This is a genomic window from Aeribacillus sp. FSL k6-2211 (assembly GCF_037966125.1).
Lineage (GTDB): Bacteria > Bacillota > Bacilli > Bacillales > Aeribacillaceae > Aeribacillus > Aeribacillus composti.
Window position 1 is genome coordinate 2,406,508 of record NZ_CP150190.1, and the last position, 57,671, is coordinate 2,464,178.

A 57,671-nucleotide genomic window follows, 5' to 3' on the forward strand; every position below is an offset into this window, starting at 1 on the left:
CGTTCAAAACCGTGTAGGCAACTGGCCAAGGATTTAACCCGCGAATGTGGTTGTACACCTCTTCACCGCTTTTCGTCCAATCGATTTTTTCCTGTTCCCTTTGAATATTCCAGGCAAATGTGGCTTTCGTTTCATCTTGCGGAATTGGAGTTATACTGTTTTCTAAAATTTTCGGTATCGTTTGTGATAAAAGATTGGCGCCTGCTTCGCTCAATTTGTCGTGCAATGTAGCAACCGTATCCCTTTCATCAATTGGAACTTCGACTTGTGTTAAAATATCTCCGGCATCCAGTTTTTCCACCATATACATGATCGTAACTCCCGTCTTCTTTTTGCCTTGCATGATGGCATAATGAATGGGTGCTCCGCCTCGCAGCTCAGGCAAAAGAGAAGCATGTACATTTATACAGCCATATTTCGGTGCGTCCAAAATCTCTTTTGGCAAAATTTGACCAAAAGCAGCCGTTACAATTAAGTCGGGTTTTAACGCCAAAATTTTTTCTATTTCTTCTTTGTGACGGATTTTTTCAGGTTGAAGCACTGGAATGTTATGTTGTTCTGCAGCCACTTTTACAGGCGGAGGCGTCAATTGTTTTTTTCTTCCTTTCGGGCGGTCTGGCTGTGTGACAACCGCACAAACGTCATGACCGTCTTTTACGATTCGATTTAGCACTGGTACAGCAAAGTCAGGCGTGCCCATAAATATAATTTTCGCCATACATATCTCCCTTCTATTGTTTCCAACTCATCGACATCTAAAAACTAGATATGATGCTAACAATTTACATAACCAATTTATAGAATGGTATACGGATTTAGATCAATCATCAATTTTAAATCCGTTTGCGACATGTCCTCTTCATAATGCTCGAACAATAATTTCAGTGTTTTATACAAGTTTTTTTCCCGTTTGTATTTTATCATGCATTGAAATCGATATCTATCTTTCATCTTCGGTATTGGCGAACTGACAGGACCGAGGATCTGCGCCTCATTTGATAAATGAAGCTTTAAATATTGTCCAATTTTCTCCGTTACTTCAGCTGCTTTTATCGCATTTGGATGGGAAACGGTAATGAGAATGAGAAAATAATAGGGCGGATAGGCAAAAGATTTTCTCATTTTCATTTCCTGTCGATAAAATGTTTCAAAATCATGCAAGCTTGCCAATTGAATGGAGTAATGCTCAGGCGTATAAGTTTGAATCACCACTTCCCCCGGAAGCTCATGCCGGCCTGCTCTTCCGCTTACTTGCGTTAATAATTGAAACGTTTTTTCTCCAGACCGGAAATCAGGAAGATGGAGCATCGTGTCAGCCGAAAGCACTCCGACCAATGTGACATCAGGGAAGTCCAATCCTTTTGCAATCATTTGTGTTCCAAGCAGGATGTCTGCTTTTTTTTCGCCGAATGCGTTTAAAAGCTTTTCATGCATTCCTTTACGGCTGGTCGTGTCGACATCCATCCGTATGACACGCGCTTCCGGGATAAGCCTGTTGAGCTCTTCCTCGATACGCTGAGTTCCTGTTCCGAAAAAGCGGATATGCTCGCTTCCACATTCTGGGCATCGCGACGGCATGGCTGTTTCGAATTGGCAATAGTGGCATTTTAGCTTTTCCCCATGCCGATGATAAGTAAGGGAAATATCGCAATGAGGACATCCTATGACATGTCCGCAATTTCTGCACATGACGAAGGAAGAATAGCCGCGCTTGTTTAATAAAAGTACAGATTGCTCTCCTTTCTTCAAGCGATCTGTCAGCTTTTCAAACAACGTTCTTGAAAACATCGATCGGTTGCCGTTTCTCAGCTCCTCCCGCATGTCGACAATATGGACTTCCGGCAGAGGACGGCGGTTGACGCGTTCTTTTAAAGTTAACAACGTATAAACGCCTTTTTGTGCTCTCGCAAATGATTCAAGCGTCGGAGTGGCGCTTCCTAAAATGACTGGACATTGATGATATTTCCCTCTGTAAATGGCAACGTCCCTTGCATGATACCGAGGACTTTCCTCCTGTTTATAGCTAGTTTCATGCTCTTCATCAATAATAATGATGCCGATATTTTGAAACGGGGCAAAAATTGCTGATCTCGCCCCGACGACAAGCTTCGCTTCTTTCCGGTAAATTTTCCGCCATTCATCGAACTTTTCCCCGCTGGACAACCCGCTATGAAGAACAGCAACCTGGCTGCCAAATCTGCTTTTAAACCGCTGAACCATTTGAGGAGTCAACGATATTTCAGGTACTAGCACGATCGCTTCTTTTCCTTCATTCAATACCTTCTCGATCGCTTGCAAATAAATTTCCGTTTTGCCGCTTCCCGTGACCCCATACATTAAAAATACTTCGTGCTCGTGTCGATTCAGCTTGTCTAAAATCGGCTCCATTGCACGTTTTTGTTCGTCAGTTAACGGTAAAGGCTTCGTTCTCGGAAACTGTTTATGCTCATAAGGATCTCTGTAAATTTCTACTTGCTCCTCTGTCAAAATACCTTTTTTAATTAACGCTTTGACGGCAATTGAAGCTCCTTGTATGCTGTTCGTCAACTCCGTTAATAAAATCGGATTAGGATGATCAATAAAAAATTGAATAACCTCTTTCTGTTTATGGGCGCGAGCTGGCAAATGCTGAAGCTGTTCTTCAAGCTCACGAACCGGCAAAAGAGGCTTTACATATTTCACAAGCCGTTTTTTTTGCTTTTGTTCGACACGATAATCGATTTGCAAATTCCCATTACGAATTTCCTTTTGAACGACGGCGACAAGTGATGAAGGTAAATCCTCCCATGAAAGCGGCCCTCCTTTTTCGAAAGCAGTCCTGATCTCTTCAGGCAAATCCTCCAATTGAGCGGAGCTCGATGGCTTGATTTCTTTTATGTACCTCGTTTTCATCGCAGCCGGAAGCATTGCCTGAAAAGCGGTGATTTTATAGCAAAGAGTCGTTTCACTAAGCCATGCGCCAAGCTCTAACAGTTCATGATTTAATACCGGTTCCGGATCAAAAAGCGAATGGATCGGTTTCACACTGTCAATATCTGTTTCATTTTTTAACTGAACGACAAATCCAGTAAGCTTGCGGGAGCCGAAAGGAACGATGACCCTCATGCCAGGCTGGATTACGCCAGCGAATTTATTTGGAATTTCGTAGTCAAATAGCTTGTCCGTGCCTTTTGCCGGGACATCCACAACAACGCTTGCATACCGCATTATCTATTCACCTTTCAAAAGCTTTTCAATTTCTCTTAAAATTGCATTTGCCACTTCTTTTTTAGACATAAGCGGATACGCCTTCTTTTCTCCGTTTCTATGAAAAATCGTCACTATATTTGTATCCTTTTGAAATCCTGCTCCTGGTTCATTTACATTGTTGGCGACAATTAAATCCAAGTTCTTTTCATTCAGCTTATGCAGCGCATATTGTTCAACATTTTCCGTTTCCGCCGCAAATCCTACCAGCAATTTTGTTCCTTTCTTCTCGCCGAGTCTTTTTAAAATGTCTTCCGTACGTTCCAATTCAATGACTAATGAGCCGTCCTTTTTTTTCATTTTTTGATCAAATGTTTGTTTCGGCCGATAATCAGAAACTGCGGCAGATTTAATCACAATGTCGGCTTTGTCAAAATGGTTCATCACTTCATGATACATCTCTTCAGCACTTTCAACTGGCACAAATGTCACCCCGGCCGGCGGCGCAAGAGAAGTCGGACCGGAAATTAAAATTACGCTCGCTCCAAGCTCCTTCGCCTGCTCGGCGATCGCATAGCCCATTTTTCCGCTTGAATGGTTGGAGAAAAACCGGACAGGATCTATTTTTTCCCTTGTCGGCCCCGCAGTAATGATAATTGTTTTCTGATTCAAGACGGAAGGTACCTTCGTTTGATCGGAAAAATGGTTTTGAATGAGTTCAACGATTTTGTCCGGCTCTTCCAGGCGGCCTTTGCCAACGTAACCGCATGCAAGATGTCCTTCTTGCGGTTCAATAAACTGATAGCCGTCCCGATAAAGCGTTTCAATGTTGCGTTTTACAGCCGGATGGTCATACATATGTACATTCATTGCAGGAGCAATCCAAACCGGTGCAGTTGTCGCCAGCAGTGTCGTTGTCACCATATCATCGGCAATCCCTGAGGCAAGTTTCCCAATGATATTGGCAGTTGCTGGAGCTACGAGCACTAAATCAGCCCAGTCGGCTAAATCGATATGTGCAATCACTTTCGCATCTTTTTCATCAAAAGTATCTAAAAACACTTCATTTCTCGATAGTACTTGAAACGTCAAAGGGGTGACGAATTTCGTAGCAGATTCTGTCATGATCACTTTCACATCAAAACCCGCCTGTGTCAGCTTGCTCGTCAAAGCTGCAGCCTTGAAAACCGCTATTCCTCCCGTTACACACAATAAAATACGTCTCGGACGTGCCACTTTGTTCTCCTCCTATTTCTCAGCTTTTTAAAAAAATAACAACCTATCAAGTAGGTTGTTATGACAGCAGCTATTATTTCTCAATCTTTTCATAATTAAGCAGCCCTGCATCAATTTCTTCCAGCGCTTTTCCGACATATTTTACAGATACCGTGTTTTCCAATTGCTGGTCATTGTTTTGCTGCATTTGCCGCGCTCTTTTTGCTGCTACAGTTACTAGTGTATATTTTGAATTGATACGGTTTAATAGGGAATCAATTGATGGATAAAGCATCAAGACTCAACCTCCAAAAATTTTTTGTACATTTGTGCAACTCTTTCCCTTCTGCAATGTTCAGCAGTCACAATCGCTTTAATTTTTTCACAGGCAAGATTCACTTCATCATTAACAACAACATAGTCATAATAATCCATCATGTCAATTTCTTCTTTTGCTTTTTTCATCCGATTATTGATCAAGTCAGCTGACTCTGTTCCTCTCGTGACAATTCGATTTTTCAGTTCTTCCAGGCTAGGCGGGAGTAAAAATATAAACAACCCGTCAGGAAATGCCTTTTTAACTTGAAGAGCCCCTTGAACTTCAATTTCTAGAAAAACATCTTTTCCTTCTGCAAGTGTTTTCTCTACATATTCAACGGGTGTACCGTAATAATTCCCAACATATTCTGCCCATTCAAGCAGTTTGTTTTCCTTAATCATCTGTTCAAATTGTTCGCGTGTTTTAAAAAAATAATCTACACCGTCCTTCTCACCCTCCCGTGGGGTTCTCGTCGTCACTGAGATCGAATATTGAAAATTGACGTCTTTTTGTGCAAACAACGCTTTGCGAACAGTGCCTTTTCCCACTCCGGACGGTCCAGACAAAACAATTAACAAACCTTTTTTCTTTAATTGCATTTCAAATTTACCCTACCCTTCATCAGACAGCTCATCTTTATTGGAAAGCCTTTGAGCAACTGTTTCCGGTTGGACGGCAGACAATATAATATGGTCAGAATCCATTATAACAACTGCTCTCGTCCTTCTTCCATATGTCGCATCAATAAGCATTCCTCGTTCTCTTGCATCTTGAATCATCCGCTTTATCGGAGCCGATTCGGGGCTTACAATGGAAATGATGCGGCTTGCTGAAACGATGTTGCCAAAGCCAATATTAATTAATTTAATTCCCATGATTTTTCCCCCTAAAAAGCCTTTATTCAATATTTTGAACTTGCTCTTTTAATTTTTCAATAACAGTTTTCAATTCCACAACGAAAGCAGAAATGGCCGAATCATTCCCTTTAGCTCCGATCGTATTGGCTTCCCGGCTCATCTCTTGTACGATAAAATCAAGCTTCCGCCCTATCGGTTCATCTTTTTCGATCGTTTTTCGAAACTGGCTCAAATGGCTTTCTAATCTTGTCAATTCTTCCGTAATATCCGATTTGTCAGCGAAAATTGCCACTTCCAACAATATTCTATTCTCATCAATATTCCCTGTTATAAACTCGGATAAACGCTTTTGCAATTTATCTCTGTAGTTGCTTGCGACAATACTGGCTCTTGATTGAATATGCTCTATGATTTGCTCTAACGCTTCCAAATGCTCAAGCAAGTCTTCTTTTAGCTTGCTTCCTTCTGCAGCCCGCATTTCCAGAAGTTGATTGGCCGCTTCATGAACAGCTTCTAACATCATACATTCAAGCTCTTCATTTTCATTCGCAACCTCTTGAATTTCAAAAATATGTTCATCATGCAAAAGGTGCATGAAACGAATGGAATCATCTATATGAAAACGGCGTTTCATTTCGTTCAAAGCGTCTATGTATTGAGCGGCAAGGGACCAGTCAACGTTTAGGGTTCTGGAAAAAAGACCCTCTCCGCTGACCGTGATGTACAATTCCACACGTCCTCGATTTATATAAGATTGTACGGCTTTCTTTATTTTTTCTTCAAGCGAAAAAAAATTTTTAGGCATCCGCACGCTGATTTCACAAAACCGGTGATTGACCGATCTCATCTCAACTGTTATTTGCATCTGCTGCACCGTTTTTACCGAGCGGCCAAATCCCGTCATGCTTAATACCATTGTACCACATCCGTTCTTTCGTCGCCTTCAAAACAAAAGAAAAAAAGAAAGGTCATAGAATAGCATCTATCACCTGAAAAAATTATAACATAACTCAGCTTTCGCAGTCCAAAATCTTGTTTAAATGCTTGATGTAAATGGTTTTGGGAAGTACAAAATTATCATTTGACATTTTTTAAAACATAAAGAAAGACACCTATTCTTTTGGTAAAATATTGGTGACGAAACCAAATCCAAAAGAAAGGTGTCACCACTATGATAACGAATAAAGACTACTTTGCGCAATTACCAAAAGAAATTAAACAAGGATTTTCCGAATTAAATATTGGATATCATTTAAGAAAAGCGAATATTACGAAACTTTCCGGGTATTCTTGTCTTACTGTTTTCAAACTGATTTTTCTTTTAGTCTTCCAATATAAGAACTGGTTTCGTGCTTTTATGAGTAAACGATCTCAGGATCTGCCCGGAAAGGATACAGTCTATCGCTTTTTAAATACACCAACCTATCATTGGAGAAAGTTTCTGCTTTCATTAAGCAGTGAAATGATCCGTCTGCTTCAACCATTAACTTCAAAAGATCGTGTCACAGCTTTTGTGATTGATGATTCTGTCTTTTCAAGAAACCGTAGTAAGTCGGTTGAACTGTTGGCTAAGGTTTTTGATCACTCTACCCATCAGTACTTGAAAGGGTTTCAAATGCTTACCCTTGGCTGGACCGATAGTTTTACTTTTATTCCCGTTGATTTTGCTCTTCTAAGTTCACCGAAAAAGGAAAATCGCCTGCAAGAAATCAATACCAATATTGATAAACGAACATCTGGCTATAAGCGTCGCCAGGAAGCTCTGAAATCAAAACCGGACGTGGCTTCAGCTTTACTTGATCATGCGCTTGAAAAAGGGATTATAGCTGACTATGTTCTCATGGATTCCTGGTTTACACAAGCGCCTTTAATTGAGAAGATTACGAACAAAGGGTTATTTGTCATTGGCTTGGTGAAGCAATTAAAGCAGCGATACGTTTACAATGGTGAACGTTTCACACTGAATCAACTTTACAAATTGGCAAAACCTCACATGGGTAAAAAAGACATTCGCGGATCCGTTTATGCTACTTTAGACAATGGAATTCCAGTAAAAATTCTATTTGTACGAAACCGTAATAAACGGAGCGAATGGCTTGCCATTCTCAGCACAGATACAACATTAGAAAATGAAGAGATCATTCGTATTTACGGCATGCGTTGGGACATTGAAGTCTTCTTCAAATGCAATAAATCCCTTTTAAATTTAGAGAAAGAATTCCAGGGACGTTCCTACGACATGTTAATTAGCCATACAACCATTGTTTTTACACGATATATTCTCATTGCTTGGCAAATGCGAAAAGAGGAGGATCCTAAGACGATTGGCAACCTTTTTTACATCCTTTGCGAAGATGTAAAAGACATAGATTTTATTACTGCCCTTCAATCACTTATTGACCTTTTCCAAACTTTGGCGGAAGCCGAGGTTTCTTTGAACATGGACATCTTTAAAAATCAAATGAATAAATGGTTGGCCACTATACCTAATTATATCAAGCAATGCTTAAATATTTCTGTGTGCGAAAGTTGAGTAACATAACTTATCGTTTTTTTCTTGTTAAAATTGATCCTGCCAGCAAAAATGTCGGCAGAGCGGACATGACGAAAATAAACAGCCAATCTCGAGCCATGATAGGCGTTGTATGGAAAATCGGTTGAAGCGGCTCATAATAAATGACAACAAGCATTAAGATTATGGATGAAAAGACTGCCAGCAGCAAATAAATGTTGCTAAAAGGATTCCGGTCAAAAATCGTTTTTTCCGTTCTTGAATCAAACACTAAAATCAATTGGGACAAAACAAGTGTTGCAAAAGCAGCTGTTTGCGCGTAGGCAAGCTGTTCTGTATTCCGTTCATAAATGAAGTAAAAGACAAGTAGTGTGGACAGCCCGATTAAAAACCCGCGAGATAAAATTTTCCAGCCAAGCCCTCTCGAAAAAATCCCTTCTTTCGGATCGCGAGGCTTTCTTTTTAACACATCTTCTTCTGCAGGATCAAGGCCAAGCGCCATAGCCGGCAGGCCATCTGTTACAAGATTCACCCACAAAATTTGAATCGGAACAAGCGGCAGTGGCAATGCTAAAATCATGGCAAATAACATAACTAGTATCTCTCCTACATTTGATGCTAATAAATAGCGAATAAATTTCCTGATATTGTCATAAATATTGCGCCCTTCTTGAATCGCTGCTTTAATGGTGGCAAAGTTATCATCAACGAGAATAAGAGAGGAAGCTTCTTTTGCCACATCGGTGCCGCTCATTCCCATCGAAATGCCTATGTCTGCCGCTTTGATTGCCGGGGCATCATTTACGCCGTCTCCAGTCATTGCAACGATATGTCCTTTGTTTTGCAATGCTTTCACAATTTTCAATTTATGCTCCGGAGAAACTCTGGCAAATACGTAAATATCATCAACTACTTCTTCCAATTCTTCAATCGTGAGCTTGGACAAAGATGATCCGTCCATTACTTTACCGTTAGGCGGCAATATTTCTAGTTCTTTTGCGATAGCTTGTGCGGTAATAACATGATCGCCTGTTATCATGACAGTTTTAATGCCTGCTTCACCGCATTCCTTCACCGCTTGTTTCACTTCTGGTCTTGGCGGGTCAATCATTCCTTGTATGCCAATGAAAATAAGAGAAGATTCCGCTTCAGCTTGGGGTAGAGATCCTGTATGAAGCGGTTTGTATGCAACTGCTATCGTTCTTAATGCTTCGTTTGCCTGATGAAAAATCGCCTTTTGAATGTCATTTTTTCGCTGTTCCGTTAAACGTTCTTTTCTATCGTGCCAAAGAACATGTGTCGAACGTTCTAATATAACATCTGGAGCTCCTTTTGCAACTGCAAAGCATTTTCCGTCTTTATCTTGAACAATGACGGACATCATTTTTCGGTCGGAGTCAAAAGGAAATTCTCGCATAATATGAAATTGCTTCAATAATTTTGATTTTGCCAGCCCCGCTTTCATGCCAGCCACGATCAACGCACCTTCCGTCGGGTCGCCATCAAGGGAATATTCTCCATTTGTTTCAATAATATCAGATGTTGAAGCAAGCATTCCAAACATTAACATTTGCTTCAACGGTTTATGAGCAGCCGGATCAATTTTTTTTCCGTTTTCAAAAAACTCCCCAGCAGGCTGATAGCCCGCACCTGTTACCTTCCATGATTTATTGCTTATCCAAATGTCTGTCACAGTCATTTGGTTTTGAGTCATTGTTCCTGTTTTATCTGAACAAATGACGGTTGCACATCCGAGCGTTTCAACAGCTGGAAGCTTTCGGACAATTGAATTTTTCTTGATCATCCGCTGGACGCCCAATGCCAATGCAACCGTAACAATCGCCGGCAAGCCTTCAGGAATCGCCGCCACTGCCAGCGAGACCCCCGCCAAAAACATTTCATAAACAGCATGTCCTTGCATGACTCCGATTCCTGCTACTAATACCGTCAAGAGAAGAGCTACAACAATTAAAACTTTGCCCAGCTCTTCTAATTTTCTCTGCATCGGTGTCAATTGCTGCTCCTGGGTTTGCAGCAAATCTGCAATTTGCCCCATTGCCGTTTTCATGCCTGTAGCCACGACAACGCCGACTCCGCTTCCTCTTGTTACAAGCGTGCCCATAAAGGCCATATTTTGCATATCGCCAACGGATCCTTGATTCCCTTTTAATGGGCGTGTATGTTTTCCAACAGGGACGGATTCGCCAGTTAGTGCCGACTCCTCGACTTCAAGGCTTGATACCTGAATGAGACGCACATCAGCTCCGATTCGATCGCCGCTTTTAAATTTAATGCAGTCCCCTACGACAATTTCTCTCGAAGGGATCTTCACCCACTTCCCGCTGCGCAATACAGTAGTCTGCGGGCTTGACAGTTCTTTTAATGCAGCAAGAGACTTCTCTGCCTTTTTCTCTTGAATAAATCCAAGAACTCCGTTCAAAATCACAATCGCAATAATGGCAACTGCATCAATATACTCTCCTAAAAGGCCGGAAATGACGGTTGCCGCAATTAAAACAAGAACCATGAAATCTTTAAACTGGCCGAAAAATAACAAAAGATTTGATTGCCGTTTTCCTTCTGCAAGCTCATTGTATCCTAATTTTTTTCTGCGGTTTTCTGCTTCTTTTTCTGATAATCCTTTTTTTATATCGACATTCAATGATTGAATTACTTCTTGTTCTGTCAATTCATGCCATTTCATGAATTTCTGTTTCACCCCTTTTCACCTTTTGATACACGCTCTAAGAACAACATATTCAGCCTTGTCCTAAAACATGTTATAATTTAGTAAGTTTTTTCTTGGACTTCATGGAAAAAGGGTGAGCAAATATGTCTTTTGACGGCATTTTTACATATTGTGTTCAAAGAGAATTGAAACAAGAGCTTGAAGGCGGAAAAATCACAAAAATTCATCAGCCTTCTAAGCACGATCTTATCTTGCAAATTCGTCAGAAAGGTAAAAATTATCGTCTGCTTATATCCAATCATCCCAATTTTGCGCGCATTCATCTTACAGCCTCCAACTATGATAATCCGCAAGAACCGCCGATGTTCTGTATGGTTTTAAGAAAGCATTTGGAAGGAAGCATCATTGAGGAAATCAGCCAGGTCGGACTTGATCGAATCGTCATGCTGCAAATGAGATCCCGCAATGAATTAGGGGATATCACCAGGAAACAATTATTTGTCGAGATCATGGGAAAACATAGCAACATCATCTTAGTCGATCAAGAAAAGAAGATGATCATTGACAGCATCAAACATGTATCAGCTGCAGTCAATCGCCATCGCTCTGTTTTGCCCGGACACGCATATGTTTTTCCTCCAGACCAAGGCAAATTGAATCCTTTTCATGCTTCAGAAGAAACGGTTTTGAAAAAAATTGATCTGTTTTCAGGAAAATTTGAAAAACAAATTGTCGACCAATTTGCTGGCATCTCGCCTCTGTTGGCAAAAGAAATCGTCTACCGCTCTGGAATCGCCAATAAGGAATCGGTTGCCAGAACGCTTACGTCCGTTTTAAATCAAATAAAAAGCGGAAGCATTGTTCCGCAAATGACAAAAACTTTAAATAAAGAATATTTTTATATTTTGCCTTTAGAGCACGTAAAAGGAGAAAGGAAAACATTTTCTACCATAAGCGAATTGCTAGACCGATATTTTTACTCGAAAGCGGAACGCGATCGAGTGAAGCAGCAAGGGCAGGATTTAGAACGCTTCATCATCAACGAGCGAAAAAAGAATGAAACGAAAATCCAAAAGTTAAAACACACGCTCAAAGAGGCTGAAAAAGCAAATACGCTGCAGCTTTACGGCGAACTATTGACAGCGAACATGCATGCTGTGAAAAAAGGGGATAAAGAAGTCGAAGTGATCAACTATTATGACGAGGATGGACAAAAGATCAAAATTCCGCTTGATCCTTTGAAAACTCCTTCCGAAAATGCGCAAAGTTATTTCCAAAAATATCAAAAAGCCAAAAATTCCGTTTTAGTTGTCAAATCACAAATCGAAAAAGCAGAACAAGAAATCGAATATTTTGACCGGCTTCTCCAACAGCTTGAAACGGCTTCCCCTAAAGACTTAGAGGAAATTCGAGAAGAATTGATCGAAGGGGGATATTTGAAAAAAAGAGCGAACCACCCGAAGAAGAAAAACGTAAAACCAGTATTGGAAACTTATCTGTCCAGCGACGGAGTTGAAATATTAGTCGGCAAAAACAACAAGCAAAACGAATACTTGACAAACCGGGTTGCTGCTAGAGACGATATTTGGCTTCATACAAAGGACATACCCGGCTCCCATGTTGTGATCCGAAAAAAGGATCCATCTGAACAGACCATTTTAGAAGCAGCGAATCTTGCAGCTTATTTCAGCAAGGCGCGTCAGTCAAGCTCCGTACCTGTCGATTATACAAAAGTGCGCTATGTAAAAAAACCGAATGGCGCCAAGCCTGGGTTTGTCATATATGAAAATCAGCAAACGGTCTATGTGACGCCTGATGAAGAGCTCGTGCTGAAGTTGAAAAAACAATAGACGTTTTTTCTGCTTCTCCTTCTGCTTTTATAAGCTTCTTTTATGAAACTCTTACTCCATTAACAACGTTGATCATCGGGAATGTCGCCTTCACTAGCTCTAATCTTGAAAAATTATGTACGCCTCATTTCAGTACAGAGAAAAAGGAAACCATTCATAACACGGTTTCCTTTTTCAAATATTTATTCTCTTCTCTTGTTGCAAACGCTTCTTCAACTCTGAAGCGAAGCAGTTCTTTTACAGCCGAATGGTTTCCGATATGATCAGTTAACATAATATTTTTATTCGTTACCTTTTTCAATTGCTCGATTTCCTTTTGAACTCCTTTTAACAATAGACCTGTAAACAATAAATAAGGCACAAAAATTATTTCTTCTTCCGTCATTTTTGGAACGGATTGAACAACATCTTGAAAAAGAGGAGAAGCTGCGGTTAAAAAGCAGCACGTCACCGGTACTTCCAATCGCTCTTCAAGCATGCGGCCAATCCTTAAAAAATCTTGCTGCATTTCCACATCGCGGCTTCCTCGACCGATCAAAATCATTCTAGACTTTTTCGGTCTATTCAAAACGCGTTTAATTCGGTCTTCCACCGCCTGTAGCATCAATTCATCAACGCCAAAAGGCATGCCATAGGAGATCATTGCTTCCGGATACTTTGTCTGCAATGTCGAAAGAATAGCTGGTATATCTTGTTTGGCATGGCCGGCAGCTAATAACAGCACTGGGATTACCGCAATATGAGCAGCTCCTTTTGCGAAACAGGATGCAAATCCTTCCTCAATGGTAGGCTTTGCAAGCTCAAGGAAAGAGATTTCTTGAATCTCGTATGGCAGGCTCGCCTTCACGTCATTGAAAAAATGAATCGCCTCTTCTCTAGAATCTCGCAACCGACTGCCGTGAAAGATATACAGAACCCCTTTTTTCATAACGAAACACCTGTTGTAAAATCGATGTTGCTCATCTGCTTCTCAAACCAGTTCAACTGGTCATGAAAACGAACGACTTCGCCGATAATGATCATGCATGGATTAGAAATACAATTTTCTTTTGCCGATTTCGCCATTTCCTTCACGTTTGTCGTTACTGTGCGCTGTTCTTCCGTAGTTGCCCATTCAATAAAGGCAACAGGTGTATTGGGATCCTTCCCGCTTCGGACCATCATGTCTTGGATTTCCGGAATATTTTTCACACCCATATAGACGGCAACGGTGTCCGCCGCCTTCATCAAATGAATCGTTTCCTCTTTTGTTTTCCGGTCCCCTGCTCTATGCCCGGTAATAAATGCACACGAAGCGCTGATGTTGCGATGCGTTAGCGGGATGCCAGCATAGGCGGAAGCGGCGGAAGCAGCCGTAACCCCGGGGATTACTTCAAAAGGAATTCGTTTTTGCACCAATACTTCCGCTTCCTCCCCCCCTCTGCCAAACAGATAGGGATCGCCTCCTTTTAACCGCGTTACGATTTTGCCTGCCTGGGCATGCTTCACTAAAAACTTATTGATCGTCTCTTGGCGCATCGTATGGTAATTTGGCAATTTGCCGCAATAAATGAGATCCGCTTCTTTTTTTGCATAAGCAAGGAGCTCTTTGTTGACAAGCCTGTCATATAAAATCACATCCGCCTTCTGAATCGCCTTCATCGCTTTTATTGTGATTAATTCTGGATCTCCTGGGCCTGCTCCGACAATATACACTTTTCCCACGCTGATCTCCCCCACTACGTACAGAGCGTCACGTCGCTTTCATCTATCACAAACCCTGCACTTTTTCGTATTTTTTTCTTTTCGTACAACGTAACATCTTCAATGTCAAGAACCTTTAAATAAAATTTTTCAAGCTCAACATCTACTTGCTCGAATGCTTTCAAATCATTTTCGGCCGCGATGATTACTGGAATTTCCTTCTCCTTCGTTTTTACAAGAAAGCGATACAAATACATGCTGACACCCCATTTAAGCTCCGAGAGGTTCCAAAATCTCATCGAGCTTCGCCTGCAAAGGTTCAATGCCGACGCGATCATAATATTCTAAAAAGGTTTCGCCGGCCAGCTTCGTTTCTTTGAAATATTGCAGAAAATCTTTCAACACTAAATGAAGCTTCTCTGCCTCAATTTTTCCTTTCAATTTTTCATTAAATCGGCCGCCGTCAAGAAGCGTTCCGCCAACATGAATTTCGTAGGCATCGACCATTTTTTTATCTTTTGTTCTCATCAAAACGCCTTGCAGACCGATGTCCGCGATTTGCCGCTGACCGCATGAATTCGGGCAGCCTGTGATGTGCATTCGAACAGGTACATCCAATTCTAATTCTTGATCCAAATATTCGACAATTGTTTTCATCCGCTGTTTCGTTTCAACAAGCGCAAGGTTGCAAAATTCCGTTCCAGTGCAGGAAACGGCATAACCAATGAATGATTTCGGCTTGATGGTAATTCTGCCCTTTTGAAAAATTTCTTCTGCCAGCAAAGCTTCAACTTGATCATCCGGAACGTTCGGAATCACAATATTTTGTGTATTGCAAGTTCGGATTTGTCCATTACCGTATTTTTTGGAAATTCTGGCGATCTCCAGCACTTCCTCGGAATAAAGTCTTCCGAGCGGAACATTAAAGCCGATGTAATTCAAGCCTTTTTGCTTTTGCGGATGAACGCCGTAAAAATATCCTGCATTCCAGCCTTTTGTTTCATCGTTTCCTCTCTCCGGAAGCGGACCTGTCAGTTCAAGCAGTTTTTCTTGGAATTTTTCTACACCCCAATCGGCAACTAAAAATTTTAGACGGGCGCGGTGTCTTTTCTCACGATAGCCGTAATCACGGAAGATGGTTGTGACCGCAATGGCAACATCCTTCACTTTATCCGGGGTTACGAAAATGTTCAATGGTTGGGCCAAATGCGGTTTTGATGATAGTCCGCCACCGACCTTTACATGAAAGCCTTTCACAAGCTTTCCGTCAATCTCTTTTGTAGCTGGTATGAAAGCTAAATCATTGATTTCGGCATGTCCGGAATTGTAGTAGCTTGCACTAATCGAAATTTTATATTTTCTTGGCAAATTGGAAAAATCTCTATTTTTATGGAAAAATTGATGAATTTCTCGCACAATCGGCTCTGTGTCCAAAAGCTCCTCCGGGTCAATGCCCGCAAGAGGATTTCCAATCACGTTGCGGGCGATGTCGCCACAGGCGCCTACCGTTGTTAGACCGACTTCATCCAAGCGTCTAAATATTTCCGGAATGTTCTCGATTTCCAGCCAATGGAATTGGATGGCTTGACGAGTTGTAATATCAAATAGATCCCGGCCAAAATCTCTGCAGATCCCTGCGAGTGCAACGACTTGTTCATAGTTTAATATTCCCGTCGGTACTTTGATCCGCATCATAAAATAACCGTCTTTTTTAGGCCGTTGAAGATACAGCCCCGCCCATTTGAGCAAATCCCAATCTTCTTCCGGAATGGAAGCAAAGCCGTTTTTCGCAAAGGTGTCGATTTCTTCCAAAATATCCAATCCGTCTTTTTCAAGCTTTTTTAATTCAAACTTATTTAAATTTTCATTGTTTGCCCATACTTTTTCATGTGCCATTGCAACTCCCCCAATGTTTAAAATTATAGGAACTTTCGATTTTTTAAATATTGAAAAATATGTTCAACACTTTCTTCTACTGACCATTCCTCAGAATGAACAATGATTTCAGGATTTTCAGGCTCTTCATATGGATCGTCGATACCTGTAAAATGTTTTATTTCACCGTTTCTCGCTTTTTTGTACAGCCCTTTCGGATCTCGTTTTTCACATTCTGATAATGAGCATTTAACATATATTTCAATGAACTCATCATGCTCGAGCAAATTTCTTACTAACTCCCGATCTTCTTTATATGGAGAAATAAAGGCTGTCAAAACAACTTGACCGCTGTCTACAAATAATTTTGCAACTTCTCCAATGCGCCGAATGTTTTCTTTTCGGTCCAATTCCGAAAATCCTAAATCTTTGTTCAACCCATGGCGAACGTTGTCTCCATCTAGTACGTAAGACGAAATATTTTCATTGAACAGTTTTTGGTTTAATGCATTGGCTAACGTTGATTTGCCGGAACCAGACAATCCGGTAAACCATAGAACAAAGCTGTGATGCCCCAACTTTTTCCTCCGCTCTTCTTTTGTGACGGAATGGTGATGCCAAACAATATTTTTACTTGTCACGTTTATTCCACCTCATTTTTGCAATTCTTCTTGGCGCAGTCCTTTTACGAGCACTTCAACAACTTCCGGACGGCTGAAAGTGTTTGGCAGCGGCTCGCCGTTTCGCAGTTTTTCCCTTACTTTTGTGCCTGATAAAATGACACGGTCGTCATCGGAATGCGGACATGTTTTATGGGAGGCCATGCCGTCGCATTTTTTGCAATAAAAGCTGTGTTCAAAAAACAGCGGCGTAATGTCTAATTCCTCTTTTGTAAAGTTGAAAAAGATTTTCTGCGCATCATATGTTCCATAATAATTTCCAACCCCTGCATGGTCTCTTCCAACGATGAAATGCGTACACCCATAATTTTTTCGAACGATAGCATGGAATATCGCTTCCCTTGGTCCGGCATAGCGCATGGCGGCTGGAAAAATTCCTAACAGAACACGATCTTTCGGATAGTAATTTTCCAACAGAACTCGATAGCTTTCCATGCGAATATCCGCAGGAATATCATCCTTTTTTGTTTCGCCGACAAGCGGCTGCAGAAATAATCCGTCTACGGTTTCAAGAGCTGTTTTTTGAATGTATTCATGCGCCCGGTGAACAGGATTTCTCGTTTGAAACCCTACGACTGTATTCCAGCCGAAACGTTCAAAAGCGGCTCGAGATTCCGCTGGTTCAAATGTTTCGTTTGGAAACGGCTTTTCCGTTTTCTTTACTAACACGACATCCCCGCCAAGATAGACAGGTGGACGCTCATACAATTTAGCAACTCCTGGGTGCTCTTCATCTTTTGTCCGATAAACATATTCCGCTTCTTTTTGTTTATCCGGCTTATATTTATCTTCCACTTTGATCACACCGTATACTTCTCCGTTAAATGTCAGCTTAACTTCATCTCCAATGTCGATGCGATCAGCTTGTTCTTCTTCAACAGGAAGTGTAATTGGAATGCTCCAAACTATACCATTGGCAAGACGCATGTTTTCGACAACACTATCATAATCTTTTTTAGTTAAAAAACCCGTTAATGGACTAAATGCTCCAATACCGATTAACTCTAAGTCAGAGAGCCCGATATTATCCAATTCAATTGCTTCTTGAATATGAGAATAATTGTATTCTGGATTATAGCGATTGATTAATGTTCCTCCGTGCGGTGCAATCCCCATTTGATCTCCTCCTTGCTACGCCATATATTCCTATATTCATATTTATTTACTAGGCTTTTGTTGAAAAAATTTTTAGCCTTAGCCGCTAAATAAATCTAAATCGTTGCGATACGCCATCATCAAAAACGAGTAAAAAGAATCATTTCATGAAACGAGTCTTCAAAACTTTATTTTTTATGACGAGTTTTTATAAAGCATTATATGCGGAAAAAGGCCTGCTGTAGATCAAACTATCACTTCACTTGTAAATGATATTCATATTTTGATTGAACAAACACCAAAGATAAAATGATTGAATCAACTATCGATGAAGCCGAAGCAGACGGTTTAGGCACCTTCACCTCCACCGACCATTGAACAGAGAACATTTCCAGCAGTCCGAATGGAGGAAAAAGCGATATGTTTTTACCGCTCCTGTACGACAGGCAGCACCCGCTGCCGCCGCACCGCTTCCTCTAATGGTTATAGGCTTCCATTATTTTGTCACACTCTCATGTAATCCGCATTCAAGCTTTTGATGGCCGACCCATCTTCCAGAACGCAGATCATCCATGTTAATGGCTGGCTGAGTGCAAGGCTGGCAGCCAATGGAAGGATAACCTTGATCATGTAAGACGATATAAGGCAAATCATGTTTATAAACATATCGCCAAACTTCCTTCCATGTCCAGTGGATGAGAGGGCAAATTTTTACCTTTTGGAATTTCTCATCTTTATTAATATAGTTTATATGTTTTCTTGTCGGCGATTGTTCTCTTCTCAATCCTGAAATCCATGCTTTTACAGGTTCAAGTGTCTCCCTTAAAGGAATCACTTTCCGGATGTGGCAGCAAAGATTCGGATCTCTCTCCCAAAGCTTATCCCCATATTGCTCTTTTTGCTCTTCTAATGTGATCTCTGGTTTTTTCAATTCTATATTTAAATCTGGGTATCGATTTTTTACTTTTTCTATGCAATCATAGGTTTCTTTAAAATGCAGCCCTGTATCCAAAAAGACAATCCGTGCGGTCGGATTGACCTTCGATATTAAATCAATGAGTACAATCCCTTCAATCCCAAAGCTGCACGAATACACAATATCATCTTTATATGTTGAATATGCCCATTCCAACACCTCTAGGGCACCTTTTGTGTCCGATGTCTCATCAAACACGAGATCAGGTTCCGCCCAGGTTTCGTACGTAAGCATTCGCCTTTCCCCCTTATTAGAAAAGGAATAGAGCTCGTTCAATAAAAGGATTGAAAACCGCCTCTAGTCGTCTAGTCAGCGGTTTATTTAGACAGCTTTTTATTTCTTTCATTTGTACAAATGATATTTTGTACTTAAAAACTAGGTTAGCAGATTCACAGTGTTCCTTTCAAGAACGTGCTATATGCTTTCAAATTTTATCATAATTTTCCTAAAAGTCAACCCGAGTTTTTTGATTGGAATTAAATATTTTATGAAAGGGAGGTTAAACTTTTTCGAGCCAACTGTCGTTTTCAGGATTTTTTCGCCATAATGACAAGCGGTCGAGATCTTCTTTCGAAATCATTTGTTCTTCCAAAGCCACTTGGATTAAAGTGTCATAATCGCTTAATGCGATCGCCGGAATGCCAGCATTGGCAAAATTTTGCTTTCCTTGAGGAAGACCGTAGGTGAAAATGGCGGCGACACCTAGTACTTGACAGCCAGCATTTCTTAGTGCTTCAACAGCTTTTAAGGAGCTTGCCCCTGTTGAAATCAAGTCTTCGATTACAACCGCTTTTTGTCCTTCCCTCACTTTTCCTTCTATTTGGTTTCCCTTCCCATGCTTTTTCGGTGTGCTGCGCACATAACACATCGGCAATCCCAACTCTTCAGCAACTAATGCCGCATGGGGAATACCGGCTGTCGCAGTTCCAGCAATTAATTCAGCATCGGAAAAATGCTCACTGATTAGTTGAACTAGTCCTTTGTAAATGATTTTGCGGAGCTTCGGATACGATAGAGTCAAACGATTGTCGCAATAAATGGGCGATTTTATTCCGCTTGCCCACGTAAACGGTTCATTTGGTCTGAGAGTAACTGCTTCAATTTCTAGCAAATGTTTGGCGATTTCCTTTTTCATTCCACCTTACCCTCCCATTCTTTTTTTACTTCATTGTAGGCTGCAACAGGATCCTCTGCCTTTGTAATTGTCCTGCCGACAACAATGGCTGATGCGCCTTGTTCCTTTGCAAATTTTGGCGTCGCAATGCGGACTTGATCCTGTGCTCTATCTTTTGCTAAACGAATTCCAGGCGTAACAGTCAGAAAAGATGGACCGCACGTTTTTCTTATTTCGCTTACTTCATGGACAGAACAAACAACACCGCTCATCCCGCTTTTTTTTGCATTTTCCGCATAATGTAAAACCGTCTCAAGCAACGGCTTTTCAATGAGAAGTTCATGTTTTAGCATCTCGCTGGAAGTGCTTGTCAGCTGGGTGACAGCGACAACATCTGGACGCTTATTTCCGCTCTGAGCTCCCGCCTCCAGCCCTTCTATCGCTGCTTCCATCATGTCTCTACCTCCCGCAGCGTGAATAGTGATCAAATCGACTCCGAGCTTGGCAAGTCCTTTCATCGTTTGTTTCACGGTATTTGGTATATCATGCAGCTTCAAATCAAGAAATATTTGATGACCGCTTCGCTGTAATTCTTCGATGATAGAAGGGCCTTCTTGATAAAAAAGTTCCATCCCCACTTTAACAAATAAAGGCTGCTCAAATATTTGCACAAACTGCAATGCTTTTTCTCTCGTATCAAAATCAAGGGCAAGAATTAGAGGACGATTTTTCATCTTTCCAGCTCCTTCCGACACATTCATTCACATGATCAAAGCCTAATTCTTTCAGCCGATTCGGCAACGCATCAATAAGTTCAACACAGACGTAAGGATTGACAAAATTCGCTGTACCAATTGCGACTGCCTTTGCACCTGCCTGCAAAAATTCTATGCAATCATCGACATTCATAATTCCTCCCATGCCGATGACCGGGATTTCTACACTTTGGGAAACCTGATAGATCATACGAACGGCAATCGGCTTGACAGCAGGTCCAGAAAGCCCGCCTGTTCCATTAGCAATAATCGACCGGCCTGTTTTCACATCGATCCGCATGCCGAGGAGCGTGTTGATCATCGTAATTCCGTCTGCTCCCGCTTTTTCCACCGCTTTTGCCATGGCGACAATGTCAGTTACATTTGGAGAAAGCTTGACATAAACCGGTACTGAAGAAACGTTTTTCACAGCTTCTGTTAAATGTCCGGCTACTTCAGGAACTGTTCCGAACATGATCCCCCCTTGTTTAACATTCGGACAAGAAATGTTCAGTTCAAGTGCTTTTACGTTAGGCGCTTTACTGATTTCTTTTGCCACTTCCACATATTCTTCAACAGTCGAGCCGGCAATGTTCGCAATGATCGGAACATCAAATTGAGAAAGCCAAGGAAGCTCTTCCTCCATCACTTTTTTTAATCCGGGATTTTGCAACCCGATGGCATTGAGCATTCCCGACGGCGTTTCCGCCACCCTTGGTGTTGGATTTCCGAATCTAGGCTCAAGCGTTGTTGCTTTGATCATGATCGCTCCAAGCTTGGATAAATCGTACAGCTTGGCAAATTCGCGGCCAAAGCCGAAGCATCCTGATGCGGGCATGATCGGATTTTTTAACTCAAGACCAGGAAGCTTAACAGTTAACATTCCAACATCACCTCCCCGATTCGAAAAACAGGCCCGTCGGTACAGATTTTCTTATAGCCCGAATCATTTGCATCGGTTTTCGTACGGCGGACACAGGCAAAGCAAGCGCCGATTCCGCAGCCCATTCTTTCTTCCAGGGACAAAAACACTTTTTTATGCGGAAATGCTTCTTCTATCGCTTTTAACATTGGAGTTGGTCCGCATGTATAGAGCGTTTCAAATGTGAAGCGTTGTTCATTGATGATATCCATAACGGTTCCTTTTGCGCCGAATGTGCCGTCAACTGTCGCCACAAACGTTTCGCCCAGCTCTTTAAACTCATGTTCGTAAAACACCGCCGCTTTTGTTGAAAATCCTAATACATGGACAACTTCCACTCCATTTTGAACAAGCTGCTTCGACAATTCATAAAGAGGGGGAACGCCAATGCCGCCACCGACAAGCAATGCTTTTTCCTTCGTTTCTTCAACCGGAAAACCGTTTCCGAGCGGTCCGAAAACATCGACAAGCTCACTTGCTTTTTTTCTGGACAATCTTTTCGTTCCGGCGCCTTCTGCCCGATAAATTAATGTCATCGTGTTTTTTTCGGCATTGTATTCGGCAATGCTGATCGGTCTTCTTAATAACAGATCAAAACTGTCATCCACTTTTATTTGAACAAATTGTCCCGGACGAGTAATGCGTTGAACGAGCTCTCCTTTTAATTCCATTTTATAAATGTTTTTCGCAATTGGCCTGTTGCTGATGATTTCCATCCAAGCTTTGATCATTGGATCACCTTCTTTACCTATTATGTTCGGAGAGATTTTCAACCGTAAAAGCCATCGATTCAAGCACGCGTAAAATTGCCCTTGCAGTGTCTAAAGAAGTGAGGCACGGCACACCGTTTTCAACCGATTCCCTTCTGATTCTGAAGCCGTCGCGCTCAGGCTGCTTTCCTTTCGTCAGCGTGTTGATGACAAATTGCGCTTTTCCATTGCGTATCACATCCAAAATGTTGTCGCCGCGTGATCCGATTTTGCTGACAACCTTTGCTTTTATGCCGTTCTCTTCTAGAAACTTTGCGGTTCCTTCCGTCGCCAGCAGTTGATAGCCGATATTGCGAAATCTGCCCGCAATTTCTAAAGCCTCGTTTTTGTCCTTATCAGCAATCGTAAGCAGCACTGATCCGTGCTCGTAAATATTCGTACCGGCTGCAACAAAGCCTTTATAAAGAGCCTTTTCAAAGGTGGCATCCTTTCCGATTACTTCCCCAGTTGATTTCATTTCTGGTCCAAGCGTAATGTCTACACGGCGCAACTTCGCAAATGAAAATACCGGCACCTTCACAAATACACCTTTCGGCTCTTTTGCAAGCCCTGTTTTCACACCGAGTTCCGGCAAGCTAGCACCGAGTATCACCTTTGTCGCAAGCTTAGCCATCGGAATTCCGGTAATTTTACTTAGAAACGGAACTGTTCTGCTTGATCTTGGGTTCACTTCCAATACGTATACCCGCCCGTCAGCAATTACAAATTGAATGTTTAGCAGTCCGACAATATTCAGCCCTTTTGCCAAACGAATCGTATAATCAACAAGTTCTGTTTTCAACTGATCAGATAACGTTTGCGGCGGGTAAACCGCTATCGAGTCCCCTGAGTGCACGCCTGCCCGCTCAATATGCTCCATAATGCCCGGAATGAGCACATGTTTACCGTCTGAAATCGCATCAACTTCCACTTCTATTCCGGTTAAATATTGATCAATTAAAACGGGATGTTCCGGATTAATTTTTACTGCATGTTCCATATAATGGAGCAATTCTTCTTTATGGTAGACAATTTCCATCGCCCGGCCGCCAAGCACATAGGAAGGACGGACAAGCACCGGATAGCCGATTTCTTCCGCAATTTCCACCGCTTCAGCGACGGATAGAGCCGTTTTCCCTACAGGCTGTGGTATTTCCAAAGCTTCAAGCACTTGTTCGAACTTGTCGCGGTCTTCCGCCCGATCTAAATTTTCCAGGCTTGTTCCTAATATTTTGACACCTCGTTTTGCCAGCTTGCCTGCCAAATTGATTGCCGTTTGCCCGCCGAATTGGACGACAACGCCAATCGGTTTCTCCAAGTCGATAATATGCATGACATCTTCGATCGTCAGCGGTTCAAAATACAGCTTGTCGGAAATGCTGAAATCCGTTGACACCGTTTCTGGATTGTTATTGATAATGATTGCTTCATATCCTGCTTCGCGAATCGCCCAAACAGAGTGAACTGTTGCATAATCGAACTCAATACCCTGCCCGATTCGAATCGGCCCTGAACCTAACACGACAACACTTTTTCGTTCAGTCACAATCGATTCATTTTCTTCTTCATATGTGCCGTAAAAGTAAGGCGTCTCGGATTCAAACTCGCTTGCGCACGTATCAACCATTTTGTAAACTGGAACAATTCCTTGTTTTTTCCGAAACTCATAAACTTCCGATTCATCTGTATTCCATAACGAAGCGATAAAGTGATCAGAAAATCCGAGTTGCTTTGCTTTTCTCAACACATTTACATCAAATGGAGATTTTTTCAGTTCTCGTTCATATTCGATAATGTTGTTTATCTTATTCAAGAAAAAGCGGTCGATTTTGCTCCATTGATGAATTTGCTCAACGGAAAAACCCCTTCTCAGCGCTTCCGCGATGTAAAAGATTCGTTCATCCCCTGCTTTCTTGATTCGCTTTTCAATCATTTCATCTGAGACATCGTTTTCTTTCAATGTTAAATGGTAGACGCTTGCTTCGAGAGAACGAACAGCTTTTAACAACGATTCTTCAAACGTGCGGCCGATCGCCATGACTTCACCGGTTGCTTTCATTTGAGTGCCAAGCACACGGTTGGCTGATTCAAATTTATCAAACGGCCATCGCGGTATTTTCGTGACAACATAATCAAGCGCCGGTTCAAAGCAAGCAAATGTTTTCCCTGTCACTGGATTGATGATTTCATCTAACGTCAAACCGACGGCAATTTTCGCTGCGAGTTTCGCAATCGGATATCCTGTCGCTTTTGATGCAAGGGCGGATGAGCGGCTAACCCGCGGGTTCACTTCGATAACGTAATATTGAAAACTATCCGGATCAAGAGCAAGCTGAACATTGCATCCGCCTTCAATGCCAAGAGCTCCGATAATTTTTAATGACACGTTTCTGAGCAGCTGGTATTCTCTGTCTGAAATCGTTTGGCTGGGCGCCACAACGATCGAATCGCCTGTATGAATGCCGACGGGGTCAATATTTTCCATGTTGCAGACAACGATTTTATTGTCTTTTGAGTCCCGCATCACTTCATATTCGATTTCTTTGTAGCCGGCAATGCTTTTTTCGAGCAGACATTGATGAACAGGGCTGAGCTTTAAACCGTTTGTGACAATTTCAATCAGTTCTTCCTCATCGTGACAAATGCCGCCTCCGGTCCCGCCAAGTGTATATGCAGGCCGGACGATCACCGGATAGCCGACTTGCTCCACAAAATGAAACGCTTCTTCAAGCTCATGAATTATGGCGCTTTCCGGCACCGGTTCATTCAGCTCCTTCATAAGCTCGCGGAACAGTTCACGGTCTTCAGCTTTTTGAATGGCTGAAAGCTTAGTTCCTAAAATTTCAACGCCGCACTCTTCTAAAACACCCATTTTATGAAGCTCGACCGCCAAGTTTAGTCCAGTCTGTCCGCCGAGAGTCGGCAGGATCGCATCCGGCCTTTCCTTGCGGATGATTTTGGCGACAAAGCTCGGAGTGAGCGGCTCCATATACACTTTGTCGGCAATTTCCGTATCCGTCATAATTGTCGCTGGGTTCGAGTTGACAAGAACAACCTCATATCCTTCCTCTTTCAATGCTAAGCACGCCTGTGTTCCCGAATAGTCAAACTCCGCCGCTTGTCCGATAATAATCGGTCCTGATCCGATAACTAAAATTTTCTGAATATCTTTCCGCTTAGGCATTGAGATTCCCCCTTTGAGCAGTCTTTTCCATCAGCTCGATAAATTGATTAAACAATGGATTGGCATCCTCAGGTCCCGGCGATGCTTCCGGATGGTATTGAACAGCGAAAGCAGGATGCACGCGATGTCTCAATCCTTCAACTGTTCCGTCGTTCAGTGCAACATGTGTTACTTCAAGCTCTGTATTCCTAATGGATTCGATGCTTACAGCATAGCCGTGATTTTGGGAAGTCATATACACTTTCCCAGTTTTTAAATCCTTCACTGGATGGTTTGAGCCGCGGTGGCCGAATTTTAATTTTTCTGTTTTCGCACCGCATGCTAAAGCGAGCAGCTGATGCCCTAAACATATTCCAAAGATAGGGGTTTTCCCGATAAGATCGCGCAGCATTTCAATTGCTTCTGGAACGTTTTGCGGATCTCCAGGTCCGTTTGTAAGCAAAACGCCGTCAGGCTTCAATCGCAATATTTCCTCCGCAGATGTATCATATGGAACGACGATCGAGTCGCAATTTCGGCTGTTTAATTCTCTTAAGATTCCATGCTTCATGCCAAAATCTACAACAACCACTCTTTTTCCTCTTCCTGGACTTTGATATGGTCTTTTCGTCGATACAATTTCCACCTGATTGCGCGGCAGCTCCGTTTCTCTTAATTTCTCAGCCACTTGCTTTGGATCCGCCTCAGCTGAACAGATTGCACCTTTTAACGTTCCGTAGTTGCGGATAATTCTAGTCAGCCTTCTTGTATCGATTCCACTGATGCCAGGAATATCGTTTTCTATGAGAAAATCATTGATTGAATATAAACTTCTCCAGTTGGAGGGTGCTTCACAGGCTTCCTTCACAATCATCCCGTTCACGAACGGGCGGATCGTCTCAAAATCGTCGCGGTTGATGCCGTAATTGCCGATCAATGGATAAGTAAACGTTACGATTTGTCCGCAATATGAAGGATCTGAAAGTGTTTCTTGATAGCCTGTCATTCCGGTTGTGAACACAACCTCTCCGATGATGTCACGATCGCTTCCAAAGCCATCGCCGATGAAAACATCGCCGTTTTCAAGCACTAATTGCCGTTTCATATTACTCTCCCCTTTTCCAAACGATTTTGCCGTCCACCATTGTTAAAACAGGCCAGCCTTTTGCAAGCCAGCCGTTAAACGGCGTATTTTTTCCTTTTGATGCAAATGTTGAGGCATCTATTCTTTTTTCTTCCTGTAAATCAATGAGCGTCAAATCTGCAGAAATGCCTTCTTTTAATTCCCCCATATCCAAGTTAAAAGCTCTAGCAGGCTTTACCGTCAGCCAATCAACAAGTTGTTTCAATGTAAAAATGCCCCGTTCGACAAAATATGTGTACAAAAGAGGAAAGGCAGTTTCCAACCCGACGATCCCAAACGGCGCCTTATCGACCTCTAAAGATTTCTCCTCCATCGTATGAGGCGCATGATCCGTAGCAATAAAATCGATTGTTCCATCCAACAGCCCTTCGATTAATGCTTTCTTGTCTTCTCTGCCTCTAAGCGGCGGATTCATTTTAAAGTTCGGATTAAGCTCCGGAATATCTTCATCACATAAAAGAAGATGATGCGGGGTCACTTCGCATGTCACGCGGATGCCTGCTTTTTTGGCGTCTCTGACGGCTCTGACAGATTCTTTTGAACTAATATGGCACACGTGGTAATGGCAGCCGCTAGCTTCTGCCAGCAGAACATCTCTTGCAATTTGAACGGACTCACATACAGATGGAATGCCGGATATACCGTGATTTTTTGCAAAAACTCCATCATGGAAGGATCCGCCGTTGATAAGGGTATTGTCTTCACAATGCGCGACAATTGAATATCCTTTCTCCGCCGCTTTTTTCATTGCCTGAAACATCATGCCGGCCGACTGGACACCTACGCCATCGTCCGTAAAGGCAAAAGCACCTTCCTCTTTTAATGCATCAAAATCCGTTAATTCGCTTCCGCTTTGCCCAAGTGTGATCGCTGCATAAGGAAGAACGCGAACCTTTGCTGTTTCTTTAATTCGCTTTTGTAAATTGATCATTTTTTCTTTCGTATCAATAGGCGGCTTCGTATTAGGCATGGAGGCAACGGTTGTAAAGCCGCCCTTCGCTGCAGCCAGCGTGCCGGTGGCAATCGTCTCTTTCGCTTCTCCACCCGGTTCACGCAGATGAACGTGAAGATCGATGAATCCATGGGAAAGAAGCTTTCCGTTGCAATCGATCACGTCTCCCGCTCCATCAGCTATCTCTTCCGATATTTGTTTGACTATTCCGTTTTCCACAAGAACATCCCGTTTTGTCAATTCGCCTTCCTCTGTTAACAATTGCGCATTTTTAAATAGAATGGACATGTTTCTTCTCTCCCCCTTGTGCTTTACTTTCAATCGCCTGTTTTATAACTGCCATGCGGACAAATACACCGTTTTCCATCTGTTTAAAAATTCGCGATCGGCTGCACTCTACTAAATCTCCGTCGATTTCAACTCCTCTGTTGACCGGTGCAGGGTGCATAATAATCGCATGGTCCTTCATCATTTTTTCCCGTTCCTTTGTCAATCCGTACTGCTCCAAATATTGATCAGCTGTCCATTTTTCGCTGTGGCGTTCATGCTGGATTCTTAAGAGCATCACAACATCTGACATTTCGATTGCTTCATTGATCGATACGTATGTACCGTATGGATTGGTGTCGTCCCGAAATTTTTCAGGTCCAGAGAACAATACGGTTGCCCCGAGCCTTGTCAGCACTTCTGCATCAGATCTTGCTACACGGCTGTGGCGAATGTCACCGATGATGGAAACCGTCAATCCGTTAAAACTCCCAAACTCTTCACGAATTGTCATCAAATCGAGCAAACATTGCGTTGGATGGTGTCCGCACCCATCGCCAGCATTTAATATGGATACTTGGACACGGCCGATCAGCTCGTCAAAATACCGATCCTGCGGATGACGGATCACGACTGCCTCGACACCGATTGATTCTAAAGTTTTTACAGTATCGTACAACGATTCTCCTTTTTGAATGCTTGAAGAAGCTCCATCCACATTTAAAATGTCAAGTCCAAGTTTTTTTTCAGCAGCTTCAAAACTAAACCTCGTCCTCGTACTCGGCTCAAAAAACAAGTTGGCGATAAATGTTTGTTCTCCGACTTTCCATCGTTTTCCCATTTTAAAGTGTTCCGCTTCATCCAAAATGGCAATAATCTCTTCAGTTGACAGCGTGCTCATGGTCACTAAATGTTTCATCGCTTTCTTCCCCTTTCCTTTAAATAAAAGCGATTGACGTTTGAATTTTAAAAAAAATACCCTGCCAAGGCATGACAGGGTGTAAGCAAATGGCGAAGCTTGATTTGTCTCACACACCCTTGAAAGCCTCTCTGGACTTTTTTAAAAGGTGATTGCTACGCTACAGAATCTTCTTCATTTGTGTCAAAAATATGTTCTTCTTTTTTTCCTGGGAGCACAAAGTTTAAAATGACGCCAATGATTGCAGCTAATGCCATTCCGTGTAATTCGAAGCTTTCACCGAACTTAATCATTGCTTCGCCAATTCCTATTACTAAGATGACGGAAGTGATAATTAAGTTTCTTTTTTCGTTCAGATCAACTTTATGCTCAATCATCATTCTTAATCCTGAAGATGCGATGATCCCGAAGAGAAGTATTGAAACGCCTCCCATTACTGGAGTTGGAATCGAACTGATCAAGGCTGATATTTTTCCAATAAAGCCAAACAAGATTGCGAATAGAGCTGCACCGGCAATGACATAAACGCTGTAAATTCTTGTAATCGCCAATACGCCGATATTTTCGCCATATGTCGTGTTCGGCGGTCCACCGATAAGAGATGCAATCATGGTTGCCGCTCCGTCGCCGAGAATGGAACGGGCAAGTCCAGGGTCTTTGATTAAATCTTTTCCGATTACTTGGCTTAGCAGCATTTGGTGACCGATATGCTCGGATAATGTCACCACTGCGACTGGAACCATCAGCAGAATGATTTCAGATGTAATGTGAGGTGTATAATCAACAAATGGAATGATAAAGTTCGGGAGCTGAAACCATTTGGCTTCCGCCACTTTTTGAAAGTCGACAATGCCGATTATAAGCGAGTATACATATCCGCCGAAAATTCCGATTAATACAGGGATTAGGTTAAAAAATCCTTTAAAAAATGCCATTGTTATAATGGTGATCAGAAGCGTAACAAGACCTGCTGAAAAGTGAAGCAAGCTGTAATGTCCTTTAGGATCGTTCATGGCCATACTCACAGCTGTTGATGCAAGGCCAAGTCCGATTACCATAATTACTGGACCGACGACAACAGTTGGAAGTAATTTCATAATCCATTTATATCCTGTCTGTTTGATGATAAGTGCGACAACTCCGTAAACTAAACCTGCCAAAAAGCTGCCGATCATCGCCGCTCCTACACCGCCGGCAGCTTTAGCCGCAATTAACGGTGTGATGAAGGCAAAGGAGGAGCCGACATATGCCGGCACTTTTCCTTTTGTGATCAAAATAAATGCGAGTGTGCCGAGACCGCTGGAAATCAAGGCAACAGAAGGATCAATTTTGACTAAAAACGGTACGAGAATCGTTGCTCCAAACATGGCAAATAAATGTTGGAAGCTTAGGGCGAGCCATGTGATAAAATCAGGTTTATCATGAACATCTAGTATAATATTTTGTTTCATGTTTTTTTCCTCCTTATGGAATTTGCATAAAAAAACCTCTTTGGCCGATGAGGCACAAAGAGGTTTTTGCCAAAGTGCATACAAATAGCGTATACACCTTTCGGACCCCTTTGCAGCCTCACGGGACTGCTATTAAAAGGGACATCTATTCATTTTCATAAATGGATACTTTTTCTTTTTCATCTACTTCCAAAAGCTGTACAACAATTTTTTCTGATTTTGAAGTAGGTATGTTTTTTCCGACATAATCCGCTCGGATCGGTAGTTCGCGATGGCCGCGGTCAACAAGTACAGCGAGCTGGATTTGCGCTGGCCTGCCGTAGTCAACAATGGCATCCATCGCTGCCCGTACTGTTCTTCCCGTGTAAAGGACATCGTCCACTAAAATGACTTTTCGATTGTTAATATCGATCGGGATATCTGAACCTTTAACGAGCGGTTCGCCGCTTTCTGTTTTTTGTGTTAAATCATCCCGGTAAAAGGTAATGTCAAGGTTGCCGACAGGTATCTCTTTTCCTTCAATGTCCTCTATTCTTTTTGCAAGACGTTTGGCAAGATAAATTCCCCTTGTCTTGATTCCGACCAAAACACAATTGTCTATCCCTTTATTGTGTTCGATAATTTCGTGGGCTATTCTAGTTAGCGCCCTTCTGATCGCCTGCTCATCTAACACAACCGCTTTTTCCGGCATGCTCATCACCTCAAATTTCGGTTAAAAAAACCTCTCATCCTGAGGATGAGAGGTTTTGTGCATAGCTCACCTATTGCCATACGATTCCTTCTCAGCCTCACGGGACTGCAGTTAAAGGATGCTGTTTTGTCTAAACGTATTATGACAGAGCAGCTCGTAATTGTCAACGATCATTTCGTAACATTTGCAAAATCTTTTCGAATTCTTCCGGAAGCGGTGCTTCAAACTTCAAAAACTCTTTTGTTCTTGGATGCTCAAAACCGAGTACGCCTGCATGAAGTGCCTGTCCACGAATTGGAAGTGTTTTTTTCGGTCCATATTTTGGATCGCCAGCTAGCGGAAAACCGATATATTTCATATGCACGCGGATTTGATGCGTTCTCCCGGTTTCCAGCCTGCATTCTATATATGTAAAATCCGAAAATCGTTCCAGCACATGAAAATGGGTGACAGCTTCTTTACTGTTTGTTTTTGTCACCGTCATTTTTTGCCGATCCTTTGGATCCCTTCCGATCGGAGCATCAATTGTGGCATGGTCGTGCGGAATTACCCCGTGTACAATCGCCTTATATCTCCTTTCAACTCTCTTTTCCATTAATTGATTTGCTAATGATTCATGAGCGTAGTCATTTTTGGCGACCATTAATAAACCTGAAGTGTCTTTATCAATCCGGTGAACAATTCCCGGGCGAAGGACTCCGTTAATGCCGGACAAATCTTTGCAATGATATAAAAGACCGTTCACAAGCGTTCCTGAAGTGTGTCCCGGCGCTGGATGAACGACCATCCCGCGCGGTTTATTGACAACGATGACATCTTCATCCTCATAGTATATATCAAGCTCCATCGGCTCAGGCTTGACATCCAGCTCTTCCGGTTCTGGAACAGATACAGTGATAACATCACCCGTTTGGCACTTGTAATTGGCCTTCACCGATTTTTCATTTACTGAAACAATCCCGTCCTTGATCCAATTTTGGACCGACGTTCTTGACCAATTCTCATTTTTATTGGACAAAAATTTATCTATTCGTTCATGTTCCTCTTTTTCCGTCACAACAAAAGTAAATTGCTCCATTTTCTACTCCTTTTGCTTCTTTTCTTCAAAAAACAAAAAATATATGAAAAGTAAAATAACACCAATTGTTAAAGACGAATCGGCAATATTAAAAATTGGAAAATTATAGCCGAAAATATATGTATGAATAAAGTCCACCACCTCTTTACGGTAAAGGCGGTCAATAAAATTCCCAATCGCTCCGCCGAGCATTAAGCTGAGAGCAACCCCCAGCATTGCATTTTGTTTCGCATATTTTTGCATATAATAAATAATCGCTACGACAACAATAATGGTAATAATATAAAAGAACACCATCTGGTTCTGTAATATTCCCCAAGCCGCTCCTTTATTGCGGTGAGACGTTATGTATAAAAATCCGTTGATAATTTCAATGCTTTCGCCAATTTCCATATTTTTTACGATCAGCCATTTTGTCCATTGGTCGAGAGCGATGACAAATAATGCAATCAAATATTTAAGCACACTGTGTTCCCCCACTCACTGGCAAGTTTCCATCAAATTTTAGCACATTTTTTGACAAACAGTAAAGAAGGGGAACAAGCAAAAAAGTGAAGCTTGTTCACTTCACTTCTTAATGATATTCTAGTGTTTTTTTTAAATATGATTTCATATTGAGAAAATCATGAATCGTTCTGGCTGTCGGAATTTGTGCCAATTGTTCGAGCGGCAATTTTTGCAATGTTTCTTCACATATGCCATAAAGTCCATATTCCATTTTTTCCAATGCAAGCTCAACATCGTTGAGCTCATTTTTTACATCCCGGATAAAAATCGGGTCATCCAATTGACTTTTGGCGAGCCGCGCATTGAGTTCGTCCTTCATTAACGTTAATTCGTCTTTGATTTGATCGAGCGGATTCATTATTAAAACCCCCTCGTCTGTTTTGTATTTATATTGTAACCGCCGTACTGCCTCCTATCACATTCAAGTTTTTCCACACACGTAAATAGCGGCTTGGAAATGATTCACACTTTAAAAGCTAAAAGCTGAATTCTTCTTTCAATTTTGAGCAAAGTATTCATTTTTGAAAAAGCATCCGAGAAAACTTTTCCAATTGACTATGACGGATTTCAATGAAAGATCGTTCTTTTTATGACACTTCTTTATGAGGAAGCATTGCTAAATGAAAAAAGGGGGTGTCTGATAAGTCGTTTTTACGGCTTATTGACGCCCCCATTAATGTTTTAGAAACGTTGATATATCGGTGTTGTTTTCAATGGCGATTTGACTTTCTGGACAGCCCCCTGATAAAACTATGCTAGATGGCTGTAGTGATCTTTCACAATGCTTGCACATCTTTTGCACAATGTCGGATGGTCTTGATCAGTGCCTATATCTGTTGAAACAACCCAACATCTTTCACAAGTCTCACCATCCGCTTGCTTCACAATTATTTTGATGCTATCAAATGTTTGCGCTTCTTCCGGAGCATCTTTGTAATCACCGGCAATTTCTAACTGGGAAACAATAAACAGCTGTTTTAAGTCCTCTTGTATTGAATTGAACAATTCTTTTATTTCTTCGTTCGGATAAAGGATGAGAGCAGCATTTAACGATTTGCCGATCACTTTTTCATTTCGGGCAATTTCCAGGGCCTTTAATACATCATCGCGAACTGACATAAACTGATCCCATTTCGCTTCAATCTCTTTGCTGCCTTCAATCTCTACAGCTTCCGGCATATCGACAAGCTGTACGCTCTTTTCTTCAACTGATTCAATATGTCCCCATACTTCTTCTGTTGTATGCGGCAAAATCGGTGTCATCAGCTTTACAAGAGCAAGAAGCGCTTCATATAAAACCGTTTGGATAGAACGTCGATTATGGCTGTCAGCAGCCTCAATATACAGAATGTCTTTTGCAAAATCAAGATAAAATGAGCTTAGCTCAATCGTACAGAAATTGTGAACGTCATGATAGATGGATGCAAAATCATATTCTTCATATGCTTTTCGCACTTTGGCAATTAGTTTATTCAGTTTAATGAGAATATAGCGATCCACTTCTCTTAATTTTTCTACAGAAACACGATGCTGATTTGGATCAAAATCAAACAAATTTCCTAACAAGAAACGGTACGTGTTGCGAATTTTCCGATATACTTCAGATACTTGTTTTAAGATTGCATCAGAGACGCGAACGTCCGATTGATAATCAACTGATGCTACCCATAGACGAAGAATATCTGCTCCAAACTGTTCCGTCACTTTGGCAGGAACAACAACATTTCCTAGCGATTTGCTCATTTTCCGTCCTTCGCCGTCCAGCGCAAATCCATGGCTTAAAACGCCTTTATATGGAGCTTTTCCGGTGACAGCAACTGCTGTAGACAGCGATGAATTAAACCAGCCGCGATATTGGTCAGAGCCTTCTAAATAAAGATCAGCAGGACGCTGCAAATCTTCCCGTTCAACTAAAACTGCTTGATGAGAAGAGCCTGAATCGAACCAAACGTCCATAATGTCTGTTTCTTTTGTAAAAATGCCGTTCGGGCTTGAAGGGTGTGTAAATCCTTCTGGAAGCAGGTCTTTTGCTTCGCGTTCAAACCAAACATTCGAGCCGTGCTCGCGGAACAGTTTTGCCACATGTTCAATCGTTTCATCTGTTATGATCGGCTCCCCATTTTCACCATAAAACACTGGAATTGGCACGCCCCATGCCCGCTGACGGGAAATACACCAATCGCTTCGATCGCGGATCATGTTATGAATGCGAATTTCTCCCCAATTAGGGATCCATTTCGTTTCTTTAATTGCTTGCAGCAATTCGTCTCGAAAATCTTTAATGGACGCAAACCATTGCGCTGTTGCTCTGAAAATCGTTGGTTTCTTTGTCCGCCAGTCATGTGGATAGGAGTGTGTAATAAATGAAAGCTTTAGCAATGCCCCTACTTCTTCTAATTTTTCCGTTATTTTTTTATTTGCGTCATCATAAAACAATCCTTCGAACCCTGGAGCTTCTTCTGTCATGTACCCTCTTTCGTCGACAGGACATAATACGCCTAGGTTATATTTTTGTCCGACGACAAAATCGTCTTCCCCATGGCCTGGCGCTGTATGGACGCATCCTGTACCAGCGTCGGTCGTTACATGTTCGCCAAGGATCACTAATGAATCGCGGTCATAGAACGGGTGTTTCGCAACCACATATTCCAGCTCTTTGCCTTTAAACGATTTCACTACTTCATATTCTGTCCAGTCCAGCTCTTTTGCCACTTCTTCGAGCAGGGCAGATGCGATCACAAACTTGTCAGCTCCAACCTTCACTACAGAATATTCCAAATCAGGATGAACAGCAATTCCTAAGTTTGCAGGGATAGTCCACGGAGTAGTCGTCCAAATGACGATTTTTTCTCCATCTGTTAATATATTTTTTCCGTCCTTTATTTCAAATGCAACATAAATAGAAGGCGAGCGTTTGTCATAATATTCAATTTCCGCCTCTGCCAAGGCAGATTCGCTCGATGGAGACCAATAAACCGGCTTCAAGCCTTTATAAATATATCCCTTTTTTGCCATTTCTCCAAAGACGCGAATTTGCTGGGCTTCATATTCTGGTTTCAAGGTGACATATGGATTTTTCCAGTCGCCTCGAATTCCAAGGCGTTTAAATTGCACGCGCTGGCGCTCAATTTGCTCCCATGCATATTGCTCGCAATGTTTTCGAAACTGCGCGACATCCATCTCTTTTCGATTGATTTTTTGTTTCTTCAAAAGTGCTGTTTCAATTGGCAGACCGTGCGTATCCCATCCTGGAACATACGGTGCGCAATATCCGCTCATGGATTTATAACGGACAATAATGTCTTTTAAAATTTTGTTTAAGGCATGCCCCATATGAATATCCCCGTTTGCGAACGGCGGACCATCATGTAATATGAAAAGAGGCCGTCCTTTCGTGCGCTCCTGCACTTTTTCATAAATATCCATCTCTTCCCATTTTTTCTGGATCTCAGGTTCTTTTTTCGGAAGGTTTCCTCTCATTGGAAAGTCTGTTTTCGGCATTCGTAACGTCTCTTTATAATCCATTCCCATTCCTCCACATAATATTTGTTCACTAAAATAAAAAAACTCCTCATCCCTAAGGGACGAGGAGGAATCTCGCGGTACCACCCTTTTAGATGCGCACAAATCATGCACATCCACTCATAAACATAACGGACTTGGCCGCCACAGCCTACTAGCATGTTTCAGCTATGGACTCAAGGGTGATGTTCATCCTTTCGCCTTTACCCGGGCTTCCACCGTCCCCGGTTCGCTGTCATAAAGGGCTTGAAAGGACTACTGTCCCTCTCATTGTTTTGTCATATTCCGTTTTATTTTCGTATTATATGAAATCACGAACAAAAAAGTCAAGTTATACTTTCGGTTCTTCCGCTTCTTCTCCTAAGATTGGCTCGACATTGTATTCCATTAAGTGATCCCAATCATCATTTTTTAGCAGATCAAGCTGTGCTTCGATGAGCATTTGAAAACGGGTGCGGAATACTTTTGACTGCTTTTTCATCTCTTCGATTTCCATTGCAATTTTATGCGATTTAGCAAGTGCTTCATTGATGATTCTGTCAGCATTTTTTTCCGCTTCTTTAATGATCAGCTTCGCTTCCTTTTGAGCGTTTCTTTTCACATCTTCCGCAGCTTCCTGCGCAACTAAAATCGATTTATTTAACGTTTCTTCTATATTTGTAAAGTGATTCAGCTTCTCGGTTAATTCCTTCACCTTTAATTCCAATTCTTTCTTTTCGCGGATGACCATTTCATAATCTTTAATCACTTGATCTAAAAACTCATTTACTTCATCTTCATCATAGCCGCGAAAGCCTTTTGTAAATTCCTTGTTATGAATATCCAGCGGGGTTAAAGGCACAAATTCCACCTCCATATGTATGTTTTTCGCAAAACACTAATCCAATTATAAACGATTTTTCGACAGAATGGGCAAAAATCTTTCCATTTGTAATATTATTTTTGTATTCCGATCTTAATGCGCCACTTATCTTTTCTTGTTTTCCCTTCAATTGCCAAAACTTTGCTTCTTCCGAATCCTCGGACAGATAACACATCATCTTCCGCAATTTCAAAATGAGCATCCTCAACAATTTTCCAATTGACTTTGACGAGACTATTTTCAATAAGCGATTTTATTTTTTGCCGAGATTGGTGATAAACATTTGCTAGAACAGCATCGAGCCGAAGCGAAGAAACGGTGATCAAAGAAATATCCATTTCTTCTTCATGAGAAAACACATCTTCGAATGGGATCTGTTTCAAACGAACGGAAATCTTTCCAATTTTATTCCAGTTCAGCTGCAGGAAATTGGCAATTTCTTGCGCAACCATGACTTGCACCGTTTCATCATGAATGATAATGTCGCCGAACTTGCTCCGTTTTAAGCCGAGCGACATAAGCGATCCAAGCACTTCGCGATGTGATAATGTCACGAATTTTTTCGGGAACATGATTTCAAATGCGAACATTGAAAAATCATCTAATGTCGGTTGAATATAGTCAGGGTAAAAAAAAGCCCGCTTTCTTTCAGCATTTTTATAGCCTCCGAAAAATTGCACGTGAACATCCGGATTTTCACCGATCAATGTCTTAATGATTTTCTGTTCCCGCGGATCTAAAAAATCGGTCAATTTTGGCCGATATTGCTCAGTCACAAATTGTTTCCATCCAAAGACTTTGTCAATGAACTCCCTTTCTTCTTTGCGAAAATGCTGATAAACACTCTCCATAAGAGACAACTCCAATTATGATATGAAAAGAGCCGATTGGCATACAAAACAATTCGAATGTCAATCGGCGAATGAATTTTATGAAATCATACTAAAAAGAGCATACAGCCCATAATCTGCAAAATGCAGGGCAATCAATGCAACAATAGGAGATACATCAATCATCCCTAATGGAGGAATGATTCTTCTAAACGGTTCTAAATAAGGCTCACATATAGCCGCTAAAAATTGTCCAATGGACGTTTCCCTTGCATTCGGAAACCAAGACATTAAAATATAAATGATAATCGCATAGGAATAAATATCGAGCAAAAAACTTAATATGTTATATATTGTCCCCATCAATCATTTCTACCACCTTTTATTTTCATCATCTGCCATGAAATCGGAAATGGAGCCGGCGACATCTACGTTATCTGGGGTACATAAAAATATGTTTGTTCCAACACGCTGGATGTCTCCGCCAATCGCATAAACAGTGCCGCTTAAAAAATCAACAATTCTTTTTGCCTGATCATGCCCGATCCGCTGCAAATTGACAATGCATGAACGGCGGTTTTTCAGATGATCAGCAATTTCTTGCGCCTCTGAATACGTTCTTGGCTCACATAATATTACTTTAGTAGATTTTTGGGCGCTTTGCAAACTTACAACATTTTGTTTTCCGAAAGCGGCATTTTTTTCAACGCTGCTGTTGTGATTGAACATAATCGGTTCATGTTGGTGTTTATCTTCCGGAGCTTCCATATCTTCAATCTCATAATCTTCATCATCGAGAGCAAAAAAGCTTTTAAATTTATTCTTTAAGCTCATCTGATTTACCTCCAGTTTCGTTTTATGTACCTACTAGCGAGGAGCCGATGCGAAGATAAGTAGCCCCTTCTTCAACCGCGATTTTGTAGTCGTTGGACATCCCCATTGATAGCTCTGTACATGGTGCATTCGCTATATTTAGAGCTTTCACTTGTTCCTGCAATTGCTTTAAACTTCGGAAGCATCTTCTGATTTCTTCTTCCTCGTCTGTAAATGGAGCCATTGTCATTAATCCGACAACTTCGATATGGCGATACTCCTTCAACTGTTGAATAAAATCAATGCATTGTTCAGGAGCCACGCCATGCTTTGACTGTTCGCCAGATGTATTTACTTGCACAAAGCATTTGATCGTTCGATCTGCTCTTTTTTCAATTTCGTTTGCTAGCGATATTCTATCCAACGAATGAATATAATCGACCTTGTCTATAATATTTTTCACTTTTCGAGTTTGAAGTGTGCCGATGAAATGCCAGACAGCTTTTGACCCAATGCTGTTATATTTCGATAAAAAACCGTCATCCCTGTTTTCGCCTAAGTGTAAAATGCCTGAATTTATCGCCTCTATAGCCCGTTCTACCGTTACATATTTCGTCACTGCAATAATTTGGATATCATCTATTTTTCGATTTGATTTTTTGCATGCTTGTTCGATTTCCTGTTGGATTCGTGCTAAATTTTCTTTCACTGACAAGGCTTAGTATCCCTCCTTCAAACCGATAAATCCCATCATTCGTCCTGTTTTCCCTTGATCTCTTCGATGGGAAAAAAACAAATCTTGATCGCAGCTTGTACAATATGAGGTCAATAGGATTTGATGTTCCGGCACTCCTTTTTTCATTAACAATCTTTTGTTGATTTCTGCAAGATGAATAGAATAAAGGCCGTTCTCAAGCTGTTTATAAAATGTCGTCTCATTGTCAAAAAGAGGTTTGATCGCATCGATCACATCGTCATTGACGACATAACAGCATTCGCCGATTGAAGGACCTATGGCTGCAAATATATTTTGAGCTTGCACACCTTCGTGCAAAACCCAACTGTCGATCATTTCACCTGCTATATTTTTCGCAGTCCCTCTCCAGCCCGCATGTGCGATGCCAATCAGTGAGTCTTTTGGAGAAAAAAAGAAAATCGGAACACAATCAGCAAAAAAAAGGGAAAGTAATATATTTTTTTCCGATGTGTATAGGCCGTCCGTTTGAGTGATGCATTGACGATATGTAAAAACCCCTGATCCTTTATGTTTATTTACTACCTTGACAATTTGTTTGTCATGGACTTGATCGGCACATACCCAGTTTGGTAGATCAAAACGAATTTTGTCCCCAATGATTTTTCGATTTTTGATCACCGTTTCCTTTTCATCATTCACATGAAGACCTAAATTTAATGAAGCAAAACCATTCTTGGAAAATCCTCCTTTTCTCGTCGTAAAACCTGCTGTAATCTGAGAATGAAGCTTCACCCAAGCAGGTATGGAGAAAAAAGATTCATCTGTTAATTGAAACGGTTCATGTTTCATTGTACCATTCCTCTTCGACAATTCTCTTATTTTTATTTTAACATATCTTTAAGCCAACATTTAACCAAAATTCGTGCGATTCTTATTCTGTTTCAACATTTTTCGAAACTCTTACTAAAATAACATCTTTTCCGATTTTTACGATGTTCCTCCAAGGAATGACAATTTCTTCCCCTTTTCCAAAAAAACCTAAAACCTTCCCTTGACTAGTGATCATGATCGCTTGAATTTTACCAGTTTTTAAGTCGATGTCAACGTCTTCAATGCTTCCTAATTTTTTTCCGTCATGGACATTCACAACATCTTTTATTTGCAAATCGGAAATATGGATCATGCCGGCTTCTCCCCTCAAGTATTTTTACAATCAGTATATGAGTTTTTTTTTGAATGATGATAAAGGGCCACATTCAAAAGAATGTGGCCCAATGATTATTGAATATTTTTGGTCATTTGTTTAATGGCAGCTTTTTCAAGCCGAGAAACTTGAGCTTGGGAAATGCCGATTTCTTCTGCTACCTCCATTTGTGTTTTGCCTTGAAAAAACCTTTTTTTCAATATCAGCTTCTCCCGATCATTCAATCGTCTGATCCCCTCTTTTAGAACAATTTCTTCAATCCACTTGGAATCGCGGTTTCGCTCGTCGCTTAACTGATCCATGACAAAGATCGGATCACCGCCGTCGTTATAAATCGGTTCAAATAATGAAACTGGATCTTGAATGGCGTCTAAAGCAAAAACGATTTCTTCATGCGGCACATTCAGCTCTTTAGCAATTTCTTCTGCCTTCGGCTCACGTGACGTTTCGCTCATGAGTTTTTCACGCACCTGCAAAGCTTTATAGGCAATATCACGCAATGATCTTGAAACACGTATCGGATTGTTGTCTCGCAAATATCGACGAATTTCACCGATGATCATCGGTACAGCATAAGTAGAAAATTTTACGTTTTGGCTCAGATCAAAATTATCTATAGATTTCATCAACCCAATACATCCTACTTGAAAAAGATCATCGACAAACTCGCCTCTGTTATTAAATCTTTGGATAACGCTTAAAACGAGTCGCAAATTTCCGTTGACAAGCTTTTCTCTGGCTGATAAATCACCGCTTTGCATTTGTTTAAATAATTCTCGCATTTCTTCATTTTTTAAAACAGGAAGCTTCGAAGTATCAACACCGCAAATTTCAACTTTATTTCTTGTCATTTCGTTTCCCCCTTACAGGAGTTCTTGCTGTCTTAAGTTAAGTATCTCCTTGAAGGGGAAAAATATGCACAAGCTTTTCAGAGTGAACACGCTGTTGATTTTTCGCTATACATGCGACTAGCAAGCAAAAATTACACCATTTTATTAAATTCTTTTCGAAGACGCTTAATAATTCTTTTTTCCAATCTTGATATGTAAGATTGAGAAATCCCGAGCATGTCAGCCACATCTTTTTGCGTTTTTTCTTCTCCGCCATGCAATCCAAACCTAAGCTCCATTATTTGTTTTTCTCGTTCATTTAATTGCTGCAGCGCCCGCATTAATAGCTTTCGGTCAACATTAGCCTCCAAATCCTTTGTAATAATATCGTCTTCTGTTCCGAGAACATCCGAAAGAAGCAGTTCATTTCCATCCCAATCAATGTTCAACGGTTCATCAAAAGAAACTTCAGATCTTGTTTTATTATTTCTGCGCAAATACATTAATATTTCATTTTCTATACATCTAGATGCATATGTCGCAAGCTTGATCTTTTTTTCGGGATTAAAGGTGTTGACTGCTTTAATTAGCCCGATCGTCCCAATGCTGATCAAATCTTCAATATTGATGCCGGTGTTTTCAAATTTTCGGGCAATATACACGACAAGGCGCAAATTTCGTTCAATCAAAATCGAACGGGCAGCCTTATCGCCGCTCGGAAGTTTTTTTAACAGTATTTCTTCCTCTTCCTTCGAAAGCGGAGGCGGCAGCGCTTCGCTTCCGCCGATATAATAAATTTCATCTGTTTTGATCCCTAATTTTGTTAAAAACTTGTACCATATATACGTGAGATAAAGCTTAATTTTTTTCATGTTGTTCCCCCTTCTAAACAAATTGGTTTATGAGTATGCTATGAATAAAGGCTAAGAAGCATCTTTTTGTTTACCCGTCTGGATCATTTTTGGATGAATAATGCATTGATAATCGTCTTCGCTTGAAAGCCGCGAATGATTTAGTCCAATAAGCGGGCGGGACAGCATTAATGATTCTTCTTTTGTATGAATCACCACTTCGTCTGCTATTACGGCTAATAATAACTGAAGATCCTGGCCAACTGACCGGTACGGAATAATTTTCAGCCTGCCGATCCATTCTTTCTGTTCTATCGCTGTCACAGCCTCCATAGGATTTCGATTTGAAATGACTTGGTGCATACTTTCAGGAAACACGGTCATTAATTTTTCCGCTTCGGCAATCATGACTGGCTTCTTAGTGATGGGATCATACAATTGATTGCCGCTGTCAATCAATCCTTTTACTGTTACTTTTTTCTCCATCATCGTGATCGAAACATCGACAATTTGATCATAGTGGATTTTTTTTGCTTCAACCTGTTCAAGCCGCAAGCGGGAAAAATACCAAATAATCGGAAAGCCGACCACGATAAATAACCAGCTGACAGGATTTCCGAAGCCATTTCCATTTGTTAAAATCATGTTATTTTGAAATGAAAAGCCTACTTGAAAAAAATAATAAGTGCCAAGCATACCTCCCCCAACTGCAAAAGTGACAAAATAGAAAGTCAATAAATTTTCTATAAAGTAGCGAAACTTCTTAAAGCCAAAAGCATAAAGAACCATCACACATGAGAGGATTAGTTTTGATTCCGGACGGCTCGCCAGCTGTGCGAAAGGCGAAAAAAGCAATATCACAATAGCGGAGCCGATGAGCGAAGCAATCATTATTTTTTTCCATACAATGTTTCTCTTTAAGATGATTGCTGTAAGAAAAAGGAGCATGATATCAAAGCAAAAATTCATCAGCCAAATAGCATCCAAATAAATGGTCAACCGCCTCTTCCTCTCCCACCATTCAATTTTCTGGGCTTCTGACTTGCTATTAATAGGTAGTATAAACGCTATTCATTCCAAATTGTGTCAAATAGTGCCGAGTACAGCATACAATTTTTGACGGATTCCTAATATTTTCGTCGAATGGAAAAATGGTTAAAGAAAAAAACTGTACTAGCCTTTTAGAGGAAGAAAGCTAAATTGCTGAAGTTGTAAACACTTTCGTTAAGCGACGATGGGGAAATTACAGGAGATCTTTTCTTAAAAATGTATACTTTGTCAGAACGAGGAAAAAGCCTGGCTAAAAAGCCAGGTCCTTTCGCGTATATATCTGCAATTTATATTCCACAAAAAATATTAGAACTTACCATATACATGGCATTAAATTTTCAGCAAGGATCCGCATTTTTTTCAAATGGCATGTCGTATTTTTTCATAAAGTTTTGATTCATTCGTTTTGCTATTTTCGGGAACGCGTTCAAATCTGTTTATCTATTTTTACATAATTTTTTGATTCTTTCCGCCGTAATGCGATTTTTGAACAAATCATGCCTAAAAGGAATCTCTGAATCCTGCAAATATTTATGTTCCAGTCCAATATTTAAACTGTTTTACGCATGCAAATATTAAAAACCTTCCATTTTGCCCGCTTGATGAGCTTTAAGAAAAAAGCATGGATGACGTCTATTGTCACCCATGCTTTTTTTAGCGGCGCTTTCTGTTTCTTAAAAATGTCGGGATGTCAAGCGTATCTTCTGCCTGCTGCAATGCACGGCTCGTAATGTCGTGAGTCGGCTCTTCCTTTTTCACTTCACGCTTAGTTGCAACATTTGGCTTCTTATTAGGAGCAAATGGTCTCGCTTCTTGCTTGCTAGGATTTATTTCAGTTTCTCTAAATCCAGTTGCAATCACTGTTACAACAATTTCATCCTTCAAATCTTCATTAATAACAGATCCAAAGATCATGTTGACATCTTGGTCCGAGGCTGATGCAACAATATCGGCTGCTTCTTGAACCTCATATAGGCTTAAATTTGTTCCGCCGGTAATGTTCATCAATACTCCTTGCGCCCCATCGATTGAAGTTTCAAGAAGCGGACTTGAGATTGCTTTTTTGGCAGCTTCAGCCGCTCTGTTCTCTCCCGTTGCTACTCCGATTCCCATCAATGCAGAACCTTTGTTCGACATAATCGTTTTCACGTCCGCAAAGTCTAGATTGATGAGTCCCGGCACAGCAATTAAATCAGAAATACCTTGCACTCCTTGACGAAGAACGTTATCCGCTTCACGGAAAGCTTCAAGCATCGGCGTATTTTTATCAACAATTTCAAGAAGTCTGTCATTCGGAATCACAATAAGAGTGTCAACGGCTTCTTTCATGGCTGCAATTCCACCAGCCGCCTGCATAGCGCGTTTTCTTCCTTCAAACGTGAACGGCCTCGTGACAACGCCGACCGTCAGTGCTCCTAAATCTTTGGCAATTTGCGCAATGACAGGTGCTGCACCAGTTCCGGTGCCTCCTCCCATTCCAGCCGTTACAAACACCATGTCTGCACCTTTTACAGCTTCTTCAATTTGTTCCTTGTTTTCTTCAGCAGCTTTTTTTCCGACCTCTGGATTTGCTCCTGCACCAAGGCCCCTTGTCAATTTTGCGCCAATTTGCATTTTTGTTTCTGCTTTTGAAAGGTTTAATGCTTGTGCATCAGTGTTGACAGCAATGAACTCTACACCTTGCACACCATGTTCAATCATCCGGTTGACGGCATTATTTCCGCCGCCTCCTACTCCAATAACTTTAATTGTTGCAAAGCCGTCAATATTCGTATCGAACTCCAACATGCAAAATCCTCCCTAATCCATCAATGCTCTATTGACGAAATTTATTCGAAAAAGTACCCAAAAAATTTCTTCACTCTGCTCATTTTTTCTTCATTTTGACGCTTCGTTTTTTGCTTTAAAGTCACTTCATTCGCTTCACTCGGAACAGTTTGCTTAATCTGTTCCACCTCCACCTTCGATCCAATCCGTCTCCCTTGAATTTTTGCATTTTTGTAGGCAAACTGGATGAGACCGACACCTGTCATGTATTGAGGATTTCTAACACCTATGTAGTCGGGGCTAGCAATCCGAACATTGTGGGCGAGTACAGTTTGAGCAAGTTCAAGCACACCAGGAATGTTTGCACTTCCGCCAGTTAACACGAAACCTCCGGGCAATTCCCTGAAGCCCAGTTTTGCAATTTCTTGAGCTACAAGCAGAAAAATTTCCTCCATTCTAGCCTCAATAATATCAGCTATTTGAAGCTGATTGAATTTTTGCATTTTATCGCTGCCTATAATCGGAACATCAAACACCTCGTCTTCAGATGCATGATCATAAAAGGCATGTCCATGTTTAATTTTAATTTTTTCAGCATTTTCTGTGGAAGTTCTAAGACCAATTGATAAATCGTTGGTAATGTGTTCTCCCCCAACCGGTAGAACGGAAGTTGTTTTTAACTCTCCGTTTTCAAAAACTGCAATGGTAGTGGATCCCCCGCCAATATCGATAAGAGCTACGCCTAAATTTTTTTCGTCTTTGGATAAAGCAACTGAACCACATGCGAGAGGCTGAAGTGCAATATCCGTAATTTCAAGGCCTGCACGTTCAACGCAGCGCAGTAAATTATGTAGAATAGTTTTTGATCCGGTGATGAGCAGTCCTTCCATTTCCAGCCTTACTCCCAACATTCCCCTTGGATCATGTATCCCGTCAAGACCGTCTACAATAAACTGCTTCGGAATGCAATCTATAATTTCCCGATCTGGGGGAATGGATAAAACTTGTGCAGCTTCAATGACACGCCTTACATCTTCATTTTGAATTTCTCGGTTTTCACTTGAAACTGCCACTACTCCTTGACAATCTTGAAGTTTTACATGAGAGCCGCTCACACCGACAACAACTTTATGGAGGGGCATGCCGATCATTCTTTCCGCTTGTTCCACAGCCTTTTTAATAGAATGAACGGTTTCATCTATATCAACAATTGATCCTTTTTTTAAGCCTTTTGATTTCACATTACCAACACCAATAACGTTTAACGATTCATCCATCATTTCGCCAATGATTACTTTTACATTGGATGTACCGATGTCAAGACTGACAAATATTTCATTGCTGTTCAATGCTTTTGGCACCTCCTTATCCAATACTACTATTCTATTACGTCCAATAGAACAATACAATGAAACGAACGTTACATATTTGTTTCAATTTGTATATGTGTAAATTCAACACTTGATCTATTTTCCCTTTTAAAAGTTGGATTTTTTTTTGTTCGTATTTCTGCCGCTGTTCCATTTTGCGATTAAAATTCTGCGAATAACCGCTATATTTTGGAAAAGCCGAACTCCAAAAGCAAACATTGCTACTAAATACAAGTCTACACCAAGATGAACGCCGAGAAAAGCTAAACTTGCAGCTAAAAGTATATTAAAAAAGAATCCGGAAACAAACACAAGCTCATCATAAGAATTTTGCAAGTATGCCCGGAATCCCCCGAACAGAGTATCAAGCGCAGCAAGTATGGCTATTGATAAATAGTTGGAATATTCATCTGGAATTTGAATGTTGCTGTACAGACCTAAGACGATACCTAAAAGAATTCCGATAACCGGGAGCCACATAACTAATTCCCTTCCTTTTCATCTTTAAGAGGTGCCATATTTTGAATGCGGATCGATTTTTCATAAGGCGGTATAATTAGCTGTTTCTGCGGTGCAGATACGGTCAATTTCAAATTATCAATCGCAAAATCGTCTTTCAATGCAGATCCATTTATTTTACTGTAAAGTTTTTCAGCGTCGTTTGATAAAATTTTGATTTCAATCGGGTAAGTGTTCAGACTGTTTCCGTCAATTTTCGTTATTCCGTTAATATCGCGGATAACGGTTGTGTTGACAACTCTGTATCCGTTTATTGAAATTTCTTTTGCTTCATAAGAGTTCACTTCATTGATCAGACGCTTTAAAAGCTCTGGCGAAATCGGCTGAATAGGTTTTCCGAGCAGGTTGCTGTCAAACAAAGGCTCAACTGTGAGAACGACACCCTCACCTTTTACTTCGGTTAAACCCGCTTTCGCCTTCAGCTCTTCTAAAGTATCTTTCAACGCTTTTTCAGGACTTTCGTTTTTTTCCATTTCCCTTTGCATTTGGTCATATTTGCGGATTTCTTCTAACAATTCCACTTGAAGCTTCTGTTCTCTTTTTAAATCTTCACGGAGCTCCCACATATCCCTCGTATCACGCTCGTCCGGTTCTTCTATGGATCGATATTGCACGCCAAGCATAAACCCAAAAATTGTTGTAATGATGGAAAATGTAAAGGCAAATTTCCATTTTGGTTTAATCAATCGTCCATCACCTTTCTTTTTTCTAGAGCTAGGTTAGCTAGGGTTTCCGCTAATCATCCAGTTCATTTGACAAATAGGGCCCCATTTTAATTTCTTTTTTCTTTTCCACCTTTACAACAATATTTTCATAGGCAAGCTGATCCAAAACGCCTCCTGCAATGTTTAGCGCCTGCGTCAATACCTCAGCATCTCCGATGGCAGAAATAACAAATGGAGCGGGAAATTGGTTTCCATCTACCGTTACGACGGGGCCGTTACAGATGATATAAGAATGATGGAATATTCTTTGTCCGTTGATCGCTACAGCGGTCGCACCTGAAATGAGCAATTCATTCACAACTTTAAAGATGTGGCTTTCATGAACAATATAATTGTTCACATTTTCCCCTTCTGGAACATAAGAAGAGTCTTCGAGCGTCACTTCAATCCCTTCGCCGACAACCCCTACCTCTCCTACAAACATCCTCAATTTTTCAACATCTTCAACTAAGTTATAATAAAGCTCTTTCTCTTTTTTCAATTGCTCTTCAATTTCTGTAACTTTTTTTTGTTTTTGAAAAAGCTCCTCCTGGAGCTTCCGGTTTGTTTCTTCTTGATTGATCAGCAGCTTTCTTGTTTCATATTCTTTTTCCCACTGTTCTGGTGATACATTCAAATCTTTTCTTTCTTTTGTCCATTGAAAAGAATATGAAATTAAGAAACCGACGACGAGCATAATAAAAAATAACATGACATGGCTGGCATTAGCTTTCCTCATCGGCTTTGTCCCCTTTATTCTTCTGTGATCCTTTCTTGCTGTAAGGCTCAAAATAAGAACCGACTTCTAAGTGGATAATCCCTTTTACTTTCGGGTTGAGTTCTTTTACAATCATTGGATATGAACGCATTTTTTCAGCAAAAGTTTTCATAGAAGCTCTCACTTCATAGCCGTTGTTCATAAATAATGTAATTATGTACGGATCCATTTTTTCCGGCGTATAGTGAACCTCAGAAATGGAATTGGAAATGGAATGCGGAAGGTTTGTCAATTGTTCAGTCATGAGATGAGCAAATTCAGCATCGTCAAAACCGAATAAGATCGGAGCATCAGGCACTTTTACGCTTTTTTGTCCATCTAAAGTTTCCCCGTTTTCCAAAACCGGGTAAAAGGATGATCCATTGGACACGTAGGCTACTCGTTTCATTTCTTCAATTTCAATCCGAATGGTGTGAGGGAAAATTTTGACTATGTTCGCACCTTTCACTTCTTTATGTTTTTTCAAGGCTTTGATCGTTTTTTCTTTATTAACACTCCAAAAATTCGTCTGTTGATCGATACCGGAAAGCGAAATGATTTCATCGCTGGGAACATTGACATTTCCGCTCACTTCTACGTTTTTCACTTTGCTTAACGGCGTTTCTAAATAAATAATTAATAAAATAAGCAAGGAGAAGGTGAGAATAAATAGTATAAATCTCCTATTTGCCTTTTGTTTGCGCTGCTGCTTGAGCTTCGGTATCCGATCCTCGATTGAAACGATTTTTTCTTTTTCCAAGTCTATGTTCACCCCATCCTAGATTCATTGAATCCAGGTTTAATATATAAGTTTGTCCAAAAGGAGCAAAAAATGTTTAAAGGTGAAAAAACGGCAATAGCATGCCGTTTTAAAAAAATCTTGTTGAAATATTATAACATAATGTACAAGCTGAAAGGGAGAAAGATTTTTCCTATTTATTCCTTCCAACAATTTCAACTTCCGTTTCCATTTTGATTTGGAATTGCTCGTAAATCGTCTTTTTTACAAAATCGATGAGGGCCAGAACATCTGAAGCTGTTGCATTGTCTTCATTGACAATAAAATTCCCGTGCATCTCCGATATTTTTGCGCCTCCGATTTTGTAGCCTTTTAAGCCGGCTTTTTCAATGAGCTGACCAGCATAATGAGGAAGGGGGTTTCGGAAAATGCTTCCTGCGCAAGGATGGTTCCAAGGTTGTGTTTCACGGCGATATTCTTTATTTTTTTGCATAGTGGATACGATGCTGTCTCTATCTCCTTTTTTTAATTGAAATACCGCTTCTAAACATATTCCCGGGCGCTTTTTTTGCAAGATGGAGCTGCGATATGAAAATTCCATTTCTTCATTGGAAAGCCATTCTAATGTCCCATCTGCAAACAAAATATGCGCCTTTTTGAGAACATTTGAAATATCCGAGCCGTGCGCACCCGCATTCATATAGACCGCACCGCCTACAGATCCGGGAATGCCGCTGGCAAATTCTAAACCAGACAATCCTTTTCTGCTGATCAATGTTGACAGGCTGACTAATGAATAGCCTCCCCCTACTGTGATCTCCTCATCTTGAATGGTTAAATGGCTGATGCCGTTTCCTAATTTAATTACGACCCCGGCAATTCCTTCATCTAAAACAAGTAAATTGGATCCTCTCCCTATTACGCGCCAATCTGCATGATGCTTTTTGATGATTTCCATTGTTTTCATTAAGCCTTCAATGCTTTTTGGCTCGACAAACACATCTGCCGGTCCGCCGACTTTCATCGTTGTATGTTTTTTTAACGGCTCATTCTCAAGCACTTTTCCTACATCAGCTCGAATTAACTCTTCCAACAGCTGCTTCACATGTATCCCCCCATTTTCAAATCTTGTTATTAGCAGCGGCAAGTTCGTTCATGACTTGATAAAGCCTTTTGGCTGCATCACGAACTCCCAGTTCAAAAGAAGCTTCGCTCATGCTCTTCAACGTTTCCGGATTCAGTAAAATTTGATCGATCAACGTTAACAAACGATGCCCTGTTAAATTTTGTTCAAGCAATAAAACGGCAGCGTTTCTTTCACTGAGTGTGCGGGCATTTGCTTCTTGATGATTGGCTGTAACATACGGGCTTGGAATTAATATGCTTGGAAGACCAAGCGCTGTTATTTCCGCTAAAGTCGTAGCACCTGCTCTTGATACGATTAAATCAACTGCTGCCAGCACATCCGGCATTTGGTGGATAAACGGTTTGATAATAATATTTTTCAGCCGGCCGCAATCACCTATTTGTTCCATTATTTGCTTGTAATGAACCTCACCGGTGACATAAACAATTTGATACGGCTTTTTCGATAATTCGTCAAGGATGCTGAGGACAGATTCATTAATCGGTCTTGCCCCGCGGCTTCCTCCAAAGATGAGCACGGATTTTACATTCTCTGTTAAATTTAAAGATGATTTACCTTTTGCCCGATCGCCGCCAATCACTTCCTGCGCGCGAGGATTTCCTGTTAGAACAACTTTTTCTTCCGGAAAAAATTTTTTGGAGCTTTCAAAAGAAATGGCGACTTTATCAACATATTTTGCTAAAAATTTATTAGTCAAACCAGGCACGCTGTTTTGTTCGTGGATGATTGTCGGTATTCCGAGTCTGCTGGCTGCATAAACGACTGGTCCCGAAACATATCCTCCAGTCCCAATTACAACATCCGCCTGAAACTCTTTTAGCAGCTTTTTGCAGATGGCGAAGCTGTTGAAAAATCGATAAACTGTTTTAACATTATCAAACGACAGCTTTCGTTTAAAACCGCTAATTTTAATCGCTTTAAACGGGATCCCTTCCCGTGCCACAATCTCTTTTTCCAGTCCATTTTCCGTCCCTATATATAAAAAATTGGCATGAGGGTCATATTTTTTCACTTCTTTTATGAAAGCAAGCGCAGGATAAATATGACCGCCGGTTCCTCCTCCACTTACGACAATGTTCATTCAAAAAGCCCCCCTGAAATGTTAGAAACTTTTTATAAAACAGTTAAAAGAGGCTGAGCAAACAAGCCGAAAAGCCCCTTTTTTTCCATATTTATCCGGATTGGAAAGCTTAATATTTTGCATATCGGCTAATATTTAAAAGCACCCCGATTGCCATCAGCATTAACGTCAGTGACGATCCTCCATAGCTTAAAAACGGAAGGGTGATGCCCGTTACAGGCATTAATCCTGTGACAACCCCGATATTGATCATCACTTGAATCGCAACCATTGCAACAATGCCGACAGCTAGCAAGCTGCCGAATAAATCAGGCGCGTTCAACGCGATTAAAATTCCCCGCCAAAGCAAAAGAGAGAATAATAAAAGCACAAGAGAACCGCCTATAAACCCCAATTCTTCCGCAACGATCGCAAAAATAAAATCTGTTTGCGGCTCGGGCAAATAAAAAAACTTTTGTCTGCTTTGACCCAATCCTAATCCGAAAAGGCCTCCAGGGCCAATTGCATAAAGCGATTGAATAATTTGAAACCCGCTCCCAAGCGGATCCTCCCATGGATTGAGGAACGAAGTGATCCTTTTCATACGATAAGGAGCTGATAACACAAGAGCGGCAAAACCGAGTGCACCTATCAATCCCAGTCCGATAAAATGGCTAATTTTCGCTCCTGCTGCAAAGATCATGACGACACATGCTCCCATCATCACCGTTGCTGTTCCTAAATCCGGCTGAAGCATAATGATCCCAAATGCTAAAAAGACTAATCCTAAGGACGGGAAAAGCCCTTTTTTAATGGTTGTTACAAATTTTTGATTTTCGGACAAAAATTTAGCCAGAAAGGCGATCATCGCTAGCTTCATAAACTCAGAAGGCTGAATGGAAAATGCCCCGACACCGATCCAGCTTCTGGAGCCATTTCGTACAACGCCAATTCCAGGAATCAACACGGCAATCAACAAAACGAAGCATACGATTAAAAGCACCTTTGCCCACGTTCTCCATGTCCAATAGTCTATATTCATAAAAAAGAACATGGCAACAATGCCCAAGGCGGCGAACAGCAGCTGCCGCTTTGCAAAAAAGAATGCATCGTCAAATTTATACGTTGCCCATATGGCGCTTGCGCTATATACCATGATTAAACCGATCGAAAGCAGCAAAAATGTGATCAAAATTAAAATGAAATCTGGAGATTTGCTTTTTGTCGACACGCCGAACACCCCATCTTTTTTAAGCTTAAGGGTACGAGCCCTTATTTTAGCTTATGCACGGCGTTTATGAAAATGTCTCCTCTCTCTTCGAATGTTTTATATTGATCCCAGCTTGCACAGGCCGGAGAGAGCAAAATGACATCACCTATATCCGATATGCGAAACGCCGCAAAGACTGCTTGTTCCACATTATCGACATGTTCTATCAGTTCTATTCCAGCCTTCTTTGCAGCCTTCTTTATTTTTGGGGCAGTTTGTCCAAAGGTGATGACTGCTTTCACATGTTTGAAATACGGGATTAATTCATCAAATTCATTCCCCCGGTCAAGCCCTCCGGCCAACAATACAACAGGGGATGAAAAAGCTTCGAGAGCCTTTGTTGTTGCCAAAATATTCGTGGCTTTCGAATCGTTATAAAATTTTCTTCCTGAAACTTCGCCGACATATTGCAAGCGATGCTTTACACCTGAAAACGATGCCAGCACCTTTTGAATCGCTTTGTTTCCAACATTTTTCGCCTTTACTGCACAAATAGCGGCCAAAATATTTTCTAAGTTATGCTTGCCGACAAGAGCGATATCTTTTATATCAATAATTTTTTCACCATCATACCAAATGGATTCATTTTGGATATAAGCACCATTTGATACTTCCTTATTGGTTGAAAAATAAATTTTCTTTCCGTTTGACAGTTCGGACAGACGCACAACATCTTGATCATCCGAATTGATAACCGCAACCGATTGGTCATCTTGGTTTGAAAAAATTTTCCCTTTCGCTTGCATATAATTTTCGCGAGTTCCATGATAGTCTAGATGGGCATTAAAAATATTTAACAAGACCGCGACTGAAGGTTTAAAATGAATGGTTCCTAAAAGCTGAAACGAGGATACCTCCATAACTACAATTTGTTCCTTTGTCGCTTCCTGTACAACTTCACAAGCCACATTTCCGATATTTCCTGCCAGCAGCGGCTGTTTTCCATCTGCCTTCAGCATTTCGTATATTAAAGTTGTCGTCGTCGTTTTTCCATTCGATCCAGTTATCGCAATAATTTCCGCTTCAGAAATTTGATACGCAAGCTCGACTTCGGTTATAATGGGAATATTTTGGCTCGCTGCTTTTTGTACGATTGGGTTTGTGTATGGAATGCCTGGATTTTTTACAACAATATCAATATTATGCTCCTCGAGCAATTGTTCCGGATGTTCTCCTAAAATAAGTTTGATCCCTAAACTTTCAAGTTCTTTTACATCATCATTTGCTTCGTATGGTTTCATGTCGTTTACGGTAACACGAGCACCTAGTTTATGCAATAATTTAGCGGCTCTCAAGCCGCTTTTCGCCAAACCTAATACGAGAACGTTTTGATCGACATACATTTGTACATTTTTCAATTATAACCACACCTCGATGATAATTCCTAGTATTGCAAAAAGCAAACCCATCGCCCAGAATGTCACGACGACTTTCCATTCCGACCATCCGTTTAATTCATAGTGATGGTGGAGCGGGCTCATTTTAAACACTCTTTTTCCAGTCATTTTAAAGGAAATTACTTGAATAATGACTGATAATGTTTCAATAACAAACACGCCGCCAATCACTATAAGCAAAATTTCTAATTTTGTCAAAATGGCTACAGCGACAATCGCTCCGCCTAAAGCCAATGAGCCAGTATCTCCCATGAACACTTTTGCAGGGTGAGCGTTGAACACTAAAAAGCCTAATACGGAACCGACCACTGCAACACTAAAGATGGCGATATCATATTGACTATTGTTCCATGCCAATACAGCAAATGCTCCGAAAGCAATTGCAGCGCAGCCGGATAATAATCCATCGAGACCGTCGGTCAAATTGACGGCATTTGAGCCGCCTACAAGCATAAACAAAATAAGAACCGGGTAGAGCCAGCCAAGATCAAAAGAAAGTTCCGTCCCCGGCAATCGAATTTCTGTAGAGAACTCAAATTGATTTAAGACAAAATAAAAAATAACCGCAACAATGATTTGACCGATTAATTTTTGTTTTGAAGTCAGACCGAGATTTCTTTTTAACACCACTTTAATCATATCGTCTAAAAATCCGAGGAGTCCGTAACCGATCGTTACAAACAACAGCAAAAACGTTTCGATCCCCGGTTTCGAAAATTTATTGGTCATGACAATAGTGGTGATAATGATGGATAACATAATCATGACTCCGCCCATCGTCGGAGTTCCGGATTTTTTTTGGTGGGATTTTGGTCCTTCATCCCGAATACTTTGGCCAAATTTCAGCCTTCTTAAAAATGGAATAAAAATGGGAGAAAGTAATACACTGATTAAAAAGCCCATTAAGATGGTAAAAAGCACGACTTGTTCTAGCATTTATACTTCCTCCTCCCACCAAAACCAACATTTGCCTTTATATCCATATGATTATTGATGTTAAACCATTCCAATTTCATAACAAATCCTCTTCCTGCTTGATTATTTATTCTCTTTCAATTGAATAGCGCGAATAGCCACTTTTCGATCATCGAAGTCAAATTTTTTGTCCCCGATTTGTTGATATGTTTCATGGCCTTTTCCTGCAATGACGACGACATCTCCTTCTTCTGCATTGCTGATTGCAAATTGGATGGCTTCCTCTCGATCGACAATTGAATGAAAAGGTTCTCCGTCGACACCAGCTGCCATATCTTTTAATATTTGATGCGGATCTTCATTTCTAGGGTTGTCGGAAGTAAAAATTGGAATGTCCGCCCACTGAACAGCAATTTTCGCCATAAGCGGACGCTTCGTTCGATCGCGGTCTCCTCCGCAGCCAACGACTAAAATGACTTTCTTTTTGGCAAGCTCCTTCACCGTTTTCAATAAATTATCCAAGCTGTCTGGTGTGTGTGCATAGTCAATAATGACGGAAAAATTTTGTCCGCAATCTACTAACTCAAATCGGCCGCGCACACCTTCCATCGATTCGACCGCTTCGATGATCTTCTCGATCTCAACTCCTGAAACTAAAGAAGCCGCAATAGCAGCAAGAACATTATAAACGCTGAATTTCCCGACTAATTTCATTTGTACAGGAAATGTACCTTCAGGAGTAACGAGGAGAAAAGAAGTCCCGCTTGCATTCATTTTCAAATCTTTCGCCATAATCTCACATTCGTTTTCAATTCCATATGTAACGATATGGGAAGAAGTCATATGTCTGTAATAGTCAGAGGCTGGATCATCACCATTCAATATAGAAAATTTTGGATGATGATGATCATATTTATTTCCGAGCTGAGCAAACAATAATCCTTTCGCATTTCGATATTCTTCCATTGTTTGGTGATAGTCTAAATGGTCTTGGGTGAGATTCGTAAATACTGCAACATCAAAATCACAGCCGTGGACTCGTCCCATATGCAGCGCATGAGAGGAAACCTCCATACTGGCGTGGGTCACGTTCTCCTCGATCATCTTTTTAAATGTTTTTTGCAGGGTTAAGCTGTCAGGCGTTGTATTTTTTACTTCGTATTGTTGATCATTTATTTTTGTATACATTGTTCCGATTAAACCGGTTTTATAGCCGGCATTGCGAAAAATATGATCAATCAGATGAGTCGTAGTCGTTTTTCCGTTCGTGCCCGTGACACCGATGAGGTGAAGCTTATGTGTTGGCTGGTCATAAAAATAATCAGCAAGCACAGCCATTGCCCGTTTTGTATCATTTACGACAATTACCGGGATATCACCCGGCAGATGGTTCAGCGGTTTTTCTGATAACAGAGCGGCCGCGCCTTTTTTTACAGCTTCTAAAGCAAACTCATGACCGTCTACCGTAAAGCCTTTGATGCAAATAAATAAGCTTCCTTCCTTCACAGCACGCGAATCCATTTCCAATGAAGTAATCTCAGGATTCCCATTACCATAACGTTTATAATGATGTAGAGCAGTGAGAATTGCATCTAATTTCATAACGATAATCCTTTCTCAAAAAAACATTCTCCATTATTTTATCTTAGCTTAAAATGAGCGACAAGGGCTTTTCAAAAGCAGTTGTTTCAAAAAGCCCTTTTTTAGAAAATTATTCGTCTGCTGCCGCCTCGTCTCCTAATAAAATTCGTACAGTAGATCCTTCTTTTACCTTTACGCCTGCTTTTGGCGATTGTTGAACGACTACCTTGCCGTCGCCGTTTACATCAAGTTTTAAATTCACAAGCTGTTCAGCGAGCTCCTGTTTTGTGAGTCCTAAAACGTCCGGTACTGTGACGAACTTTTCATCCAGCCAAGTTTCCTTTTTTTCCATTTGCTTCGTTCTAGGCTTCACACCGAGCTGTCGGAGACTGTCTTTTATGATTGTTCCTACAATTGGCGCGGCAACTACACCGCCAAATTGCACCGTTCCCTTTGGATTATCAACGGCGACATAAACAACTATTTGAGGGTTGTCTGCAGGTGCAAAACCAATAAACGATACAATATGATTATTTGTCAAATATCCTCCGCCGGGAGCAGCTTTTTGCGCAGTCCCCGTTTTTCCTCCGACCCGATACCCTTCAACAAACGCTCCTCTTCCTGTACCTTTTGCAACAACACTTTCAAGAGCAGCGCGAATTTGTTTGGATGTTTCCTCGGAAATAACGCGTCTTTTCGCCTCAGGTGTCTTTCTTGATACAACATCTCCCGTATCCGGGTCAATCCATTCTTTTGCGATATTCGGTGTATATAAAACACCGCCGTTGATCGCGGCTGAAACAGCGGCCACTTGCTGGATCGGCGTTACAGAGACCCCTTGACCGAACGCTGTGGTCGCAAGCTCGACAGGTCCAACCTGACTTTCTTGAAATAGAATGCCGCTTCCTTCACCTGCTAAATCAATCCCCGTTTTTTCACCAAAGCCAAATTTTTTAATATATTCAAACAAAGTCGATGTTCCCAGCCTTTGTCCAAGTTCAACAAATCCCGGGTTGCATGAATTTTGAACAACTTCAAGAAACGTCTGATCCCCATGTCCGCCTTTTTTCCAACATCTTAATGTCGCACCGGCAACTTTTACATAACCCGGGTCGTAAAAATGCTCTCTATAAAGAT

Annotated in this window: 54 protein-coding genes and 1 other annotated feature (2 of these 55 only partly in view); of the genes, 2 read left to right on the forward strand and 52 right to left on the reverse strand. The window is 41.1% G+C overall.

The annotated features are described in order from the left end of the window. From fmt to NSU19_RS11555, 7 genes are all read right to left on the reverse strand, one after another. Window positions 1-718: the 5' portion of a methionyl-tRNA formyltransferase gene (fmt, locus tag NSU19_RS11525; protein WP_339196598.1), read on the reverse strand. The gene continues 218 nt to the left of window position 1, outside the view; 718 of the gene's 936 nt are visible here — the first part of the coding sequence; its start codon is at window positions 716-718; its stop codon lies beyond the left edge, outside the window. Between the two features lie 77 nt (window positions 719-795). Continuing rightward, window positions 796-3,207: a primosomal protein N' gene (gene priA, locus NSU19_RS11530; RefSeq protein ID WP_144597708.1), complete on the reverse strand. Its 2,412-nt coding sequence runs from the start codon at window positions 3,205-3,207 to the stop codon at window positions 796-798. A 3-nt stretch (window positions 3,208-3,210) separates the two neighbouring features. After that, window positions 3,211-4,422, reverse strand: coding sequence for a bifunctional phosphopantothenoylcysteine decarboxylase/phosphopantothenate--cysteine ligase CoaBC (gene coaBC / locus NSU19_RS11535; protein ID WP_066246562.1), 1,212 nt, complete (start codon window positions 4,420-4,422; stop codon window positions 3,211-3,213). 73 nt (window positions 4,423-4,495) lie between these two features. After that, window positions 4,496-4,696 (reverse strand): DNA-directed RNA polymerase subunit omega, encoded by a 201-nt coding sequence (gene rpoZ, locus NSU19_RS11540; protein ID WP_063388646.1) that lies wholly within the window; start codon window positions 4,694-4,696, stop codon window positions 4,496-4,498. Continuing rightward, entirely contained in the window at window positions 4,696-5,319 is a 624-nt protein-coding gene (gene gmk / locus NSU19_RS11545; protein ID WP_063388455.1) for a guanylate kinase, read from the reverse strand. Before gmk ends, rpoZ begins: the two co-directional genes overlap by 1 nt. Before the next feature lie 12 nt (window positions 5,320-5,331). After that, a complete protein-coding gene (locus tag NSU19_RS11550) occupies window positions 5,332-5,595 on the reverse strand; it encodes a DUF370 domain-containing protein (RefSeq protein ID WP_063388456.1) in 264 nt (87 codons plus the stop codon). A 22-nt stretch (window positions 5,596-5,617) separates the two neighbouring features. Further along, window positions 5,618-6,493 carry a YicC/YloC family endoribonuclease gene (locus tag NSU19_RS11555; protein WP_339192956.1) on the reverse strand — a complete coding sequence of 292 codons (876 nt, stop codon included), beginning with the start codon at window positions 6,491-6,493 and terminating at the stop codon, window positions 5,618-5,620. Window positions 6,494-6,748: 255 nt separating this feature from the next. On the opposite strand from NSU19_RS11555, the gene NSU19_RS11560 reads away from it, so the two are divergent. Further along, entirely contained in the window at window positions 6,749-8,110 is a 1,362-nt protein-coding gene (locus tag NSU19_RS11560; protein WP_087960047.1) for a transposase, read from the forward strand. Between the two features lie 10 nt (window positions 8,111-8,120). On the opposite strand, the gene NSU19_RS11565 is transcribed toward NSU19_RS11560, so the two are convergent. Beyond that, window positions 8,121-10,793, reverse strand: coding sequence for a calcium-translocating P-type ATPase, SERCA-type (locus NSU19_RS11565; RefSeq protein WP_063388647.1), 2,673 nt, complete (start codon window positions 10,791-10,793; stop codon window positions 8,121-8,123). A 128-nt stretch (window positions 10,794-10,921) separates the two neighbouring features. Between NSU19_RS11565 and NSU19_RS11570 the strand changes: the two genes are divergently transcribed. Then, the gene (locus NSU19_RS11570) at window positions 10,922-12,628 is read left to right on the forward strand and encodes an NFACT RNA binding domain-containing protein (RefSeq protein WP_339196602.1); all 1,707 of its coding nucleotides are present in this window, start codon (window positions 10,922-10,924) and stop codon (window positions 12,626-12,628) included. A 154-nt stretch (window positions 12,629-12,782) separates the two neighbouring features. On the opposite strand, the gene NSU19_RS11575 is transcribed toward NSU19_RS11570, so the two are convergent. From NSU19_RS11575 to NSU19_RS11790, 44 genes are all read right to left on the reverse strand, one after another. Continuing rightward, window positions 12,783-13,556, reverse strand: coding sequence for a sirohydrochlorin chelatase (locus NSU19_RS11575; protein WP_339196605.1), 774 nt, complete (start codon window positions 13,554-13,556; stop codon window positions 12,783-12,785). After that, a complete protein-coding gene (gene cobA, locus NSU19_RS11580; protein ID WP_339196608.1) occupies window positions 13,553-14,332 on the reverse strand; it encodes a uroporphyrinogen-III C-methyltransferase in 780 nt (259 codons plus the stop codon). The genes NSU19_RS11575 and cobA overlap by 4 nt, the downstream gene beginning before the upstream one ends. A gap of 14 nt (window positions 14,333-14,346) precedes the next feature. Next, window positions 14,347-14,568: a DUF3906 family protein gene (locus NSU19_RS11585; protein WP_063388461.1), complete on the reverse strand. Its 222-nt coding sequence runs from the start codon at window positions 14,566-14,568 to the stop codon at window positions 14,347-14,349. 13 nt (window positions 14,569-14,581) lie between these two features. Further along, window positions 14,582-16,207, reverse strand: coding sequence for a ferredoxin--nitrite reductase (locus tag NSU19_RS11590; RefSeq protein WP_063388462.1), 1,626 nt, complete (start codon window positions 16,205-16,207; stop codon window positions 14,582-14,584). A 23-nt stretch (window positions 16,208-16,230) separates the two neighbouring features. Then, the gene (gene cysC / locus NSU19_RS11595; protein WP_339196612.1) at window positions 16,231-16,827 is read right to left on the reverse strand and encodes an adenylyl-sulfate kinase; all 597 of its coding nucleotides are present in this window, start codon (window positions 16,825-16,827) and stop codon (window positions 16,231-16,233) included. Window positions 16,828-16,839: 12 nt separating this feature from the next. Continuing rightward, window positions 16,840-17,982 carry a sulfate adenylyltransferase gene (gene sat, locus NSU19_RS11600; RefSeq protein WP_339196615.1) on the reverse strand — a complete coding sequence of 381 codons (1,143 nt, stop codon included), beginning with the start codon at window positions 17,980-17,982 and terminating at the stop codon, window positions 16,840-16,842. Window positions 17,983-18,457: 475 nt separating this feature from the next. Next, complete coding sequence (locus NSU19_RS11605) at window positions 18,458-19,171, reverse strand: phosphoadenylyl-sulfate reductase (protein WP_339196618.1); 714 nt, start codon at window positions 19,169-19,171, stop codon at window positions 18,458-18,460. Between the two features lie 265 nt (window positions 19,172-19,436). Next, window positions 19,437-20,072: an orotate phosphoribosyltransferase gene (pyrE, locus tag NSU19_RS11610; RefSeq protein WP_339196621.1), complete on the reverse strand. Its 636-nt coding sequence runs from the start codon at window positions 20,070-20,072 to the stop codon at window positions 19,437-19,439. Further along, on the reverse strand, window positions 20,069-20,785 hold the full coding sequence (pyrF, locus tag NSU19_RS11615) for an orotidine-5'-phosphate decarboxylase (protein WP_339192963.1): 717 nt from the start codon (window positions 20,783-20,785) through the stop codon (window positions 20,069-20,071). The genes pyrE and pyrF overlap by 4 nt, the downstream gene beginning before the upstream one ends. After that, the gene (locus NSU19_RS11620; RefSeq protein WP_063388468.1) at window positions 20,754-21,689 is read right to left on the reverse strand and encodes a dihydroorotate dehydrogenase; all 936 of its coding nucleotides are present in this window, start codon (window positions 21,687-21,689) and stop codon (window positions 20,754-20,756) included. The genes pyrF and NSU19_RS11620 overlap by 32 nt, the downstream gene beginning before the upstream one ends. Then, window positions 21,683-22,459, reverse strand: coding sequence for a dihydroorotate dehydrogenase electron transfer subunit (locus NSU19_RS11625; RefSeq protein WP_339192964.1), 777 nt, complete (start codon window positions 22,457-22,459; stop codon window positions 21,683-21,685). Before NSU19_RS11625 ends, NSU19_RS11620 begins: the two co-directional genes overlap by 7 nt. Window positions 22,460-22,472: 13 nt before the next feature. After that, on the reverse strand, window positions 22,473-25,661 hold the full coding sequence (carB, locus tag NSU19_RS11630) for a carbamoyl-phosphate synthase large subunit (RefSeq protein ID WP_339196623.1): 3,189 nt from the start codon (window positions 25,659-25,661) through the stop codon (window positions 22,473-22,475). Further along, entirely contained in the window at window positions 25,654-26,745 is a 1,092-nt protein-coding gene (locus tag NSU19_RS11635) for a carbamoyl phosphate synthase small subunit (protein ID WP_063388471.1), read from the reverse strand. Before NSU19_RS11635 ends, carB begins: the two co-directional genes overlap by 8 nt. Before the next feature lies 1 nt (window position 26,746). Beyond that, window positions 26,747-28,024 (reverse strand): dihydroorotase, encoded by a 1,278-nt coding sequence (locus NSU19_RS11640; protein WP_063388472.1) that lies wholly within the window; start codon window positions 28,022-28,024, stop codon window positions 26,747-26,749. Next, window positions 28,008-28,922, reverse strand: coding sequence for an aspartate carbamoyltransferase catalytic subunit (locus tag NSU19_RS11645; RefSeq protein WP_339196626.1), 915 nt, complete (start codon window positions 28,920-28,922; stop codon window positions 28,008-28,010). The genes NSU19_RS11640 and NSU19_RS11645 overlap by 17 nt, the downstream gene beginning before the upstream one ends. A 155-nt stretch (window positions 28,923-29,077) precedes the next feature. Then, window positions 29,078-30,373 carry a solute carrier family 23 protein gene (locus tag NSU19_RS11650; RefSeq protein ID WP_339196629.1) on the reverse strand — a complete coding sequence of 432 codons (1,296 nt, stop codon included), beginning with the start codon at window positions 30,371-30,373 and terminating at the stop codon, window positions 29,078-29,080. Between the two features lie 145 nt (window positions 30,374-30,518). Next, a complete protein-coding gene (gene pyrR / locus NSU19_RS11655; protein ID WP_063388474.1) occupies window positions 30,519-31,064 on the reverse strand; it encodes a bifunctional pyr operon transcriptional regulator/uracil phosphoribosyltransferase PyrR in 546 nt (181 codons plus the stop codon). 163 nt (window positions 31,065-31,227) lie between these two features. Beyond that, the gene (locus NSU19_RS11660; RefSeq protein WP_339196632.1) at window positions 31,228-32,142 is read right to left on the reverse strand and encodes an RluA family pseudouridine synthase; all 915 of its coding nucleotides are present in this window, start codon (window positions 32,140-32,142) and stop codon (window positions 31,228-31,230) included. 3 nt (window positions 32,143-32,145) lie between these two features. Next, window positions 32,146-32,622 carry a signal peptidase II gene (gene lspA, locus NSU19_RS11665; RefSeq protein WP_339196635.1) on the reverse strand — a complete coding sequence of 159 codons (477 nt, stop codon included), beginning with the start codon at window positions 32,620-32,622 and terminating at the stop codon, window positions 32,146-32,148. A gap of 94 nt (window positions 32,623-32,716) precedes the next feature. Continuing rightward, on the reverse strand, window positions 32,717-33,007 hold the full coding sequence (locus NSU19_RS11670; RefSeq protein ID WP_063388477.1) for a hypothetical protein: 291 nt from the start codon (window positions 33,005-33,007) through the stop codon (window positions 32,717-32,719). A 392-nt stretch (window positions 33,008-33,399) separates the two neighbouring features. After that, the gene (ileS, locus tag NSU19_RS11675) at window positions 33,400-36,174 is read right to left on the reverse strand and encodes an isoleucine--tRNA ligase (protein ID WP_144597715.1); all 2,775 of its coding nucleotides are present in this window, start codon (window positions 36,172-36,174) and stop codon (window positions 33,400-33,402) included. Between the two features lie 52 nt (window positions 36,175-36,226). Beyond that, window positions 36,227-36,451: a binding site (T-box leader), on the reverse strand. Between the two features lie 51 nt (window positions 36,452-36,502). Next, complete coding sequence (locus NSU19_RS11680; protein ID WP_063388479.1) at window positions 36,503-37,012, reverse strand: DivIVA domain-containing protein; 510 nt, start codon at window positions 37,010-37,012, stop codon at window positions 36,503-36,505. Window positions 37,013-37,107: 95 nt separating this feature from the next. Continuing rightward, entirely contained in the window at window positions 37,108-37,884 is a 777-nt protein-coding gene (locus tag NSU19_RS11685; protein WP_339196638.1) for an RNA-binding protein, read from the reverse strand. Between the two features lie 78 nt (window positions 37,885-37,962). Beyond that, window positions 37,963-38,226 (reverse strand): YggT family protein, encoded by a 264-nt coding sequence (locus NSU19_RS11690; RefSeq protein ID WP_063388481.1) that lies wholly within the window; start codon window positions 38,224-38,226, stop codon window positions 37,963-37,965. A gap of 9 nt (window positions 38,227-38,235) precedes the next feature. Then, on the reverse strand, window positions 38,236-38,697 hold the full coding sequence (locus tag NSU19_RS11695) for a cell division protein SepF (RefSeq protein WP_339196640.1): 462 nt from the start codon (window positions 38,695-38,697) through the stop codon (window positions 38,236-38,238). Window positions 38,698-38,719: 22 nt separating this feature from the next. Continuing rightward, window positions 38,720-39,391 carry a YggS family pyridoxal phosphate-dependent enzyme gene (locus tag NSU19_RS11700; protein ID WP_339196642.1) on the reverse strand — a complete coding sequence of 224 codons (672 nt, stop codon included), beginning with the start codon at window positions 39,389-39,391 and terminating at the stop codon, window positions 38,720-38,722. A gap of 3 nt (window positions 39,392-39,394) precedes the next feature. After that, window positions 39,395-40,222 (reverse strand): peptidoglycan editing factor PgeF, encoded by an 828-nt coding sequence (gene pgeF / locus NSU19_RS11705; protein WP_066246584.1) that lies wholly within the window; start codon window positions 40,220-40,222, stop codon window positions 39,395-39,397. Window positions 40,223-40,304: 82 nt separating this feature from the next. Beyond that, window positions 40,305-40,556: a YlmC/YmxH family sporulation protein gene (locus tag NSU19_RS11710; RefSeq protein WP_063388485.1), complete on the reverse strand. Its 252-nt coding sequence runs from the start codon at window positions 40,554-40,556 to the stop codon at window positions 40,305-40,307. Window positions 40,557-40,651: 95 nt separating this feature from the next. Beyond that, window positions 40,652-41,428, reverse strand: coding sequence for an RNA polymerase sporulation sigma factor SigG (gene sigG, locus NSU19_RS11715; RefSeq protein ID WP_063388486.1), 777 nt, complete (start codon window positions 41,426-41,428; stop codon window positions 40,652-40,654). 131 nt (window positions 41,429-41,559) lie between these two features. After that, window positions 41,560-42,279, reverse strand: coding sequence for an RNA polymerase sporulation sigma factor SigE (sigE, locus tag NSU19_RS11720; protein WP_063388487.1), 720 nt, complete (start codon window positions 42,277-42,279; stop codon window positions 41,560-41,562). A 51-nt stretch (window positions 42,280-42,330) separates the two neighbouring features. Then, window positions 42,331-43,257 carry a sigma-E processing peptidase SpoIIGA gene (gene spoIIGA, locus NSU19_RS11725; protein ID WP_063388488.1) on the reverse strand — a complete coding sequence of 309 codons (927 nt, stop codon included), beginning with the start codon at window positions 43,255-43,257 and terminating at the stop codon, window positions 42,331-42,333. A gap of 705 nt (window positions 43,258-43,962) precedes the next feature. Beyond that, a complete protein-coding gene (gene ftsZ / locus NSU19_RS11730) occupies window positions 43,963-45,096 on the reverse strand; it encodes a cell division protein FtsZ (protein ID WP_063388489.1) in 1,134 nt (377 codons plus the stop codon). Window positions 45,097-45,137: 41 nt separating this feature from the next. Continuing rightward, the gene (gene ftsA / locus NSU19_RS11735; RefSeq protein WP_063388490.1) at window positions 45,138-46,424 is read right to left on the reverse strand and encodes a cell division protein FtsA; all 1,287 of its coding nucleotides are present in this window, start codon (window positions 46,422-46,424) and stop codon (window positions 45,138-45,140) included. A gap of 129 nt (window positions 46,425-46,553) precedes the next feature. Beyond that, window positions 46,554-46,925 carry a small basic family protein gene (locus tag NSU19_RS11740; RefSeq protein WP_311066249.1) on the reverse strand — a complete coding sequence of 124 codons (372 nt, stop codon included), beginning with the start codon at window positions 46,923-46,925 and terminating at the stop codon, window positions 46,554-46,556. A 2-nt stretch (window positions 46,926-46,927) separates the two neighbouring features. Further along, window positions 46,928-47,650 carry a DUF881 domain-containing protein gene (locus NSU19_RS11745; RefSeq protein WP_232515562.1) on the reverse strand — a complete coding sequence of 241 codons (723 nt, stop codon included), beginning with the start codon at window positions 47,648-47,650 and terminating at the stop codon, window positions 46,928-46,930. A 49-nt stretch (window positions 47,651-47,699) separates the two neighbouring features. Then, window positions 47,700-48,407, reverse strand: a complete 708-nt coding sequence (locus tag NSU19_RS11750) for a DUF881 domain-containing protein (protein WP_063388492.1) — start codon at window positions 48,405-48,407, stop codon at window positions 47,700-47,702. After that, a complete protein-coding gene (locus tag NSU19_RS11755) occupies window positions 48,394-49,185 on the reverse strand; it encodes a cell division protein FtsQ/DivIB (RefSeq protein WP_063388493.1) in 792 nt (263 codons plus the stop codon). The genes NSU19_RS11750 and NSU19_RS11755 overlap by 14 nt, the downstream gene beginning before the upstream one ends. A gap of 172 nt (window positions 49,186-49,357) precedes the next feature. Then, entirely contained in the window at window positions 49,358-50,269 is a 912-nt protein-coding gene (murB, locus tag NSU19_RS11760; protein ID WP_311066250.1) for a UDP-N-acetylmuramate dehydrogenase, read from the reverse strand. 16 nt (window positions 50,270-50,285) lie between these two features. Beyond that, a complete protein-coding gene (gene murG, locus NSU19_RS11765; protein ID WP_063388495.1) occupies window positions 50,286-51,392 on the reverse strand; it encodes an undecaprenyldiphospho-muramoylpentapeptide beta-N-acetylglucosaminyltransferase in 1,107 nt (368 codons plus the stop codon). Window positions 51,393-51,501: 109 nt separating this feature from the next. Then, entirely contained in the window at window positions 51,502-52,602 is a 1,101-nt protein-coding gene (spoVE, locus tag NSU19_RS11770; protein ID WP_094246092.1) for a stage V sporulation protein E, read from the reverse strand. Between the two features lie 41 nt (window positions 52,603-52,643). Further along, a complete protein-coding gene (gene murD / locus NSU19_RS11775) occupies window positions 52,644-53,984 on the reverse strand; it encodes a UDP-N-acetylmuramoyl-L-alanine--D-glutamate ligase (RefSeq protein ID WP_339200017.1) in 1,341 nt (446 codons plus the stop codon). 15 nt (window positions 53,985-53,999) lie between these two features. Further along, a complete protein-coding gene (mraY, locus tag NSU19_RS11780; protein ID WP_066251816.1) occupies window positions 54,000-54,974 on the reverse strand; it encodes a phospho-N-acetylmuramoyl-pentapeptide-transferase in 975 nt (324 codons plus the stop codon). Window positions 54,975-55,076: 102 nt separating this feature from the next. After that, window positions 55,077-56,555, reverse strand: coding sequence for a UDP-N-acetylmuramoyl-L-alanyl-D-glutamate--2,6-diaminopimelate ligase (locus tag NSU19_RS11785; protein WP_339196648.1), 1,479 nt, complete (start codon window positions 56,553-56,555; stop codon window positions 55,077-55,079). Between the two features lie 109 nt (window positions 56,556-56,664). Further along, on the reverse strand, window positions 56,665-57,671 hold the 3' portion of the coding sequence (locus NSU19_RS11790; protein WP_144597719.1) for a stage V sporulation protein D. Its footprint extends 931 nt past the window's final position; 1,007 of the gene's 1,938 nt are visible here — the last part of the coding sequence; its start codon lies beyond the right edge, outside the window; its stop codon occupies window positions 56,665-56,667.

What these genes read in the sequence shown, in the direction of transcription:
- priA (WP_144597708.1), bottom strand. Translation starts at nt 3,207, where the DNA reads ATGCGGTATGCAAGCGTTGTTGTGGATGTCCCGGCAAAAGGCACGGAC.
- rpoZ (WP_063388646.1), bottom strand. Translation starts at nt 4,696, where the DNA reads ATGCTTTATCCATCAATTGATTCCCTATTAAACCGTATCAATTCAAAA.
- gmk (WP_063388455.1), bottom strand. Translation starts at nt 5,319, where the DNA reads ATGCAATTAAAGAAAAAAGGTTTGTTAATTGTTTTGTCTGGACCGTCC.
- NSU19_RS11550 (WP_063388456.1), bottom strand. Translation starts at nt 5,595, where the DNA reads ATGGGAATTAAATTAATTAATATTGGCTTTGGCAACATCGTTTCAGCA.
- NSU19_RS11555 (WP_339192956.1), bottom strand. Translation starts at nt 6,493, where the DNA reads ATGGTATTAAGCATGACGGGATTTGGCCGCTCGGTAAAAACGGTGCAG.
- NSU19_RS11560 (WP_087960047.1), top strand. Translation starts at nt 6,749, where the DNA reads ATGATAACGAATAAAGACTACTTTGCGCAATTACCAAAAGAAATTAAA.
- NSU19_RS11565 (WP_063388647.1), bottom strand. Translation starts at nt 10,793, where the DNA reads ATGAAATGGCATGAATTGACAGAACAAGAAGTAATTCAATCATTGAAT.
- NSU19_RS11570 (WP_339196602.1), top strand. Translation starts at nt 10,922, where the DNA reads ATGTCTTTTGACGGCATTTTTACATATTGTGTTCAAAGAGAATTGAAA.
- NSU19_RS11575 (WP_339196605.1), bottom strand. Translation starts at nt 13,556, where the DNA reads ATGAAAAAAGGGGTTCTGTATATCTTTCACGGCAGTCGGTTGCGAGAT.
- NSU19_RS11585 (WP_063388461.1), bottom strand. Translation starts at nt 14,568, where the DNA reads ATGTATTTGTATCGCTTTCTTGTAAAAACGAAGGAGAAGGAAATTCCA.
- NSU19_RS11590 (WP_063388462.1), bottom strand. Translation starts at nt 16,207, where the DNA reads ATGGCACATGAAAAAGTATGGGCAAACAATGAAAATTTAAATAAGTTT.
- sat (WP_339196615.1), bottom strand. Translation starts at nt 17,982, where the DNA reads ATGGGGATTGCACCGCACGGAGGAACATTAATCAATCGCTATAATCCA.
- NSU19_RS11605 (WP_339196618.1), bottom strand. Translation starts at nt 19,171, where the DNA reads ATGCTTACGTACGAAACCTGGGCGGAACCTGATCTCGTGTTTGATGAG.
- pyrE (WP_339196621.1), bottom strand. Translation starts at nt 20,072, where the DNA reads ATGAAAAAGGAAATCGCCAAACATTTGCTAGAAATTGAAGCAGTTACT.
- pyrF (WP_339192963.1), bottom strand. Translation starts at nt 20,785, where the DNA reads ATGAAAAATCGTCCTCTAATTCTTGCCCTTGATTTTGATACGAGAGAA.
- NSU19_RS11620 (WP_063388468.1), bottom strand. Translation starts at nt 21,689, where the DNA reads ATGTTAACTGTTAAGCTTCCTGGTCTTGAGTTAAAAAATCCGATCATG.
- NSU19_RS11625 (WP_339192964.1), bottom strand. Translation starts at nt 22,459, where the DNA reads ATGATCAAAGCTTGGATGGAAATCATCAGCAACAGGCCAATTGCGAAA.
- carB (WP_339196623.1), bottom strand. Translation starts at nt 25,661, where the DNA reads ATGCCTAAGCGGAAAGATATTCAGAAAATTTTAGTTATCGGATCAGGA.
- NSU19_RS11635 (WP_063388471.1), bottom strand. Translation starts at nt 26,745, where the DNA reads ATGAAACGGCAATTAGTGCTTGAAAACGGCGATGTTTTCATCGGCGAT.
- NSU19_RS11640 (WP_063388472.1), bottom strand. Translation starts at nt 28,024, where the DNA reads ATGTCCATTCTATTTAAAAATGCGCAATTGTTAACAGAGGAAGGCGAA.
- NSU19_RS11645 (WP_339196626.1), bottom strand. Translation starts at nt 28,922, where the DNA reads ATGAAACATTTAGTGACCATGAGCACGCTGTCAACTGAAGAGATTATT.
- NSU19_RS11650 (WP_339196629.1), bottom strand. Translation starts at nt 30,373, where the DNA reads ATGAAACAAAATATTATACTAGATGTTCATGATAAACCTGATTTTATC.
- pyrR (WP_063388474.1), bottom strand. Translation starts at nt 31,064, where the DNA reads ATGCCGGAAAAAGCGGTTGTGTTAGATGAGCAGGCGATCAGAAGGGCG.
- NSU19_RS11660 (WP_339196632.1), bottom strand. Translation starts at nt 32,142, where the DNA reads ATGGAGCAATTTACTTTTGTTGTGACGGAAAAAGAGGAACATGAACGA.
- NSU19_RS11670 (WP_063388477.1), bottom strand. Translation starts at nt 33,007, where the DNA reads ATGAATCCGCTCGATCAAATCAAAGACGAATTAACGTTAATGAAGGAC.
- ileS (WP_144597715.1), bottom strand. Translation starts at nt 36,174, where the DNA reads ATGGATTATAAAGAGACGTTACGAATGCCGAAAACAGACTTTCCAATG.
- NSU19_RS11685 (WP_339196638.1), bottom strand. Translation starts at nt 37,884, where the DNA reads ATGGAGAGTGTTTATCAGCATTTTCGCAAAGAAGAAAGGGAGTTCATT.
- NSU19_RS11690 (WP_063388481.1), bottom strand. Translation starts at nt 38,226, where the DNA reads ATGGGGACAATATATAACATATTAAGTTTTTTGCTCGATATTTATTCC.
- NSU19_RS11695 (WP_339196640.1), bottom strand. Translation starts at nt 38,697, where the DNA reads ATGAGCTTAAAGAATAAATTTAAAAGCTTTTTTGCTCTCGATGATGAA.
- pgeF (WP_066246584.1), bottom strand. Translation starts at nt 40,222, where the DNA reads ATGAAACATGAACCGTTTCAATTAACAGATGAATCTTTTTTCTCCATA.
- NSU19_RS11710 (WP_063388485.1), bottom strand. Translation starts at nt 40,556, where the DNA reads ATGATCCATATTTCCGATTTGCAAATAAAAGATGTTGTGAATGTCCAT.
- sigG (WP_063388486.1), bottom strand. Translation starts at nt 41,428, where the DNA reads ATGACAAGAAATAAAGTTGAAATTTGCGGTGTTGATACTTCGAAGCTT.
- sigE (WP_063388487.1), bottom strand. Translation starts at nt 42,279, where the DNA reads ATGAAAAAAATTAAGCTTTATCTCACGTATATATGGTACAAGTTTTTA.
- ftsZ (WP_063388489.1), bottom strand. Translation starts at nt 45,096, where the DNA reads ATGTTGGAGTTCGATACGAATATTGACGGCTTTGCAACAATTAAAGTT.
- NSU19_RS11740 (WP_311066249.1), bottom strand. Translation starts at nt 46,925, where the DNA reads ATGTGGCTCCCGGTTATCGGAATTCTTTTAGGTATCGTCTTAGGTCTG.
- NSU19_RS11750 (WP_063388492.1), bottom strand. Translation starts at nt 48,407, where the DNA reads ATGAGGAAAGCTAATGCCAGCCATGTCATGTTATTTTTTATTATGCTC.
- murG (WP_063388495.1), bottom strand. Translation starts at nt 51,392, where the DNA reads ATGAACATTGTCGTAAGTGGAGGAGGAACCGGCGGTCATATTTATCCT.
- murD (WP_339200017.1), bottom strand. Translation starts at nt 53,984, where the DNA reads ATGTATGTCGATCAAAACGTTCTCGTATTAGGTTTGGCGAAAAGCGGC.
- mraY (WP_066251816.1), bottom strand. Translation starts at nt 54,974, where the DNA reads ATGCTAGAACAAGTCGTGCTTTTTACCATCTTAATGGGCTTTTTAATC.
- NSU19_RS11785 (WP_339196648.1), bottom strand. Translation starts at nt 56,555, where the DNA reads ATGAAATTAGATGCAATTCTCACTGCTCTACATCATTATAAACGTTAT.